At 60.5% G+C, this 55792-nt stretch carries 58 protein-coding genes and 2 tRNA genes (1 of these 60 cut by a window edge); 22 read left to right on the plus strand and 38 right to left on the minus strand.

Annotated features, from left to right (window positions below; all coding sequences use genetic code 11):
* Positions 1–93 precede the first annotated feature (93 nt).
* From ASG47_RS03115 to ASG47_RS03125, 3 genes are all read right to left on the minus strand, one after another.
* Complete coding sequence (locus ASG47_RS03115) at positions 94–444, minus strand: hypothetical protein (RefSeq protein WP_061907300.1); 351 nt, start codon at positions 442–444, stop codon at positions 94–96.
* A gap of 114 nt (positions 445–558) precedes the next feature.
* Positions 559–1212: a hypothetical protein gene (locus ASG47_RS03120; protein ID WP_156463958.1), complete on the minus strand. Its 654-nt coding sequence runs from the start codon at positions 1210–1212 to the stop codon at positions 559–561.
* Between the two features lie 123 nt (positions 1213–1335).
* Positions 1336–1842 carry a PD-(D/E)XK nuclease family protein gene (locus ASG47_RS03125; protein ID WP_061907302.1) on the minus strand — a complete coding sequence of 169 codons (507 nt, stop codon included), beginning with the start codon at positions 1840–1842 and terminating at the stop codon, positions 1336–1338.
* A 411-nt stretch (positions 1843–2253) separates the two neighbouring features.
* Here ASG47_RS03125 and ASG47_RS03135 point away from each other — a divergent pair, with 411 nt between their 5' ends.
* Positions 2254–2850 (plus strand): hypothetical protein, encoded by a 597-nt coding sequence (locus ASG47_RS03135; RefSeq protein WP_061907304.1) that lies wholly within the window; start codon positions 2254–2256, stop codon positions 2848–2850.
* 418 nt (positions 2851–3268) lie between these two features.
* Positions 3269–4492, plus strand: coding sequence for an MFS transporter (locus tag ASG47_RS03140; RefSeq protein WP_061907305.1), 1224 nt, complete (start codon positions 3269–3271; stop codon positions 4490–4492).
* Positions 4493–4498: 6 nt separating this feature from the next.
* On the opposite strand, the gene ASG47_RS03145 is transcribed toward ASG47_RS03140, so the two are convergent.
* On the minus strand, positions 4499–5845 hold the full coding sequence (locus tag ASG47_RS03145) for an MFS transporter (protein WP_061907379.1): 1347 nt from the start codon (positions 5843–5845) through the stop codon (positions 4499–4501).
* 427 nt (positions 5846–6272) lie between these two features.
* On the opposite strand from ASG47_RS03145, the gene ASG47_RS03150 reads away from it, so the two are divergent.
* Both ASG47_RS03150 and ASG47_RS03155 read left to right on the plus strand, forming a co-directional pair.
* On the plus strand, positions 6273–7670 hold the full coding sequence (locus ASG47_RS03150) for a DEAD/DEAH box helicase (RefSeq protein WP_061907380.1): 1398 nt from the start codon (positions 6273–6275) through the stop codon (positions 7668–7670).
* Positions 7671–7792: 122 nt separating this feature from the next.
* The gene (locus ASG47_RS03155; RefSeq protein WP_156352100.1) at positions 7793–8860 is read left to right on the plus strand and encodes a GGDEF domain-containing protein; all 1068 of its coding nucleotides are present in this window, start codon (positions 7793–7795) and stop codon (positions 8858–8860) included.
* Positions 8861–8863: 3 nt separating this feature from the next.
* On the opposite strand, the gene ASG47_RS03160 is transcribed toward ASG47_RS03155, so the two are convergent.
* From ASG47_RS03160 to ASG47_RS03195, 8 genes are all read right to left on the minus strand, one after another.
* Complete coding sequence (locus tag ASG47_RS03160) at positions 8864–10141, minus strand: 3-phosphoshikimate 1-carboxyvinyltransferase (RefSeq protein WP_061907307.1); 1278 nt, start codon at positions 10139–10141, stop codon at positions 8864–8866.
* Between the two features lie 44 nt (positions 10142–10185).
* Positions 10186–10566 carry a HesB/IscA family protein gene (locus tag ASG47_RS03165; protein ID WP_061907308.1) on the minus strand — a complete coding sequence of 127 codons (381 nt, stop codon included), beginning with the start codon at positions 10564–10566 and terminating at the stop codon, positions 10186–10188.
* Positions 10567–10620: 54 nt separating this feature from the next.
* Complete coding sequence (locus ASG47_RS03170; RefSeq protein ID WP_244487030.1) at positions 10621–10953, minus strand: SUF system Fe-S cluster assembly protein; 333 nt, start codon at positions 10951–10953, stop codon at positions 10621–10623.
* 70 nt (positions 10954–11023) lie between these two features.
* Positions 11024–12244 carry a cysteine desulfurase gene (locus ASG47_RS03175; RefSeq protein WP_061907310.1) on the minus strand — a complete coding sequence of 407 codons (1221 nt, stop codon included), beginning with the start codon at positions 12242–12244 and terminating at the stop codon, positions 11024–11026.
* 119 nt (positions 12245–12363) lie between these two features.
* The gene (sufD, locus tag ASG47_RS03180; protein WP_061907311.1) at positions 12364–13572 is read right to left on the minus strand and encodes a Fe-S cluster assembly protein SufD; all 1209 of its coding nucleotides are present in this window, start codon (positions 13570–13572) and stop codon (positions 12364–12366) included.
* Positions 13573–13578: 6 nt separating this feature from the next.
* Complete coding sequence (sufC, locus tag ASG47_RS03185) at positions 13579–14340, minus strand: Fe-S cluster assembly ATPase SufC (RefSeq protein WP_061907312.1); 762 nt, start codon at positions 14338–14340, stop codon at positions 13579–13581.
* Positions 14341–14452: 112 nt separating this feature from the next.
* Positions 14453–15982 carry a Fe-S cluster assembly protein SufB gene (sufB, locus tag ASG47_RS03190; protein ID WP_061907313.1) on the minus strand — a complete coding sequence of 510 codons (1530 nt, stop codon included), beginning with the start codon at positions 15980–15982 and terminating at the stop codon, positions 14453–14455.
* Between the two features lie 69 nt (positions 15983–16051).
* Complete coding sequence (locus ASG47_RS03195; RefSeq protein ID WP_061907314.1) at positions 16052–17197, minus strand: cysteine desulfurase family protein; 1146 nt, start codon at positions 17195–17197, stop codon at positions 16052–16054.
* 280 nt (positions 17198–17477) lie between these two features.
* Here ASG47_RS03195 and ASG47_RS03200 point away from each other — a divergent pair, with 280 nt between their 5' ends.
* Together ASG47_RS03200 and tyrS are read left to right on the plus strand one after the other, a co-directional pair.
* On the plus strand, positions 17478–18140 hold the full coding sequence (locus ASG47_RS03200; protein WP_061907315.1) for an alpha/beta hydrolase: 663 nt from the start codon (positions 17478–17480) through the stop codon (positions 18138–18140).
* A gap of 169 nt (positions 18141–18309) precedes the next feature.
* Complete coding sequence (gene tyrS / locus ASG47_RS03205; protein WP_061907316.1) at positions 18310–19560, plus strand: tyrosine--tRNA ligase; 1251 nt, start codon at positions 18310–18312, stop codon at positions 19558–19560.
* Between the two features lie 143 nt (positions 19561–19703).
* On the opposite strand, the gene ASG47_RS03210 is transcribed toward tyrS, so the two are convergent.
* Positions 19704–23174: a DUF3971 domain-containing protein gene (locus ASG47_RS03210; RefSeq protein ID WP_061907317.1), complete on the minus strand. Its 3471-nt coding sequence runs from the start codon at positions 23172–23174 to the stop codon at positions 19704–19706.
* A 149-nt stretch (positions 23175–23323) separates the two neighbouring features.
* Here ASG47_RS03210 and ASG47_RS03215 point away from each other — a divergent pair, with 149 nt between their 5' ends.
* Both ASG47_RS03215 and ASG47_RS03220 read left to right on the plus strand, forming a co-directional pair.
* Positions 23324–23803 carry a peroxiredoxin gene (locus ASG47_RS03215; RefSeq protein ID WP_061907318.1) on the plus strand — a complete coding sequence of 160 codons (480 nt, stop codon included), beginning with the start codon at positions 23324–23326 and terminating at the stop codon, positions 23801–23803.
* Positions 23804–23934: 131 nt separating this feature from the next.
* The gene (locus tag ASG47_RS03220) at positions 23935–25017 is read left to right on the plus strand and encodes a M23 family metallopeptidase (RefSeq protein WP_061907319.1); all 1083 of its coding nucleotides are present in this window, start codon (positions 23935–23937) and stop codon (positions 25015–25017) included.
* 151 nt (positions 25018–25168) lie between these two features.
* Here ASG47_RS03220 and prfB read toward each other — a convergent pair.
* Both prfB and ASG47_RS03230 read right to left on the minus strand, forming a co-directional pair.
* Positions 25169–26291 (minus strand): peptide chain release factor 2 gene (gene prfB / locus ASG47_RS03225; protein ID WP_156352099.1). Its coding sequence is split into 2 segments (ribosomal slippage): positions 25169–26221 and positions 26223–26291, totalling 1122 coding nucleotides; the frame shifts between segments, so codons are not numbered across the junction.
* Positions 26292–26343: 52 nt separating this feature from the next.
* Positions 26344–26844, minus strand: coding sequence for a peptide deformylase (locus ASG47_RS03230; protein ID WP_061907321.1), 501 nt, complete (start codon positions 26842–26844; stop codon positions 26344–26346).
* 49 nt (positions 26845–26893) lie between these two features.
* Between ASG47_RS03230 and ASG47_RS03235 the strand changes: the two genes are divergently transcribed.
* Together ASG47_RS03235 and ASG47_RS20145 are read left to right on the plus strand one after the other, a co-directional pair.
* A tRNA-Arg gene (locus ASG47_RS03235) sits at positions 26894–26970 on the plus strand.
* Positions 26971–27125: 155 nt separating this feature from the next.
* A complete protein-coding gene (locus tag ASG47_RS20145) occupies positions 27126–27296 on the plus strand; it encodes a DUF2934 domain-containing protein (RefSeq protein WP_082461139.1) in 171 nt (56 codons plus the stop codon).
* Positions 27297–27355: 59 nt separating this feature from the next.
* Here the strand turns inward: ASG47_RS20145 and ASG47_RS03240 are convergent, their stop codons facing one another.
* Entirely contained in the window at positions 27356–27646 is a 291-nt protein-coding gene (locus ASG47_RS03240; RefSeq protein ID WP_156463959.1) for a hypothetical protein, read from the minus strand.
* A gap of 96 nt (positions 27647–27742) precedes the next feature.
* Here ASG47_RS03240 and ASG47_RS03245 point away from each other — a divergent pair, with 96 nt between their 5' ends.
* The gene (locus ASG47_RS03245) at positions 27743–28375 is read left to right on the plus strand and encodes a 5'-methylthioadenosine/S-adenosylhomocysteine nucleosidase (RefSeq protein WP_061907323.1); all 633 of its coding nucleotides are present in this window, start codon (positions 27743–27745) and stop codon (positions 28373–28375) included.
* On the opposite strand, the gene ASG47_RS03250 is transcribed toward ASG47_RS03245, so the two are convergent.
* Entirely contained in the window at positions 28365–28694 is a 330-nt protein-coding gene (locus tag ASG47_RS03250) for a hypothetical protein (protein ID WP_061907324.1), read from the minus strand. The two genes, ASG47_RS03245 and ASG47_RS03250, sit on opposite strands and share 11 nt — an antisense overlap.
* 167 nt (positions 28695–28861) lie before the next feature.
* Between ASG47_RS03250 and ASG47_RS03255 the strand changes: the two genes are divergently transcribed.
* Entirely contained in the window at positions 28862–29206 is a 345-nt protein-coding gene (locus ASG47_RS03255; RefSeq protein WP_061907325.1) for a hypothetical protein, read from the plus strand.
* A gap of 92 nt (positions 29207–29298) precedes the next feature.
* A complete protein-coding gene (locus tag ASG47_RS03260; RefSeq protein ID WP_061907326.1) occupies positions 29299–29769 on the plus strand; it encodes a cell wall hydrolase in 471 nt (156 codons plus the stop codon).
* 3 nt (positions 29770–29772) lie between these two features.
* Here ASG47_RS03260 and ASG47_RS03265 read toward each other — a convergent pair whose 3' ends face one another.
* From ASG47_RS03265 to ASG47_RS03280, 4 genes are all read right to left on the minus strand, one after another.
* Positions 29773–30318: a DUF2076 domain-containing protein gene (locus tag ASG47_RS03265; protein ID WP_082511539.1), complete on the minus strand. Its 546-nt coding sequence runs from the start codon at positions 30316–30318 to the stop codon at positions 29773–29775.
* A 76-nt stretch (positions 30319–30394) separates the two neighbouring features.
* Positions 30395–30688 (minus strand): EscU/YscU/HrcU family type III secretion system export apparatus switch protein, encoded by a 294-nt coding sequence (locus tag ASG47_RS03270; RefSeq protein WP_061907328.1) that lies wholly within the window; start codon positions 30686–30688, stop codon positions 30395–30397.
* Entirely contained in the window at positions 30685–32190 is a 1506-nt protein-coding gene (locus ASG47_RS03275) for a flagellar hook-length control protein FliK (protein ID WP_156463960.1), read from the minus strand. The genes ASG47_RS03270 and ASG47_RS03275 overlap by 4 nt, the downstream gene beginning before the upstream one ends.
* A gap of 56 nt (positions 32191–32246) precedes the next feature.
* Positions 32247–32990, minus strand: a complete 744-nt coding sequence (locus tag ASG47_RS03280) for a glycosyltransferase family 2 protein (RefSeq protein WP_061907330.1) — start codon at positions 32988–32990, stop codon at positions 32247–32249.
* Positions 32991–33209: 219 nt separating this feature from the next.
* On the opposite strand from ASG47_RS03280, the gene ASG47_RS03285 reads away from it, so the two are divergent.
* Entirely contained in the window at positions 33210–33986 is a 777-nt protein-coding gene (locus ASG47_RS03285) for an ion channel (RefSeq protein ID WP_156463961.1), read from the plus strand.
* Here the strand turns inward: ASG47_RS03285 and ASG47_RS03290 are convergent.
* From ASG47_RS03290 to ASG47_RS03305, 4 genes are read right to left on the minus strand one after another with little or no spacing between them, the layout of a single operon-like run.
* Positions 33983–36685 (minus strand): sensor histidine kinase, encoded by a 2703-nt coding sequence (locus tag ASG47_RS03290; RefSeq protein WP_061907332.1) that lies wholly within the window; start codon positions 36683–36685, stop codon positions 33983–33985. The two genes, ASG47_RS03285 and ASG47_RS03290, sit on opposite strands and share 4 nt — an antisense overlap.
* 14 nt (positions 36686–36699) lie before the next feature.
* Positions 36700–36882, minus strand: coding sequence for a hypothetical protein (locus ASG47_RS03295; RefSeq protein WP_061907333.1), 183 nt, complete (start codon positions 36880–36882; stop codon positions 36700–36702).
* A gap of 13 nt (positions 36883–36895) precedes the next feature.
* Positions 36896–37279, minus strand: coding sequence for a response regulator transcription factor (locus tag ASG47_RS03300; RefSeq protein ID WP_061907334.1), 384 nt, complete (start codon positions 37277–37279; stop codon positions 36896–36898).
* Between the two features lie 54 nt (positions 37280–37333).
* Positions 37334–38956: a helix-turn-helix domain-containing protein gene (locus ASG47_RS03305; protein WP_061907335.1), complete on the minus strand. Its 1623-nt coding sequence runs from the start codon at positions 38954–38956 to the stop codon at positions 37334–37336.
* Positions 38957–39144: 188 nt separating this feature from the next.
* On the opposite strand from ASG47_RS03305, the gene ASG47_RS03310 reads away from it, so the two are divergent.
* From ASG47_RS03310 to ASG47_RS03330, 5 genes are all read left to right on the plus strand, one after another.
* Positions 39145–40503: a substrate-binding protein gene (locus tag ASG47_RS03310; RefSeq protein ID WP_061907336.1), complete on the plus strand. Its 1359-nt coding sequence runs from the start codon at positions 39145–39147 to the stop codon at positions 40501–40503.
* Positions 40504–40765: 262 nt separating this feature from the next.
* Positions 40766–41797, plus strand: a complete 1032-nt coding sequence (locus ASG47_RS03315; protein WP_061907337.1) for a branched-chain amino acid ABC transporter permease — start codon at positions 40766–40768, stop codon at positions 41795–41797.
* Between the two features lies 1 nt (position 41798).
* Positions 41799–42941: a branched-chain amino acid ABC transporter permease gene (locus tag ASG47_RS03320; RefSeq protein ID WP_061907338.1), complete on the plus strand. Its 1143-nt coding sequence runs from the start codon at positions 41799–41801 to the stop codon at positions 42939–42941.
* 9 nt (positions 42942–42950) lie between these two features.
* Positions 42951–43715 (plus strand): ABC transporter ATP-binding protein, encoded by a 765-nt coding sequence (locus ASG47_RS03325; protein ID WP_061907339.1) that lies wholly within the window; start codon positions 42951–42953, stop codon positions 43713–43715.
* 14 nt (positions 43716–43729) lie between these two features.
* Positions 43730–44482 carry an ABC transporter ATP-binding protein gene (locus ASG47_RS03330; RefSeq protein WP_061907381.1) on the plus strand — a complete coding sequence of 251 codons (753 nt, stop codon included), beginning with the start codon at positions 43730–43732 and terminating at the stop codon, positions 44480–44482.
* A gap of 143 nt (positions 44483–44625) precedes the next feature.
* Here the strand turns inward: ASG47_RS03330 and ASG47_RS03335 are convergent, their stop codons facing one another.
* The 10 genes from ASG47_RS03335 to ASG47_RS03380 all read right to left on the minus strand — a co-directional run bounded on the left by ASG47_RS03335 (position 44626) and on the right by ASG47_RS03380 (position 50748).
* On the minus strand, positions 44626–45450 hold the full coding sequence (locus tag ASG47_RS03335) for a 5-oxoprolinase subunit PxpA (protein WP_061907340.1): 825 nt from the start codon (positions 45448–45450) through the stop codon (positions 44626–44628).
* On the minus strand, positions 45447–46349 hold the full coding sequence (locus ASG47_RS03340) for a biotin-dependent carboxyltransferase family protein (RefSeq protein ID WP_061907341.1): 903 nt from the start codon (positions 46347–46349) through the stop codon (positions 45447–45449). Before ASG47_RS03340 ends, ASG47_RS03335 begins: the two co-directional genes overlap by 4 nt.
* On the minus strand, positions 46349–46981 hold the full coding sequence (locus tag ASG47_RS03345; RefSeq protein WP_156463962.1) for a 5-oxoprolinase subunit B family protein: 633 nt from the start codon (positions 46979–46981) through the stop codon (positions 46349–46351). The genes ASG47_RS03340 and ASG47_RS03345 overlap by 1 nt, the downstream gene beginning before the upstream one ends.
* A gap of 168 nt (positions 46982–47149) precedes the next feature.
* Entirely contained in the window at positions 47150–47341 is a 192-nt protein-coding gene (locus ASG47_RS03350; protein WP_046143849.1) for a hypothetical protein, read from the minus strand.
* 204 nt (positions 47342–47545) lie between these two features.
* Positions 47546–47782, minus strand: a complete 237-nt coding sequence (locus tag ASG47_RS03355) for a hypothetical protein (protein WP_061907343.1) — start codon at positions 47780–47782, stop codon at positions 47546–47548.
* A gap of 74 nt (positions 47783–47856) precedes the next feature.
* Positions 47857–48375 (minus strand): hypothetical protein, encoded by a 519-nt coding sequence (locus ASG47_RS03360; protein WP_061907344.1) that lies wholly within the window; start codon positions 48373–48375, stop codon positions 47857–47859.
* A 19-nt stretch (positions 48376–48394) separates the two neighbouring features.
* Positions 48395–48652 (minus strand): GIY-YIG nuclease family protein, encoded by a 258-nt coding sequence (locus ASG47_RS03365; RefSeq protein WP_061907345.1) that lies wholly within the window; start codon positions 48650–48652, stop codon positions 48395–48397.
* 95 nt (positions 48653–48747) lie between these two features.
* Positions 48748–48837, minus strand: a tRNA-Ser gene (locus tag ASG47_RS03370).
* A 58-nt stretch (positions 48838–48895) separates the two neighbouring features.
* Positions 48896–49867, minus strand: a complete 972-nt coding sequence (locus tag ASG47_RS03375) for a quinone oxidoreductase family protein (RefSeq protein ID WP_061907346.1) — start codon at positions 49865–49867, stop codon at positions 48896–48898.
* The gene (locus ASG47_RS03380) at positions 49864–50748 is read right to left on the minus strand and encodes a TerC family protein (protein ID WP_082511540.1); all 885 of its coding nucleotides are present in this window, start codon (positions 50746–50748) and stop codon (positions 49864–49866) included. Before ASG47_RS03380 ends, ASG47_RS03375 begins: the two co-directional genes overlap by 4 nt.
* A 244-nt stretch (positions 50749–50992) precedes the next feature.
* Here ASG47_RS03380 and ASG47_RS03385 point away from each other — a divergent pair, with 244 nt between their 5' ends.
* Genes ASG47_RS03385 through ASG47_RS03395 form a run of 3 tightly spaced genes read left to right on the plus strand, consistent with a single transcriptional unit; the run spans position 50993 to position 53068 of the window.
* A complete protein-coding gene (locus ASG47_RS03385; protein ID WP_061907347.1) occupies positions 50993–51445 on the plus strand; it encodes a YeeE/YedE family protein in 453 nt (150 codons plus the stop codon).
* The gene (locus ASG47_RS03390; protein WP_061907348.1) at positions 51445–51909 is read left to right on the plus strand and encodes a DUF6691 family protein; all 465 of its coding nucleotides are present in this window, start codon (positions 51445–51447) and stop codon (positions 51907–51909) included. The genes ASG47_RS03385 and ASG47_RS03390 overlap by 1 nt, the downstream gene beginning before the upstream one ends.
* The gene (locus ASG47_RS03395) at positions 51902–53068 is read left to right on the plus strand and encodes an FAD-dependent monooxygenase (RefSeq protein ID WP_061907349.1); all 1167 of its coding nucleotides are present in this window, start codon (positions 51902–51904) and stop codon (positions 53066–53068) included. Before ASG47_RS03390 ends, ASG47_RS03395 begins: the two co-directional genes overlap by 8 nt.
* 77 nt (positions 53069–53145) lie before the next feature.
* Here the strand turns inward: ASG47_RS03395 and ASG47_RS03400 are convergent, their stop codons facing one another.
* The 3 genes from ASG47_RS03400 to mfd all read right to left on the minus strand — a co-directional run.
* Positions 53146–53874 (minus strand): invasion associated locus B family protein, encoded by a 729-nt coding sequence (locus ASG47_RS03400; RefSeq protein WP_061907350.1) that lies wholly within the window; start codon positions 53872–53874, stop codon positions 53146–53148.
* A gap of 205 nt (positions 53875–54079) precedes the next feature.
* Positions 54080–54727, minus strand: coding sequence for a glutathione S-transferase family protein (locus ASG47_RS03405; RefSeq protein WP_061907382.1), 648 nt, complete (start codon positions 54725–54727; stop codon positions 54080–54082).
* Between the two features lie 119 nt (positions 54728–54846).
* Positions 54847–55792, minus strand: partial view of a transcription-repair coupling factor gene (mfd, locus tag ASG47_RS03410; protein ID WP_061907351.1) — the end only. It continues 2540 nt past the right edge of the window; 946 of the gene's 3486 nt are visible here — the last part of the coding sequence; the start codon falls outside the window, past its right edge; it ends in the stop codon at positions 54847–54849.

The following is a 55792-nucleotide window of genomic DNA, read 5'->3' on the forward strand; positions in this document are numbered from 1 at the left end:
CAGCCCCCGCTGAAAACAGCCAGGGCACGGTTGGAACATGGGTCAAATCTCGATGGAAATAGTCCCGCCTAACGGGTCACTTCTCAGTGGCAATCAACACGCACCCGTCCGAATGTTCCATTTTAGGTCTTTTTCGGTCTTGGCTTGGACGTAAATGTCGCCGTTGGGCGTCTGCAAAAGAAGGTCGTCCACGAGAGAATCTGATCCTGCCTCGACCTTAAAGGCGGTGGCGTCTTCTGCAGCAAGTGCATCGCCAAAATAGAATGACAGCAGGTAGATTGCGTAGAAGTCCTCATAGTCGTGCCCTTTGCGACTATGATATCCACCATCCTTTTTGCGCTTCAGGCGCTGGATATGGTCACCTTCTATCCCTTTAATGTAGTTTTCTTCTGTCAGGTTCGAACGGATCCTCAAGTCGGCGGCAGGTTCTTGATTGGGAGACATGAGTTTGTTCAATTAGGATTTTGCAAGCCAAGGCCAAGCTGCCGCTACAAGGAGATTCAGAGATTTTCCTTATAGATACCGTCGTATGACGCAGCTCGGCATACTTGGCCAGTTTCATGATTGAATGGATTTGTCGACGAGATGGGCTACGTCTACGAACTTGCGCGCGAGCTCCTGAATCTCTGGATGATCAGAAACTCTCCCGGTAGGAGAATGGATTACGAGCCGGGCCGCGAATTCCTGACTCCATGATCGTTCCCAAACCGGCTGTTCCCATGGCCAGTGTATGGATTTGCGGCCGCCGGGGACCTGGGTCGCCAACGATTCAAGCCGTGGGCGAGCAACGCTGCCAAGTGATTGCTCATCCTTGCTGAGGCGGTTCTTGTCTGGAGCTTTAACGCCGAACTTTATCTCATCGAAGAAAGGACGTTGGCTCTCAACTGCAACAATGCAGTTTTCCGGCCAGTCAGGTCGCCTTACGCCCCATGGTGAGTACCGCTCATTAAGACATGCAGCCAAACCGGCTTCTGACGCCACAATGAAATCACCTGCAACTTCAGCTTTTACAGCTGCAAGCAAGTGCGACCCGACCTCGTCAATGATCTGCCAGTACAAAGTGGAAGCGGCCATCACGAACGTTGCGAGAGCTTTTCGGTGTGCAGATACTTCGAATTCTGCCCTCACGGCTTGGATGTAGGGGGCGTCCAGCGCATCTGCCATTGGTCCATCTCCGAAAACAGCGTCGATATGTGTGATGAAATCGGCCACAAAAGCTCTTGGTGCCGCCGCCTTCACCTCGTTCAGGACCGACCTGAGTATCTCATGCAGCGATGGCCCCGCGGTCCAGGAGTAGTAAGGTAGCTTGGTCACCTGACCGGGCGCAGATGCCTCTTACTGGTCAGACAAAAAGACCAGTACAGGAGTTCGCCCACGTAGGTCTGCGGACAGTTCGCTCAGGTAGTCGCCCAGCTGATTTGGCTGTTGAACTGCCCATGGCTTGTTTTCGATGCCGATAACGTACCTAGGCATTTCGATCACGATGTCGATCCGCCGCCTCGCCCGGGTCAACACCTCGCGCCTGACGCGTATTGCCTCACGGGGGTTCACGCCGGGGATGCCAATTGCCCTCAACATCGCATTGAGAAAAAGCGCCCCCTGACCATGGCTCCCAGCAGGATCGAATAGCTCCACGACAATTCGGCTAAGCGTGTTCTCATTCGGTGAAAAGACCGAAAAAGCTGAGAACGCGGGAGCGCCGTACAGGTCGATACCAGCTCGATTTGCATCCAATGTTGGGACCATCAGCGCCATGTGAGAAATCGCGTCGCGAACCTCATTCGCCAGCCTAGCCGGTAGGTGAGGCTCATTGTCTGTGAGGACGTCCTGTTGCTCGGTCAAAACGATCGGCTCCGAATCCCTGTCGCATCAGGGTTATAGCGCTATTTCTCTGAAGCCGGGCCCCTTCCACACTGGGGAAGTCGGCACGTCGACGGGAAACCTTTGCATTCTCCGAAAATGCTGAAGATCGCTAGCGGCCGATGCATTTTTTGGCCGATCGAACGCTGCGGGACAACTTAAAAGGTGAAATACTCCTAAAATCCGGTCGCCACGAGGCCGAGGATGGCCAAGTTAGGACGTCAAGCCTTCGCCTCCTACCGTCGAGGGGGCAGTTTTCGAGATTAAAGAGACTGCTTTTCCTGGTGTTTCACGCTTACATAAGGACAGCTTTTGAGGTGAACTGCTTGATGCGGTTCTACTTCGGTCTTCAACGCCAGAAGGGCAGAACGGCCTCTAAGAAGCGAGACGCTGATGTCGACCAATGATGTGACCGAGTACTCCGTGATGTGCCCTTGCGGGGCCGGCACCGTTACCTTCCTTGAATCAATTCCCGATCATGCGTTCGCCCGGGAAAGCCAGCGCGAGTACTCGGCCCAAATCGACTGCTCAGAGTGCCGCCTCAATTTCGTCGTGCATCAGCAGTCATTCGGCGAGGGTAAAAAGCCGACGATAGTGTCACGTGAGCAGGTCGAGGCGCGTAAGGCGGCGGCAGCTCTGCACGATGCGACAGCATTGGAGCTTTTCAAGTCACCCGAAAGCAAGCGTCTATCTCGCGCGATCAGCGACCTAGTCGACAACGAACCAACGATGGCGGCCCGTCATCGACTGCTGCGCCGACTTGGAGTCATCTACGAGACTCTTCCAACTTTTCGGAAGCGACCAATTGGCGGCAGTGAGGCGGTCAGCCGGCTGGGCGCAGCGGGCCTAATGCGGCTTGGCTGCCTTTCAGAGTTTGGCGGTGGTGACACCGAGTTTTTCATCGAAGCATCCAGAGAGTTGGCGGAGCTGAAAGGCGCGGTCCAGTCCATCCCGCTAGAGGCGGTAAAGTTGAGCCCGATGTCGTCGTAGCCGGCCTTGCGAAGTTGCGTTCAGCAACTGATCAAGCGCATCCCCGTTTTTATAGGCAAACCAAGGTTTTTTGAGGTTCGCCCGCTGGCTCTAATTGGTGTGGACAGCAATTGGGATTACAGAATCCAGAAATGGACAGCTTTTCCCGTGAGCCTGTGACACCTAAAGGGATTAAGGTCAGGTCCATTTCCTAGCATCTCCGCCAGCTAAAGTGACAGCTTAGGAGGTGAGGCACATTTGGCTCTGAATTGCGCGTTTGATATGGGCACGCGAATTTCGCCGCCTTGGACAAACCCACCCGAGCCTGCCACCGGTTATCTCCTTGAACCTGCCTCTACTCAAACTATTTGCTTGCTCGCGTCGAAATTGGGCGCTCTCGTTCGTCTTGAAGGCATATTCCATGTGGAGGACCTTCGGAATGGAACGGCACTATGGTTGGGTGATTGTCGCTGCAGGCGCCGTCATCACCTGTTTGGCAATGGGCGCCATGTTTGCCCTGCCAGTCTATCTACAGCCTATCGCTGATGAAACCGGCTGGACGCGGGCCGGCATTTCCGGCGCCATGACTATCGGCTTCGTCGTCATGGGCGTTGCCGGATTTTTGTGGGGCACGTTGACGGATCGCATCGGCGCGCGGCCCGTGGTGCTGATCGCAGCCGTCATGCTCGGGCTCGGATTGTTCGTGGCCAGCCGAGCGACGAGCCTCTTGGTGTTCCAGATCGCGTATGGCGGATTGGTCGGCGCATCGGGCGGCGCGTTTTTTGCGCCGTTGATCGCGACCACTTTGGGCTGGTTCGATAAGAACCGTAGCCTTGCCGTTTCGCTTGTGTCGCTGGGCGGCGGCATCGCGCCCATGGTTATAACGCCTCTGGCGACAGTATTGATCGGCGCGATCGGTTGGCGCGATGCGATGATGTATACGGCGGTCGCTGCGACGGCGCTAATCGTTCCCGCGGCGTTCCTGATCCGGCGCGCGACTGCCGCCAGCATGGCCGCGCCAACGCCCGGCAGCGATGTTGCGCCAGCAGAACCGGCTCCAACAAATATGGCGGCGATCTTCCGCAAGCCGCAATTCTTTATTCTCGCCGGCGTGTTCTTTCTCTGCTGTGCGGCACATTCCGGGCCGATTTTTCACACCGTGAGCTACGCTATGCTTTGCGGCGCCTCGGCTCTTGCGGCAGCCAGCATTTACAGTGTCGAAGGCGTTGCGGGGCTGTTCGGCCGCCTGATCTTCGGCGTGCTCGCTGACAAGATCGGCGTGAAGCGCGTCATCGTCGGCGGCCTGGCGCTGCAATCGGTCGGCATTTATTGCTATATTTATGTCGGCGAGTTGCAACAGTTCTACATGTTGGCCGCTGTGCTCGGCATGGTCTATGGCGGGGTCATGCCGCTCTATTCAGTGCTGGCGCGTGACTATTTCGGCCCCAATGTTATGGGCACCGTTCTTGGCGGCATTACCATGACATCGTCGATCGGCATGGCCTTTGGTCCGGTCGGCGGTGGTTGGCTGTTCGATACTTTTGGCGACTACCATTGGCTTTACGTCGCTTCGGCGGCTGTTGGGCTTGCCGGCGCCGCGCTGGCGCTAGCGTTCCCGCCCAAAAGCGTCGATGAGCCGCCGGCAGAGGCTGTCCCGGCCTAGTCGCGTTCAGGCGGGATTGGCGACAGCCGTCCCGCCATCCTCATCACCATCCTTGTTGTTGCGATACGCCGCCGAGAGCTGGCGATAATAGCGCGAGTTGAACGCAAGGATGGTGACGAGAAGTCCCACAAAGCCGGCGATCGTGAAGACCAGCGCAATGCCGCGCGCCGGCCCTGTGCCGAACCATGCCCCGATCGTAGCGGCCCCTGCCCCATCCGTCATGAAGGGGATAACGACGAACTGCGTCAGCGGCCCGATGAGAAATGCCGTCAACGGCGAGGCCGCCTGTTCAACCGATTGGGCAAACCCAAAAACGCGACCCTGACGCTCGAGCGGCACCACTTTTTGCAGTGTCGTGTGCTCCGCAGCTTCAGCAAATGGCCCCAGCAGCATCCAGACGAAACATCCAGCGGCCAGAAGCCAGATGGAGGATTGCAGCGTGAACACGCAGCAGACCGCCCAGGTAATCGCATTCACCATCAGCAGTGTCTTCAATGGATTTTTGCCGAGCCCGGTTTTGGAAATGATGATCCCGCTGGCAATGAATGCCGTCGACAGCACGCCAAACAGGAGACCCCATACCTCGACCGAAACCAGCGACAATCCATAGGCGTCCAGCAGCGCCATGAAGATGCCGCCGAGGAAATTGTTGAAGGTAGCAAAAAAGATCAGCGCGAAAAGTCCGGGCACGCCAGCAATGACTCTTATGGTGCCAGCGATATCGACACGCTTGGGCTCTGCCGGCTGATCGCCGTCGACAGGCGCCCTGCCCTCATCGATTTTCACGGATAGCAGGTGAAGATAGGCAAGAGCGGTTGCCGAGAGCGCGAGAACCAGCACGCCAACCATGCCGCCATAGGCCACGAGCAACCCCGAGATCACCGAGGTCGTCAGGAATCCGATGCCCGACACCATGCCAACCAGACCATTGGCCTTATCGCGCTCCGGTTCTGGAATGAGAATGGTCACCAAGGTTGGCAAGGCGATGGAGCGGATATTGCCGGCAATCACGCCGAGCATGACGGTCAGAATAAACGCCCAAAGATAAATCCCATAGGGGTCGCGAAACGCGCCCTCCGGCTCGGTCAGCACCAGGATGAACCCGATCAGGTAAAATGCTTCTGAGGCGAGGCTCGAGCCGAGCGTGCTCAGGCGCTTGGAATTATGGTCCACGATCGAGCCGAACCAGAAGCCAAAGGCCGCGGTGAAGACCAGATAGATCCCGGCCACCATGCCCGTGGCGAAAACCGATTGGGTTTCGAGGAAGACCCAAAATGTCACCGCGAACCACACGGTAAAATTTGTAATATTGGCGACAAGATTATTCGCCAGCAGATGGTGGAAAGGCCGCATGATCATCCTCCCTGAAGTCTGATCGTCTTTGCCAAAGATAGATTATCCCGGCTGACAGATCGTGTCAGCGTTTCTCCCAAGACGAATGTGAGGCCTCGCTTTCGACACGCCGAGCCATTGAACTGTCTTTCGCACGAAGTCTTCGTGGTCAGGCGGCATTCACCAAAGCAGCTAAAATAGGCCAAGACCGTTGACACTCAAGGGCTTTGCGCTATGGTCCGCGCCGCAAGGTTCGACCGGGCTCAAATATTTACTGGGCGCAAGTATCACTATTGCTCGCGTTTACTAGGGCTTCGGTCTGCCGAAGTGTTGGGTTTTGGGCCACGGACCCCGACACGGGCTTTGCATTTGATTTCCGCGGTAAGCCGCCCCGAGCATTTCGCTCCGGCCCGTTTCCCGGATGACACGCTGAGTGGATTCTCTGACGTTGACAGACGATTTTTCTGGCCTTGGCCTTTCGAGCAAAGTTACCGACGCAGTCTCCGCTGCGGGGTATACAAAACCGACTGAAATTCAGTCGCAGGCCATTCCGCACCTTCTGCAGAAGAAGGATCTGATCGGCATCGCGCAGACCGGCACCGGGAAGACGGCTTCGTTCGTTCTGCCCATGCTGACGCTGCTCGAAGCAGGGCGCGCCAGGGCTCGCATGCCGCGCACGCTCATTCTCGAACCGACGCGCGAACTTGCGGCGCAGGTTTCGGAGAATTTTGAAAAGTACGGCAAAAACCATCGCCTCTCGATGGCGCTGATCATCGGCGGCGTATCGTTCGAGGACCAGAACAAGAAGCTCGATCGCGGCGTCGACGTGTTGATCGCGACACCAGGTCGTCTGCTCGACCAATTCGATCGCGGCAAGATCCTGCTGACGGGCGTCGAAATCCTCGTTATCGACGAAGCCGACCGCATGCTCGACATGGGCTTTATCGACGATATCGAAAAGATCTGTTCGCGCCTGCCGCCGCGTCGCCAGACCATGCTGTTCTCGGCGACGATGGATCCGCAGATCGAGCGCCTGACCAAGAAATTCCTGCGCGATCCCGTACACGTGCAGGTTTCGCGGACGGCGTCGACGGCTGATACGATCGACCAGAAGCTGGTGAAAGTTTCGTCGCGGCCCGATCAGAAGCGCGCCATGCTGCGCGCCCGGATCGATGCAGCCGAAGGGCTGACCAACGCCATCATCTTCTCCAATCGCAAGCGCGACGTGGCCACCCTCGCCCGTTCGCTGCAGCGCCACGGCTATAGCGCCGGTTCGCTGCATGGCGACATGGATCAGAAGAGCCGCATGGAAACGCTGGATGCTTTCAAATCCGGCAATCTTTCGTTGCTCGTCGCCAGTGACGTCGCGGCCCGCGGCCTTGATATTCCGGCGGTTAGCCACGTGTTCAATTTCGATGTGCCTGTCCACGCCGAAGATTATGTGCACCGCATTGGCCGCACGGGTCGCGCCGGTCGTGCCGGCACGGCTTACACCTTTGTCGGCCCCAGCGACGAAAAGCATCTCGACGCCATTCTAAAGCTGATCCAGAAGCCTATCGAATACCTTGATGTTGCGCCGGTAGCCTCGTCGCAGGATGCCGAGGAAGAGCCGCGCGAAGAAAAACCTGCACGGACCTCGCGCCGCCGCTCGTCGCGCCGTGGCGAACCAGCCGAGGCGCCTGTTGCCGCCAGCGAACCAGCGCCAAAGCGCCAGAGTCGGCAGCGGCCTAAAGACACGCCAGCGGTATCGTCCGATATCGTGCCTGGATCGCCATTCGGTGATGCAGGACCGATTCCCGCGTTTCTGCTTCGTTCGGCGCGGATTGCCGAACAAGAAGCGGAATAAATTACTGGCCGGGTTGGAAAATTGCTACCAGTGCGCTTGTCTTGCGATTGGTATGACTTGTAAATGACTTTGACGTAAGACTGATTTGCTGATGGTTGGCGCAACGAGGCGCGGGGAAGGCTGTGTCGGATCACGAATTCACACGAGCATTGGGCTATGCGAACGCAGCGCTCGAGCTTTTGAAGAAGAGTTCTATTCCACCCTACCCGCAGTTCTATGAGCTGCTCTATACCTATGCGACGGGCGTAAATCCCTCGCTCAACCATCGCATCAATGCCATTTTCGCGACAGGCAACTCGCCATCGGCGAGCTTGGCGGAAACGCTCTACAACGAATTTCTGAAATCCGACGTCAACGACCGCATGTCGACGGTTTCCGAGCGCATGCAGGTGCGTATCGAGGCCGTCCATTCGGCGATTGACCACGCCATGACGACGGCGAATGCCTATTCCGGTTCACTGCAATCAGCCCAGGGCGACCTTGAACGCGATATCGGGCCAGAGGCACTTAAGGCGCTCGCCACACGGCTCTTGGCCGAAACGCGCCGGATGCAGGATACCAACCGCACCCTCGAACAAAAGCTGGAAGCCTCCCGCGAAGATATCGCCTCCCTCCAGCGCGATCTCGACGATGTGCGGCGCGAATCTTTGCTCGATCCGCTGACCAAGATCGCCAATCGCAAAAGCTTTGACGAGGGGCTCCGTGCAGGCATTGCCGAGGCGCGGCAGACCGGCGGGCCGCTCTGCCTCATCCTCATAGACATCGACCACTTCAAGAGTTTCAACGACACTTACGGCCATCAGACGGGTGACCAGGTGCTTCGTCTTGTGGCGATGACGATCAAATCGAACATCAAGGGTCGCGATCTGGCGGCGCGCTATGGTGGCGAAGAATTCGTGGCCATCCTGCCGAACACCGATATCAACGGCGCTTCGATCGTTGCGGAAAATGTCCGCGCCGCGATCCATGGCAAGGAATTGCTGAAGCGCTCGACCAATGAAAAACTCGGCCGCATCACCGCGTCCTTCGGCATTGCCGCCTTCCGGCCATCAGATACCGCCGGCTCGCTGATCGAGCGCGCGGATCGCTGCCTTTATGCTGCCAAGCATGCCGGGCGAAATTGCGTCGTTACGGAAAACACCATTGCCGACCTCGCCGAGGCCCCAAAAACCGGCGTCTCGGCGGCATAAAGTTCATTCCGCGGGCTTGAGCTCGACGCCGAGGCTGGTCAGCATTTCCCAATATTCAGGATAGGTCTTGCCGGTGCAGGCAGGGTCCAAAATGGTCACGCCACCAATACGAAGGCCAGCAAGCGCAAAGCTCATGGCGATGCGATGATCGTGATAGGTCTCGATCCGCGATGTCGCATTGCGTTGAGCGGCGTCGAGCAGCGCTGGATCGGCATTGACCAAGAGATCATCGCCTTCTTCGACTGCAAGGCCAGGACGAATGCGGTTGAGCTCGTTGGCGACGGCGCGGACGCGGTCGGTCTCCTTGACGCGTAGATTGGCGATGCCGACGAAGCGCACAGGTGAATTGTTGAAGGCGGCGACGACCGCGATGGTTGGCACGGCATCCTGCATTTGCGAGCCATCGATGATAGCAGGCATATTCGGGAATTGCGCGATGACGGCCTGTGCAGCAGCGTCGGGTTGGGTAAAGGCGTCTGCGGCCACGCCGAGGTCGATCTTGCCGCCAGTGAGCGCCTCTATGCCCCAGAGATAGGTGGCGGCCGACGCGTCGGGCTCGATGTGGAAGTCGGTCGCCACGTAGCCGGTTGGCTCGACCTGCCATGTCCCCGGCGCTGATTCTTCGACCTTGGCGCCGAAGGCGCGCATGGCGGCGAGCGTGAGATCCACATAGCCGCGGGCGCCGATGTCCTGGCCCGCCAATGCGACTTCGATCGGGCCTTCGCCGAACGGCGCGGCCATGAGAAGCGCTGACACATATTGGCTCGACAGAGAGGCATCGATCTCCACCCTGCCCTTCCCGAACCGGCCCGTGCCATGGATGGTCACAGGTGGGCAGCCGGTTGGCGCGGTGGCGTCGATGCCGAGAGACTGAAGGGCGTCGACCAAGGGCTTGATGGGGCGAAGGTGCATGTCTTCGTCGCCATCAACCACAACAGTGCCGTCTATGGTCGCGACCGCTGCAGTCAGGAAACGTGTGGCGGTGCCGGCATTGCCGAGAAACAGTGGTGCGTTAGGCGCTGCCAGTTTGCCGCTGCTGGTCACGAGAAAGCTTGTGTTATCAGGCTCTTCGACTGTCACGCCCATCTGCCGTAGTGCTTCGGCCATAAGCACCGTGTCCTTGCTCTTGAGCGCGCCAGTCAACCGGCTGGTGCCCTCGGCAAGTGCTGCGAGGAGCAGGACGCGATTGGTGATGGACTTGCTGCCCGGCGGCGAGACGCGCCCCGAAAGCGGGCGACCGGGCGGAACGATGGTGTAGGCAGGCGGGAGCTTTTTCGGCATGATGCCGTGGTGTTAGGACAAAGCGCCCCAAGAGGCAATCGTCATCAGGCGGTTGCGCGCGCCTCGGCGATAGCCTTCAAATCCGCAGCCTTGAGCGTGACACTCTCTCCGCAGCCGCAAGCGCCAGTCTGGTTGGGGTTTTTGAATGTAAACCCGGCGCTCATCTTGGATTCTTCAAAATCCATGACGGTACCGAGCAGATACATCGTTGCCTTGGGGTCGACCCAGACATCGACACCCTGGTCGGTAACGTGGTCATCACCCTTCAGCGGCTCGCTGACATAGTCCATCGTATAGGAGACGCCCGCACAGCCAGCATTCTTGATACCGACGCGAAGGCCGATGACCGGCTTGTCGGAATCTTCCATGATTTCACGGATGCGCTCGGCAGCAGCATCGGTCAGGGACATGATCTTGAAGGCCATGGTGTCTTCCGCCTTTATCGGTAGTTCACGATATATAGCAGTGAACGCGCGATCCTACCACCAGTTCAACGCAACTTGTGCTTCTTCGCTCATGCGACTCGCGTCCCATGGTGGATCGAAGACCATGTTCACGGTGACATCCTGGATGCCTTCGACGCCACGCGCCGCATTTTCCACCCACGCCGGCATTTCGCCCGCCACCGGGCAACCCGGCGCGGTTAGCGTCATGTCGATCGTCAGGTTGCGGTCGTCATCGAGATCGACCTTATAGATCAGGCCAAGCTCATAGATATCGACCGGAATTTCCGGATCATAGACGGTTTTCAGCGCGCCGATCAGATCGGAGGTGATGCGTTGCACTTCTCCATCGCCGAGGTTTTCGGGCATGGTCGGCTGTAGGCGCACATCGATCTGTTCGTCGGCGGCAGGTGTCGTGTCTTCGCTCATATTGAGCCTCTCAGGCGAAAAATTTACGGGAGCGCTCGATGCCATCGACCAGAGCGTCCACATCATCCTTGCCGTTATATAGGGCGAGCGACGCCCGGCAGGTAGAGCTAACGCCAAATCGTTTGAGCAGCGGTTGTGCGCAATGGGTGCCGGCACGGACGGCAATGCCGTAACGGTCGAGGATGGTCGCGACGTCATGAGCATGGGCGCCGGCGATCTCGAAGGAGAAAATGCCGCCCTTGCCCGGCGCCGTGCCGATCATGCGTAGTGAATTGATGCGGCTGAGTTTTTCGTGGGCGTAGTTGGCCACGTCATGCTCATGCGCCGCGATATTGTCGCGACCGAGCGATTCCATATAGGTCAGCGCTGCGCCAAGTCCGATGGCCTGCACGATTGGCGGTGTACCCGCTTCGAACCGATGCGGCGGCTCATTGTAGGTGACGGTGTCGAGGCTGACTGTCTCGATCATCTCGCCGCCGCCCTGATAGGGCTGCAATTCGGCGAGCAGATCGTAGCGGCCGTAGAGCACACCTATGCCGGTCGGCCCATAAAGCTTGTGGCCTGTCATGATATAGAAATCGGCGCCAAGATCCTGCACGTCGACCTTGCTGTGGACCGCGCCCTGCGAGCCATCGACAAGCACGGGAATGCCACGAGCATGAGCGATTTCAATGACTTGCTTGATCGGGACGACGGTGCCCAAGACGTTGGACATATGCGTAACGGCAACGATACGCGTCTTGTCAGAAAGCGCCGCTTCAAACGCATCGAGGCTGAAGCTGCCATCGTCGCCGACATCGACCCATTTGATGATCGCGCCTTTGCGCTCACGATGGAAATGCCAAGGGACGATATTAGAGTGGTGCTCCATGATCGTCGTGACGATCTCATCGCCTGCCCCAATGCGCGGACCGGCAAAGGATTGGGCAACCAGGTTGATCGCCTCGGTCGCCGAGCGCGTAAAAATGATTTCCTCGATGCGGCCGGCATTCAAAAACTTCCGCACCGCCTCGCGCCCGCCCTCATAGGCCTCGGTCGCGCGGTTGGCGAGCGTGTGCAAGCCTCTGTGAACATTGGCATATTCGTGCCGGAAGGCGTAATCCATCCGGTCGAGGACCTGAACAGGCTTTTGCGCCGACGCGCCGCTATCGAGATAGACCAGGCGATGGCCGTGGATGACTTCCGAAAGGATCGGAAAATCGGCGCGCACTTTTTCGAGGTCGAGGGTCATGTTTCGTCCCGTGGCGACTGTCGTCGCCGCTGGCCCAAATCCACGATTGGAGTGGGTCGGGACGTGGCGCAGTAACGCGTCACATCCAGTAATTTAACAGAAAGCCAACGACCCGGGGATTACTTCCCGAGAAGCCAGGTGTCGACGATACCTTGCAGGGCCTCGTTCAGCGCTTCATCTTCAATCGGATCAATGAGTTCGGCGATGAAACCGCGGACCAGCATGGTCTCCGCCTCTGCCTTTGGGATACCGCGGCTGAGGAGATAGAAAAGGCTGTCTTCGTCGAGCTTGCCGCAGGTCGAACCGTGGCCGCAGACGACGTCGTCGGCATAGATTTCGAGTTCGGGCTTTGACAGAATTTCCGCGTCGTCGGAGAGCATAAGTCCTTGATGCATAAACTTGGCATCGGTCTTCTGCGCATCACGGGCGACAATCAGCTTGCCCTGGACCACGGACTTGGAGCGGCCGCGGGTGATGGATTTGAACAGCGGCTGCGACGAGGTATGCGGCACAGCATGCGTCGTTTCCATCGTGATATCAGCATGTTGACCGTCGGAGACCAAGTTGAGCCCAGTGACATTGGCATGCGCACCGGCACCGGACATCTTTGGGAAAAGATGGGTGCGAGCAAGGTTGGCACCAGCGTGGACGACGAGCGTGCGAAGCTGGGCACCATCGGCCAAGTGATATTCGTTGGTCGAAAAATGCGAGGTGGCACGGGCACTTAGATCGACCGTCACGTGAGTGACATTGGTGTCCTTGCCGAGCGCGATATAGGTCGCGTGGTTGCCGACATGGGCAGCTTCGGAACCGGAGAAGGTTTCGAGGATGACGACAGAGGCGCCATCAGCCACGAAAATCTTCGTGGCATCAACGACATGGGCGGCTTCGCCCTCGATGCGATGATCGATCTGGATGACCTGCTGCACCTGGCCTTCAAGCGTTACGCTGAGGGCGTCTTTCGTTAGCACTCCGTTAACATTGACGAGCAGATCGTCGCGATTGGTCAATACGCCGCCATGGGTCTTGCCGACGATGACGCCTTCGGGGGCCGTCGCAGCATTTTGGACGACGCCATTGACGATCGAGAGCGCAAAGGCGCCGGGGATACGAAGACCCGTGCCCGTCGCTTCATTGGCCGGCTGAGCCAGCGGCGGAATGGTCCGCAGCAGCGTCTTGAGGTCGGTATAGTGATAGGCCTCGACGCGGCGAGTCGGCAGACCGGCCACGGTGACGCGCTCGGCGACCTGGTCAGCGCCGACAGCCTTGAGCTGGGCGATCAGGGATTCCTCGGCAGCGCCGAGACGAACTGGAAAAGCTGGGCGCATGGTTGGTTACGCCGCCTGACCGTCATAATCGGCATAGCCCTTGGCTTCGAGCTGCAGCGCCAGGTCCTTGTCGCCGCTTTCGACGATCCGGCCATCCGAGAAGACGTGCACGACATCGGGGACGATGTGGTTGAGGAGGCGCTGGTAGTGGGTGATGACCAGCATGGAGCGCTTGCCATCGCGGAGGGCATTCACGCCCTTCGAAACGACCTGCAGCGCGTCGATATCGAGACCGGAATCGGTTTCGTCGAGGACGGCCAAAGCTGGCTTGAGGAGCGCCATCTGCATGATCTCGGCGCGCTTCTTTTCCCCGCCCGAGAAGCCGACATTGAGCGGGCGCTTGAGCATGGCGCTATCGACATTGAGCTGAGCGCCGGCTTCCTTGACGGCACGCATGAAATCGGGCGTCGAGAGTTCGCCCTCGCCGCGCGCCTTGCGCTGGGCGTTGATGGCGGCCTTGAGGAAGGTCATGGTCGCGACGCCAGGAATTTCGATCGGGTACTGGAAGGCGAGGAAGATGCCGGCAGCAGCGCGCTCGGCGGGCTCCATCTCAAGGATGCTTTCGCCGTTGAGCAGGATTTCGCCCTCGGTGATCTCGTAATCTTCTTTGCCGGCGAGGACATATGACAGGGTCGACTTGCCCGAGCCGTTGCGGCCCATGATGGCGTGGACTTCGCCCTGCGGGATCACGAGATTGACCCCCTTGAGGATTTCACGATCCTCGATACGGGCGTGCAGGTTGCGGATTTCAAGAACGGGAGTGGTCATTTGCTTCTCCGTGGCGCCAATTAGTCGCCGGTGTTTGTCTGAAGGCCCCCTCACCCGCCCTGCGGGCGACCTCTCCCCAGAGGGAGAGGTGGAGTTGGCCGTGATTTTTGTTTTAGCCGACTGAACCTTCGAGGCTGATCGAGATCAGCTTTTGGGTTTCGACCATGAATTCCATCGGCAGGTGCTGCAACACGTCGCGGACGAAGCCGTTGACGATCAGGGCCACAGCTTCTTCTTCGTTGAGGCCGCGCTGGAGGCAATAGAACATCTGGTCGTCGGAGATTTTCGAGGTCGTCGCTTCGTGCTCGAAGACGGCGGTGCCGTTGCGGCTCTCGATATAGGGAACCGTGTGGGCGCCGCACTTGTCGCCGATGAGCAGCGAGTCGCACTGGGTGAAGTTGCGGGCGTTCTTGGCCTTGGCGTGCGCCGAGACCTGCCCGCGATAGGTATTATCCGAGAAGCCAGCCGCGATCCCCTTGGAGATGATACGGCTCGACGTGTTTTTGCCCAGGTGGATCATCTTGGTGCCGCTATCGACCTGCTGATAGCCGTTCGAAATGGCGATCGAATAAAATTCGCCACGCGAACCGTCGCCGCGCAGGATGCAGCTCGGATATTTCCAGGTGATGGCCGAACCGGTTTCGACCTGGGTCCAGGAAATGTGCGAATTGACGCCACGGCAATCGCCACGCTTGGTGACGAAATTGTAGATGCCGCCCTTGCCGTCCTTGTCGCCCGGATACCAATTCTGAACCGTCGAGTACTTGATCTCGGCATTGTCGAGGGCGACCAGTTCGACGACGGCCGCGTGAAGCTGGTTTTCGTCGCGTGAGGGAGCGGTGCAGCCTTCGAGATAGGAGACGTAGCTATCGTCGTCGGCGATGATCAGCGTGCGCTCGAACTGGCCGGTGTTCTTCTCGTTGATGCGGAAATAGGTCGACAGCTCCATCGGGCAGCGGACGCCCTTGGGGATGTAGACGAAGGACCCATCGGTGAAGACGGCAGAATTCAGCGTCGCATAGTAATTGTCCGAAACCGGAACGACGGTGCCAAGATACTGCTTCACGAGCTCGGGGTGCTCGCGCACGGCTTCCGAGATCGAGCAGAAGATGATGCCAACCTTGGCCAGTTCTTCGCGAAAGGTGGTGACGACGGAGACCGAGTCGAACACGGCGTCGACAGCGACATTGGCGCCAAAGGGCGTGCTAACGGACTCAGCGGCGCCTTCGACACCGGCGAGGATCGCCTGTTCCTTCAGCGGAATGCCGAGCTTGGCATAGGTCTTGAGCAGTTCCGGATCGACTTCGTCGAGGCTCTTAGGGCCCTTGAAGGACTTGGGAGCCGCATAAAAGCTGATCTGCTGCAGGTCGATCTTGGGATAGTGGAGCTTGGCCCAGGTCGGTTCTTCAAGAGTCTGGAAGCGGCGGAAGGCATCGAGACGCCATTCCAGCATCCATTCCGGCTCTTCCTTCTTGGCAGAGATAAAGCGAACGGTTTCTTCGGTGAGGCCGGGCGGCAGCACGTCGGACTCGATATCGGATTCGAAGCCGTACTTATATTTGTCGACGTCGAGGGCGAGCACCTGCTCAACCGTTTCGCGATCGATCTCTTCCTTGAGCGTCGGAATATCGTAGTCCGCCATCAGGCTTCTCCTTTGTGCCCATCGACGGTTCAAGGCCGCCGCGAACGAAGTCTCTATCTTTATAAGCGGCTAGGCCGCTTTCCCCGCGCGCCGCTGGCGAACGAGGATCGTTTCAAATCCGGCAAGGAATGCATCGGCATCCGCCAGTGTGGAATTCCAGCCGAAGCTGACGCGCAGGGCGCATTCGGCGAGATCGCGCGAGACGCCCATGGCAAGAAGCACATGGCTCGCGCCGACCTTGCCCGAAGAACAGGCCGAGCCGGACGAAACGGAAAGCCCCGCAAGGTCCAGCGCCATCATCGCCGTCGAACTGCGAATACCCGGCACGGCGAAATTGACGACATTGCCGACGCGGCTTGTTGCCTCGCCAAAGATGACAGTATCGGGCGCCATGGCCTTCAACCCGTCCTCGACGCGCTTGGTCAAAACCTCAAGGGCACTCATATCCATGCGCTCTGCCGCGGCCGCCGCGCCAAAGGCGGAAATCAGCGCTGCCGATTCCGTGCCGCCGCGACGGCCCTGTTCCTGGCCACCACCAGGGATCAGGCGGACCGTGTCGGCGTGGCCTTTGACCAAGAGCGCACCGATCCCAGCCGGCGCGCCGATCTTGTGGCCGCTGATGGCCACCATATCGGCAGCCGAAGCAGCGAAATCCAGATCGAGCTTGCCCAGCGCCTGGACCGCATCGACCACAAGTGTGTGACGGGTCGGACCAACGAGCACCGAGATCGCGCCGATGGGCTGGACGACGCCGGTTTCATTATTGACCCAATGCACCGTAACGAGGAGCGTCGTGCCGTCTTCGTCAGCTCTAGTGAGCACAGCGCGCAGTTGATCGAGATCAATGCTGCCATCGGGCAGAAGACCGATGGTATGGACAGGCAGGCCCGTGGCCTCGGCCGCCTTGGCGACCGCAGCATGCTCCCCAGCACTGATCGCCACGGCGCCTGCCGAAAAGGCTCTGGCGCCACCGACAATGGCTTGGGTAAGTGCCTCTGTGGCAGAGCCCGTAAAGACCACCTGACGCGTCTCGGCGCCAGCAAGGCGGGCGACCTGGGCGCGGCCGGTCTCGATGAGATCGCGCTGCTTGCGGCCATGGGCGTGAACGGAGGACGGATTGCCCGTCAAATCGAGCGCAGCAAGAAGCGCCGCACGCGCTTCAGGACGAAGCGGGGCGGTGGCGTTATGATCGAGATAGATGCTCTCTTTCGCCATCTGCCTTCTTGGGCCCACATGCCCGAAAGAACCGCATGTCTGGAATGAGCCAATGGAAAGGCCCGGAAACCAAACACTTCTTGAAATTTGCCGCCCACTTTCATTACAAGGGGCGCTCAACGTGGCCGCTCGCGGCCAAAAACCGAATTTCGAACCATTCTAAACTGGTTTTTTCGACCCATGTTTTAGGGATCGTCCCGCCCATAGTCAAGCGGCGCAGACGATTTCCTGACCAGTCGGATCAGCTTAGTGACAGAGCCGAAAAAGGCCAGAAAACACCATGCCTGAAGTTATCTTCAATGGCCCCGAGGGGCGCCTCGAAGGCCGGTACCAGCCGGGCAAGGAACCGAACGCGCCGATCGCAATCGTTTTGCATCCGCACCCGCAGTTTGGCGGGACGATGAACAACCAGATCGTCTACAATCTCTTCTATATGTTCGCTCAGCGCGGCTTTTCGGTCCTGCGCTTCAATTCGCGCGGCGTCGGCCGTTCGCAGGGCGTCTTCGATCACGGCATCGGCGAACTCTCGGACGCGGCTGCCGCGCTTGATTGGCTGCAGATCGTCAACCGCGAATCCCGCGGCTGCTGGATCGCCGGCTTCTCGTTCGGCGCCTGGATCGGCATGCAGCTTCTCATGCGCCGTCCGGAAGTCGAAGGCTTCATTTCGGTGTCGCCGCCGGAAAACCTCTATGACTTTTCGTTCCTCGCCCCCTGCCCGTCTTCGGGCCTGATCATCCATGGTGACAAGGACCGCGTGGCGCCGCCGCAATCGGTTCAGAAGCTCGTGGACAAGCTCAAGACCCAGAAGGGCATCACCATCGAACAGCAGATCGTGGACGGTGCAAACCACTTCTACGAAGGCAAGATCGATGAACTGACGACGGCCTGCGCCGAGTATCTCGACCGTCGCCGTCAGGAGATCGCGGACGGCGGCGGGCGCTAAAGAGAGCGCACCTTTGAGGCGATCGTCCTCACCCACGGAGTTTTTTGTTTACGGCGTCATTCCCGCGAAAGCGGGAATCTAACTACCGAGTGGAGATCCCCGCTTTCGCGGGGATGACGCTGTGGATGCAAATTGAGCTCCGGCTTAATTCCAGATGTAGATCGCACCAATGACCAAATACAAATCCGACTTCCTCCGCGTCCTTGATGAGCGCGGTTTCATCCATCAGATTTCCGATCCCGAAGGGCTTGATCAGCTCGCGGCGACGCAGAAGATCACCGGCTATGTGGGCTATGACGCGACGGCGACGTCGATCCATATCGGCAATCTGATCACCGTCACCATGCTCTACTGGCTGCAGGAAACGGGCCACCAGGCGATCAGCCTGATGGGCGGCGGCACCTCCATGGTCGGCGATCCGTCCTTCCGCGACGATCAGCGCAAGCTGCTCACCGTCGAGCAGATCGCCGAGAACATCGAGAGCATCAAGCGCGTCTACGGCAATATTCTCAACTATGGCGGCTCCAACCCCGCCATGATGGTGAACAATGCCGATTGGCTGCTAAAGCTCAATTACATCGAGTTCCTGCGCGATGTCGGCCGACACTTCTCGGTCAATCGCATGCTCTCCTTCGATTCGGTTAAGCTGCGGCTCGATCGCGAGCAGTCGCTGAGCTTCCTCGAATTCAACTACATGATCATGCAGGGCTACGACTTCACCGAACTCAACCGGCGCTATGGCACCGTGTTGCAGATGGGTGGGTCGGACCAGTGGGGCAACATCATCAACGGTGTCGACCTCAGCCATCGCATGGGCGGGCCGCAGCTTTATGCGCTGACGACGCCGCTCCTGACCAAGTCGTCCGGCGAAAAGATGGGCAAGTCTGCCTCCGGCGCCGTCTGGCTCAATGGCGATCTCTTCTCGCCCTATGATTTCTGGCAATATTTCCGGAATACCGAAGACGCCGACGTGGTGAAATTCCTCAAGATATTCACGCGCCTGCCGATCTCGGAAATCGAGCGCATCGGCGCGCTTGGCGGCAATGAGATCAACGAGGCCAAGAAGATCCTCGCGACGGAAATCACCGCCATCGTTCACGGACGGGATGCGGCGATCCAGGCGGCGGCAACCGCGCTGGCGACCTTCGAGTCGGGGGCCATCGATCTGTCCTTGCCGACGGCCGAGGTGACTCATGCTGAGCTCGCTTCGGGCATCGGCATTTTGAACGCGCTGGTGAAGGCTGGTCTCGCGGCTTCCAACGGCGAAGCCCGCCGTCACGTCGCCTCAGGAGCCGTGAAGGTCAATGACGCGACGGTCGACGATGACAAGCTCAGCCTCGGCGACAATGCCTTGCTCGACGAAGGCGTCATCAAGCTTTCGGTCGGCAAGAAGCGGCATGCGCTGATCAAGCCGATCTGATTCACCCAGCCCCCGCCCAATCGTCACCACCGGGCTTGTCCCGGTGGTCCATCAGGAGGCGGGATGGATTGCCGGGACAAGCCCGGCAATGACGACAAACGGAGGTTCGGATTTGGGCGTCGCACTTCGGTGCGGCGCCTTTTTTATTGCTGCGGCGGTTCGTTGGCGCGGAACTCGAAGAGCTCGCGGAAGGCGCCCGGGAGCAGCAAGGAGAGCGGGTTGATCTGGAACTGTGGCTGCTCGAGCGGGCCGCGCACGGCGAAGGTGACGCCGACAAGGCCCTCGCCATCGCGACCGCCGAGGAGCGGTCCGAGCAGCGGGATCTGCTGGAAGGCGTTGTTGAGGCCGAAGAGCGGCACATAGGTACCGGTCAGATCGTATTGGCGCTTATCGGTGTAGATGAAGCCGCGCATGGTGCCGCCGACCGTTGGGCCGGAGAGTATGCCGCGGGTGACTTCGACGCGATCGCTGCGGCGGATGAAGTCGATCTCGCCGGCTTCAAAATCGAGCCGGTTGTTGCGCGCGATGGCGGCGCGGGAATCGGAGTGATTGCCAAGCACCTGGGCGACATTGGCTTCGTCGACGATGGCGAAATTTCTCATCAACAGGCGCCCGCCTTCGGCATCGGCGTCGCTGTCGGTGGTGAGGACGAGGCTGCCAGTGCCGCCGGCAAGCTGGGAATAGACCCCGAGGAAGCGGAGGACGGTGCCGGCATCGTTGAAGGCCACGGTCATCGTCCGGCCCTTGGGGGCGGGATTGGTGGTGACCGAAAGGGCGTTGCCTTCGCTGAATTGGGCCGACAGCGTCGCACGGCGGAGGTTAGAGCCGCGAAGGCTGAGTTTGAGATCGACGTTGAAGGCGGTCGTCGCGTAGTAGCCGAGCGCCCGGTCGAGTTTGACGTCGAGGCTGAGGGCTTGGTTGATCTGCGTAGTCCGCACGCCGCCACTGCCCTGCCCGAGGCTGAAGAACTGGCTGAGCACGGGTTTCAAATCGAGTTGGGCACCACGGATCTGCACGTCGAAGCCGCCATTGGCGGGTTTCAGGACCACCTGGGCATTGTCGCCTTCGCTAAGGGCGACCTTACTGAACTCGGCGAGCACCAGGCCATCCTTGGTGCTGTAATCCGCCTTGCCGGCCAGTTGGACGGAGCCGAAGCCGACGGCGATGTCTTCGAGATGGGTGACGTCACCGTCCGGGCGGACGGTGGCCGTGACGCTGCCCGGCGTGCCGGTGCTTTTGCGGATGCCGACATCCTTGAAATCAAGGCCGGCATCGGCCAGATCGGCAGAAATCTTGATGCTGCCGTCAGCGGCGGGTTCGGCGATGAAGCGGAGGCTTCCCGACAGGAAGGACGAGGCATCGAAGCCGAAGGCGGCAAGGTCGGCAACCTCGACGGTGGCGCCGAGCTTGAAGGCGGGGTCGGTCGTCGGTGTGCCGTCAACGGATAGCTCGGCTTCCATGCCGTCGATGTCGGCCGAGCCGCCAAGGTGATAGCCCTCTTGGGTCGCGGAAAAGCTCAATTGGCCATTGGCGATGGTGCGATCCTGGATCGGAGCGCTGCTGGCAAAATCGGCAACGGTGCCGTTGACGACATAGTCGATTTCCATCGGCTTGCCGGTGTCTTCATTGGCAAGGCCAATGGTGGCGACTAGGCCCAGATCGACAGTACCTGTCAGCGTTGCCGGATCGATGGGCAATTCCGCTTGCGCCAGCGCATCGGGCTGCAACTGCTTGGTGATGGCCAGCAGCGCCGGAATGGGCGCGGAGAGATTGCCGGAAACCTCGAAAATGCTGTCATCGGGGGAAGAGCTGTCAAAGATCATCGCGGGGCGGCGGACATCGATCGTGCCTTCGGCCGTGTCGACCTTGCCGCCTTCGGCCGAGATGGTCACCTTGGAATCGTCGATCTGGAGGCGCGTAATGCCGTCGATCTTGATCGGGTCCATGGCCTCGGTGGCGCGGACGGCGACGTTCTGGCCGGTCATGTCGATCTGCATGGCGCCATCGGGCAGCGGCCTGCCTTCGGCATCGGGCCCAAGCGAACCGACCGGGAAGTCAAAATTGAGCCGCGCTTCGACGACCTGGCCATTGGTGACATTGGCGACGAACCAGTCGCGGCTTTCCTGGCCCATGAAATAGGGCCAGATGCGCTTGATATCGTCGGCGCTGACGCCCTTGCCGGCCACGCTAATCTTGGCGGATAGGCCGGCCTGGAGCATGTCTATGCGGCCCTTGCTCTCGATGATCGCGTCGCCCTTCCGCGCCACGAAGCGATCGATGCCCAAGGCACCATAGAGCGGCGCCGACCAGCCGGAAAAGTCCATGGTTTCAAATGGCAACTCGGGCGCGGCCATATCATTGGGGTGCAGGGTTACATCGGTCGCCTTGATAGACATACCGATGGTCGGGCCATACGTGGCGTCGAGACCCATGGCGAAGGTGCCGGAAATCCGCGCATCGCTCTGGCCGATCTGGATGGCGGAATCGGCCAATTCGAATTGGCCAGTCTCGGGGCTCCAATCGATCTCCATGATCGAACTGGCGACGGGGAAGTAATCCGTACCGATGCGCAGATCGACGCCCGTCAAATCGATGCGAAACTGGCCATCGACGAGCTTGCCGCCAGCAGGATCGAAGCCAATGTCGATTGAGAGCGCGCCGGCGCCACGCATCGCGGCCATGCTGGTTGCGTCGTCGATGAATGGCAAAAGCGCTGCGAAGTCGAGATTGAGAACATCGACTTTGAGCCGGGATGTGCCATCATCGGCAAGGATACGATCGATCGTGCCGGAAACCTGTCGCCCGCCGACTTGTGCCGCAAACGTGCCGGCGGTTTGCTTGCCATCGGCTGATGGGCCGATTTCGAGATCGACCTGATCAAAGCGGCGATAGAGCCCATAGACGGAATCGGTCATGTCGATGGTCGCGTCGCGCACGATCAGCTTGGAGAATTGGCCTTGCGTGCTCATTTTGACGAAGTCGCTGAGCGCAACCTCAGTCGATTCAAGATTATAGACGAGCCAATCATTGTCGGAGCGCAGCTTGGTGCCGTCGGCGCCGAGAGCGAGCCCCTTCTCACCGATGCCGATGGGTGAATAGGCCTGGTCGCCCTCGAGCACCCGGAGGGTCGGGACACTGCCATCGGCGTTTTCGACGAGCTCCATATGGCCAAGGCGCGGGCCATGAAGATCCTGCACCAATTGAAGATGTGGGCCGACGACTGTGACCGAGGCCCCCGGCTGCCCCATCAGGGCGCGGAGCGGGGAGAAGCCGACCTCGAACGCATCCATGGCGATTTGCGCGCCCGATTGGGTATCGTCGAGCACGACGGGAGAAAAGCGGACGACCGGCCATACGCCACTTTCGACGGCAATCGAGAGATCGCCCATTTCGAGTTTCGACGTCGGGGGCAGCATGGATTGAACCACGCTCCGCACGGTATCGCCGGAGAATGGCAGACGGATCGGGGTTATCAGCAGGACTAAATAGAGCACCAGCAGCAGAGCGAAGAAGCCGCCAAAGATCCAGCCCAGTATTTTGAGCAGCCGGCGAGAGCGCGCAGGCGGAGGGGTAGATGTCAGTGATGGTGCGGGCTGATCGGCCGGAATTGTCACTCGCTCACGTCTATCCAGCTTGAGGAAACCTACAATACCGCAGAATTCCTCACAGAATCATTCACCCGCCGGGCTGCAATTGCACAATGATACCGGCTGGAATGTGGCGCCGACACCCTCTATTGGATCAGGGACTTGGGAGACCCACGATGACACATCTGAACCAAGGCGACCTTGCCCCGGACTTTACCTTGCCGCGCGACGATGGCAGCGTGTTCACGCTCTCGGCGCACCGGGGAAAGCGCGTCGTTCTGTTCTTTTATCCCGAGGACGATTCCGGTGGCTGCACCGACGAGAATGTCGAGTTTTCCAACCTGCTTGACGAGTATGAAGCGGCGGGCGCCGTGGTGCAGGGCATTTCGCCCGACGACATCGCCAAGCACCAAAAATTTCGCGCCAAGTATGACCTACGCATCCCGCTCATTGCCGATCCCGAGCGGCAGGCGATGGAAGCCTACGGGCTCTGGCAGCTCAAGAAGCTTTATGGCAGGGAGTTCATGGGACTGATCCGCACCAGTTTCATCATCGGCACCGACGGCAAAATCGAGCGGATCATCCGCGCCACGCGCATCAAGGGACATGCCGCAAAAGTCCTCGAAGCCTTACGTGAAAACACGGCATCTGCCTGAAAACCCCCATCTTTCGGGGTTTCTTAACCATGAGCGCTCATAGTCTGCTTACCATAAGGTGGCAGTGCGAGGGGCGCAAAGTGGTAGGGAAAGCCGGCTTCGGAAACCGCGGAAACAAAGCTAAAGCGCCGGTGCGCGGCATCCACCCTGCCCTGTTTTACGGCATGTTTGCCGTGCTGTTCGGCGGCAATGTCTTTGCCGGCACAGCGCTCTATCTCTCCCCAGATATCACGCGGATGCTCAATGGCCGGACCGATGAAGTGATCGGCGCCTATGAGGATCGTATCGCGCAGATGCGGGTCGAAATCGACCGGCTCCACTCGCGCAGCTTCGCCCAGACGGGCGATATCAACTTGCAGCTCCAGGAGCTATCGCAGCAGCAGGAAGTGCTGTTCGAGCAGCACCAGCTGGTCAAGGTCTTGGTGGAAAAAGCCGATGCGCTGGGCATTGCGGCCGCGGATATCGCGCCGCCGGCTGCTCCACAATCGGCCGACTTGGCGAGCCTGACCGGCAATCCCGATGTGGATGCGACGGCGCTCAGCATCGAGCGAATGATGGGCGAGACACAAATGGCGATGGATGGCATTGCCCAGGTCGCCTCGACCCGCGCAGACGAAATAGCCACCGAGATGCGCCAGCTTGGTATTCCGGTGACGCTGCCCGATGACGAAGCGATGGGTGGTCCTTTGCTGCCAGCGCGCGATGATCTGGCCGGTACGCCGATGCTTGAAGATGCCAACGAGGTCATGTCGGCCCTGATGCGCTACAAGATGGCGCGGGAAACGCTCGATGATGCGCCGGTACATATGCCGATCAGCGGCACGTTCCGGCAAAGTTCGAACTTCGGCAATCGCCGCGATCCATTCACGGGATCACGGGCGTTTCACTCCGGCATCGACTTCTCCGCGCCGACAGGCACGACTGTGCTGAGCGCTGCGGCCGGAGTGGTCACCTATGTCGGGACGCGATCAGGCTATGGCATGGTTGTCGAGGTGACGCATGCGAATGGGCTGCTCACTCGCTATGCGCATTTGAGCGGTTATTTGTCCCAAGAAGGCCAGAAGGTCGATACCGGGACGCCCATCGCCAAAGTCGGGTCGACGGGACGTTCGACGGGACCACATCTGCATTTTGAGATCCGCAAGGCGGATGAGGCGATCAATCCCAAGGCGTTTTTGGACGCGGGGAAGCGGTTGGTTGCGGTACTGGGGTGATTTCCGGATGGCTCGGTTCACCCCCTCCCGGCCTCCCCCATCAAGGGGGAGGTGACGGATCGAGTTTGGTTCACGACCCAGCCCAACGCGCCAGCCCGCACCTCCCCCTTGATGGGGGAGGCTGGGAGGGGGTGTTGCCCCCTCACCAAGTTTATTCGCTGGCCACGTCCGTTGCGACGCCAACGCGCTGGGCAAGTGCCGCTTCCATGAACTGGTCGAGGTCGCCGTCGAGCACCACTGAAGGCTGGCCGCTTTCGACGCTTGTGCGGAGGTCCTTGACCATCTGATAGGGCTGCAAGACGTAGGATCGGATCTGGTGGCCCCAGCCGATATCGGTTTTGTTGGCCGCCTGAGCGTTTGCCGCTTCTTCGCGCTTTTGCATTTCCATCTCGTAGAGACGGGATTTCAGCATCGCCATGGCCGTTGCTCGGTTCTTGTGCTGGCTGCGTTCCTGCTGGCACGCCACGATGATGCCCGAGGGCACGTGGGTGATGCGGATGGCGGAGTCGGTCGTGTTGACGTGCTGACCACCGGCGCCGGAAGCGCGATAGGTGTCGACCTTGAGGTCGGCTTCGCGGATCTCAATATCGATGGAATCATCGATCACGGGATAGACCCAGCAGCTCGAAAAGCTGGTGTGTCGACGCGCCGCCGAATCGTAGGGACTGATGCGGACGAGGCGATGCACGCCGCTCTCGGTCTTGAGCCAACCATAGGCATTGTGGCCCTTGATCTGGATGGTCGCGGACTTGATGCCGGCTTCTTCGCCGTCGTGCATTTCCAGCACTTCGACTTTCATTTTCCGGCGTTCGGCCCAGCGGGTATACATCCGGAGGAGCATGTTGGCCCAATCCTGACTCTCGGTGCCACCGGCGCCGGAGTGGATTTCGACATAGCAGTCATTGGCATCGACTTCGCCCGAAAGCAGCGTTTCAATCTGCCGGCGGCGGGCCGATTGCTTGAGTTCGATCAGCGCCTGTTCGGCATCGCGCACGATATCGGCGTCGCCCTCGGCATCGCCGAGTTCGATCAATTCGACATTGTCACGAATGCCGGATTCGAGCTCGCGCACGGTCTTGACCGCAACATCGAGTTCGTCACGCTCGCGCATGGTGACGCGCGCTTTTTCCGGATCGTTCCAGAAGTCGGGGGATTCAGTTTGCGCTGTCAGCGCGTCGAGACGGAGTTGTGCAGTATCCCAGTCAAAGATGCCTCCTCAGCAGGGTCAAAACCTGCTCGATTTCGGCGACGGTCTTTTCGATTTCCGCGCGCATTGAAAATTCCTTGTGTTCAGTGCGTCCCGTTTAAAGGAGCCGTGCCGGGGGATCAACCCGCCCGGCGCCCGAGCTTGGCAAAACGCTTGAGCGCCGCATCGCGCTTGAGACGGGACACCCGGCTGAGAAAAAAGATGCCATTGACCTGATCGATTTCGTGCTGGGCGACGCGGGCGGCAAAGCCTGAGAGCGAGAGGGTATGGCGAATGCCATTTTCGTCGTCGAAGGTGATTTCGACGGCGCGCGCCCGGAGCACGTCAACCTCGATGCCGGGGAGTGAGACCGAGCCCTCGGTGCCGATTTCCTGTTCTTGGGCGGATGAGACGACCGTCGGATTATAGAGGAGACGATAGTCCCGTTCGTCGGGTTCGCTGATGCTCACCAGTGCGATCGGGGCTACTTCGCCGATGTGGGCTGCGGCGAGGCCATAGGCCTTGGCCTCAGTTCCAGCAGCAAGCAGCCGCTGGCCGATGGCACGGAGGGCGGCGTCGACGGGCTGGGCCGTCGCAGCCTCGCTAAGGCGCGGATCTGGATAGGTGATGAACGTGCTCATGGCTGCCATCTTGCATGTTGGCGGCCCGGCTGGTAGGTCGAAATCGGCTGGTCTCGTAGCTCAGCAGGATAGAGCACCGGATTCCTAATCCGGGGGTCATGGGTTCGAATCCCGTCGAGATCACCAGCCTGATCCCTATAATCTTTGTTTGTCAGAAGTGCTTTGAGCGGCTCCATGCGTCTTGCGCAGGGCCCCAATACTGCTCGCAAGCCGAAGAATTAGCCTGACCTTAACCTTGCGGGCTCACGCTACCGATCAGTTACATTTCACCGGAGCTGAGAATGCACGAACAGATCGAGCGCAAGGCCTATGACCTTTGGAACGCGGATGGCCGCCCCGAGGGGCAGGATCAGGCCTATTGGTTCAAGGCTGTCGCCGCACTGGCTTCCGAAGCCGCCGCCACGATCAAGCCGCCCCGCAAGCGCGCGCCGCGGGTCAAGAAGGCCGCCTGATTCTTCAGGTGTTTTGGAATTTTAGTAGGCGCTACGGATCTCGCGGCGCCTGTTCTATTTTACCAGATGCGGGGCCAATAGACGTCGTCGGCATAGTCCGACGGGATTGGCGAGAGACGGCCGATGGCCTGGGCGGCGAATTCGATCTGCAAAGCCAGGTGGCTGACATGGTCGGGCACGGGCGTGCCGGTGACGAATTCGCGCAGCCGCCACTCTTCGATCTTGAGGCATCGGAGGCGACGGCGCGCTTCGGCCTGAACATCTTCCACCACAAGGCCCTGGGGAGCAGCAGCGCGCTCCGGCATTGCCTCGGTCCATTCTCTTGAGCCCTGGATGACTGCGAACCGCACTTTCAATCTGCCTCGTTTGATCGCCTATCGGGCGGCGACCAATTCAATATGTCATCATTCCGTTACATAAGCGGTAACGCCTAGAGCTTGAGCGGCATGGCAGCCATGCTAGAAGGCGGCATGTCCATTCTCTATCTCATGGCCGCCAAGGCCGAATTCGGGCCACATCTGGCCGCACGCATCCAGCCGGAAATGATCGGGATCGGCCCTATCGAAGCGGCGGTGGCGACGACCAGCGCCCTGGCGCTACGGGCCGGGAACGTGCCCAAACTCGTCGTCAGTCTGGGCTCGGCGGGTTCGAACAGGCTTGAGCAATGTGCGGTCTATCAGGCGATTTCTGTGTCCTATCGCGACATGGATGCTTCGGCGCTGGGCTTTGCCAAAGGGATAACGCCGCTGACAGACCTGCCCGCAACGCTGCCTCTGGTCCCTGCCCTGCCGGGCCTTACAGCAGCGACGCTTTCAACCGGTGGCAATGTGGTTACGGGACCGGCCTATGAGGCCATTGTCGAGGACATGGTCGATATGGAGACCTTTGCGGTCAAGCGCGCTTGCCAGTCTTTTGGGGTGCCGCTCCTAGCTCTTCGCGGCATTTCGGACGGGACAGAGACGGTCAGCAAGATCGAGGACTGGACGCAGTATCTCCATATCATCGACGAGAAACTGGCCGAGGCTGTAGATTTGGTCGAGGCCGCCTATGCCGACGGCCTGATCGATCTCACGCCTTAGGCATGGCCTTCTTGTCGCGGCGCTTGCGGCTCCAATTGGTGTAGTGGCGGCCGCCGCGCAGGATGGCGTGATTGACCGGGCCTTGCAGGAAGATGAGGTCGATCGCGAGGATCAGGAGGCCGAGCGGCAGCATCCAGATACCAAGCACGGGCAGGAAGCTAAAAATGCCGCCGAGGACCAGCAGAATGCCGAGCGGAATGCGGATCAAGCGCGCCTCCGGCCGGCGGATACGCTGTAGCAAACCAGCAGCCTTGGCCGGTATTTTCCGCTCCAGTCTATCGAACAGTCGGTTGAGACGTCGGGCGCTCTTGGTTTCCATCAATCTGTCGTTCCGTTCCTGCGCTAGATGACTTGCTTTATGTAGGCCTCGATCCCGAAACGGGTAGTGCCATTCTCGAAACAAACTCTAGAGATTAATCTTGGTTAAACGGTGGACGGAACTTCCGCGCGGCACGTGGCGTTCCCTCGCGAAAGATGGAGTAAGCCATGCTTCTTGAAGAACTGTTCCCGTCCCGCCGCCGCCGTCAGGATCCGCTCGATCAGATTGCTGCACAATTGCATGACCTGCGTCGCCAGACGCGCCATCTCGGCCGTTCGCTGTCCGGCAATGCACGGTCTCTGTCGCATAATGCCAGTGAAGTCGCAGATGATGTCGGTGACGTGGTCGCCGAATGGGGCCGCGATGCTGCCAAGCAAGGCGCGTGGATTGCCGGTGTTGCAAGCCGCAAGGCCATGGAGAGTGCGAAGGCTGTGCAGCGCGACCCCGTGCCGGTGATCGCGGTTCTCGGCACCACGCTTTTGCTGACCACCTTGCTCTTCCGTCGGCGCTAAGAGTTTCTTTACCAAACCGGTCAAACCTTCCTTAGGGCTGTCGGAGCATTTTCGGGGAAAGCCGCAACTCGGCAACACTCCGGAGATGCACCGTGGCCCTTTTTGCTCGCCTCGCCATCAAATTGTCAGCCGTCGCGATTGTCGCCACCAGTCTCGGGGGCTGCAGCTTTCTCGGCATCAATTTCGGCATGGCGCAGATGAGCGAGAAGGAATGCATGATGCGCGCCATGTATTTCGAATCCAATCGCTCCAGCTCCGAAGGCATGCTTGCGGTGGGAACGGTGGTGATGAACCGGCTGAACGACCCGCGCTATCCTAAAAATGTCTGCGGCGTTGTCGGGCAAAAGAACCAGTTTGCGCAGGGTGTGCTAACCAAGCCCATGACCGATAGCGGCGCTGTGCTCGCGGCGCAGGTCGCCGATCAGGTGCTGCATGGGGCGCGGCATCCCGGCGTGCAGAATGCGCAGCATTTCCACACGGCGGGCCTCCGTTTCCCATACAACAATATGTTTTACGTGCTCGAAGCGGGCGGCAACGAGTTCTACGAGAAGCGGACGAACTAGCCTCTAGAAGTCACCACCGACGTCGAAATCGTCGCCCATGTCACCGCCATCGTCATAGCCTTGGTCTTCAGGCGCATCCTCCGGTGGCGGTGCCTCCCCGGCCTGCGCATCGCCGGTGAAGAGACCGGTCAGCATGCTGCCAAGCAGCAGGCCACCCGTGACCCCGAGCGCGGTCTGGGCAGCGCCAGCCAAAAAGCCGCCATTGCCGCGGGAGCGGCGGAGATCATCGCGGGGATCATCCGAGCGCCCCCAGGGTCCGCCTTGCGAGGTCTGCGCCTGCGCGGGGCGATCGCCACCAAAGATTCCGCCAAGAAAGCCACCCTGGCTTTGCTTTGATTCGAGCTGTTCGATCTTCTGCTGGGCTTCGCGCAGGGCTGCTTCCTGCACGATGATCGTCTGGGCCATGAAATAGGCAGCGGTCGGATTTTCCGCGAGCCGCTGGCGGATCAGCTGCTCGGCATCGGCGTCGCGCGCAGCGCTATTACGCTCCACATTACGCAGGCGTTCGAAGAGGTCTTCGATGGCGCGTTCGTCTTCCTGTCTCAGCATGATCAACTCCCTTTCAAAATTGACATGGGAAGCCGCACGATGAGGCGCAATGGCGCAGAGCGCGATCACGCCGAATTCAGGACGTCTTAGCAGGGGCCGGAGCCTTGGCATTTTGCTTGAGGACAAAGCCGATGACGGCGGCAACGGTCTCGTAGAGTTCGATGGGGATGCTGTCGTCGACCTCGACATGGCTGAGGGCTTCGGCAAGGAGCGGATTGGATTCGATGACGATGTCGTTTTCTTCCGCGAGTGCGACGATCTGCTCCGCGATCAGCCCTCTTCCCTTGGCGACGACGCGGGGCGCGTGGTCCGTGCCTTTTTCATATTGGAGGGCGACGGCGAGTTGGCGGGTTTTGGGGTCTTCGCTCATCCTCGTGCATCCACTGAATGGCCGACACGGGGATCGGTGGGCTCTTCCGCGGGCGCACCGCTGCGCACGACGAGCGCCCCGGGGTACAGACCCGCCGCTTCGAGCGTTGTGCGCAATTCCTCGATGGTCTCGGAAAAGATCTTGGCAGTTTCGCGGTTTTCGGCCCACAGCAGGATGCCGGTCGTTTGACCACGCAGGGAAATTTGCGCGCCAACCTCGCCTAGCGCAGGCAGGTTGATCGCGAACTGCACCTGCCAGCCGCGATCTTCGCTGCGCGTGTCGCTGCCGCTGCCTTCGTGGTGGATCTGAAGCTGCAAAACGGCCTGTTGCTGGCCGACCAGCACGGGCAAATCGAGGCTCCATTGCGTATCGCCGGCTTTCTGGCCGTCCGGCAGGGAAGCATGCTGATGCAGCCGGACCCGAGCCAAAGCGCCTTCGGTGCGCTCGAGTAGAAGTTTGCCCAGCGCTTCGCCATCATCGGGAAGCTCATCGGGCGAAGCCTCGGGGAGACGCGCGCGGGGCAAGACGTGCTTGAGGGGCGGCGGAATCTGTGTTGCCGGCGCGATCGGAGCCTGATTGCCGAGCCACTGCCCAAGCCCCTGACGCATGGCCATGAGGCTCGATTTCGTATCGGTCGCGGCCGCCCCCGGCGCGCCCTGACCCATTTGCGCCTCCTGGAAAATGCCGGAATTGCGGATTGCGGCCTTGAGGGTGGCGCCATCGAGCTTGCCGGCACTGTCCAATTGATTGCCGAGGATTTGCCGCGCAGCTTTCAGCACCGGCTCGGGCAAGGCGGTTTTGCCGGCGACCGCGACCAAAAGACTGGTGACCGCGCCGATGCTGCCCTGGACCGGGAGCGATTGCTGAACCATCTGCGCGAGAAGAGATGCCTGCCGGCCAGGCTGGGCAGCAGGCGTCGCCGTCTGTTGGGCCCCGCTCATCTGCGGCATGCCATAAGGCGCGCCGCCCAGCCGCTGCTGAATGCCTGGTGCAATCGGCTGCGTGGCCATTGGCGAGCCGATGGCGGGTTGGGCCGCTGGCAGCGGAGCAGCGGGCGCGGGCTGGGCAGTGATCGGCGCGGCAATGACAGGCGACGAGCTGCCGCTCGGCGTCAGGCTTGGCGGGCTATAGGTGATCGGGCCCTGAACGACTGGGCGCTGGGCGATTTCGACGCTGGTTGCGGGAGCTTGGGGCGCGGGTGCCGTGGGCGGCGGACGGCTCGACACCAGCGCGAGACGCATCTGGCCTTCGGTCTGCTGGACGCTGAGCGTGAGGATGCTGCCGGGCGTCGCGCCCCCGGGCAGTGACAGGGCCATGGGCTGGCGGCCAATCTGGACGAGCGTTGCGCCGCCCTGCCCGGCACCAAGCACGCGCCCCTCGATCACCTGCCCCGGTGCCAGCGCGAGCGCGCGCAGGGCCGAGCCGGATTGGGCCGGTGATACGACGGGGAACTGCGAGGCAATCGACATCCGTAGCGCATCCTGGCCGCCAAATGCGGCCAAGATCGATCCTATGGATGATTCTCTAAAATGTGGAAGACCGAGGTTTCCTCAGAGGGTCAATCCTTGCGGACGTCCTTGTATTCCATGGTCGCGGGCTTACCGCGGAAGGTGACCCAGAAGAAATTGAGCGTATAGGTCGCGGCGGTCTGGAATACGCCTTCCTTTTCGAGACGACGGCCTGTGGTCTTCATCTTGAAGCTCGTGAGCCACTTGACCCCGCCAACGCGCGAGAGGCGCACGGCCACATCCGTATCCTCGCCGAAGAACTCGATCGTCCGGTCATAGCCGCCGACCTTGACCCAGGCTTCGCGCTTGAAGACGAAATTGCCGCCCTGCACTACCGACCCGACCCGCAGCACGAAGCGATTGAGCAGGTAAATCAGGTAGGTGAGGCCATAGAACATCTCAATCATGAGACGGTTATGCGGGGCCATGTCATAATAGACATAGGGGCCGCTAAGGCAGACGAGCTTTGCGTCCTTCTCGAACTCGCGCATGACCGTCGTCAGCCAGCCTTCGGGCACGATCGTGTCGCTGTCGATATTGGCGATGAGGTCAAAGCCTTCGCTGGCGGCAAAGCCTGCGTCGCGCGCATTGACGAGGCCCTTTTTGGGCTCATCGACGACGCGCACACCGGCAAAACTGCGGGCGATTTCGCCTGTCCGGTCGGTCGAGGCATTGTTGACCACGATCACATCGGCAGGGACGCCGGAGCGCTCGATTTCGGCCAGAACCGATTCCAGGCACTTTCCGATCAAGGCCTCTTCGTTATAGGCCGGGATGACGAAAGCCAGCTTCATGGCACTCCTTCTGCCGGCCAAAACCCGCCAGCGCTGGGGTGGCGCTGCTCATAGCGCGACAAGCGGAGCGGGGCAACCTTCAGGTGCGTGAGGCAATGGTCCGAGTTTCCACGCCGCGGGGCATTTGCTAAGAAGCGTTTCAATCAACCAAGGGCCGAGTGGTCCGTGAGGTGAATTCTGACTGCCTCCAAACCAGACGCGGCCCAAGACGACACGCAGATGGGCTGGTTGTCGCGACTGCGCTCAAAACTCCGGATTTTGTATCACAGCCAGCAACCGGCCGCGCTACGCTTCCAGGCGACGATCCTCGTCGTCGATCTCGCCATCATCGCGTTTTTCATCGCCAGCCCACTGCTCCGTGGGCGCGAATATTTTCTCTGGATCGACTATTCGATCGCCACGCTGGTGTTCATCGAGCTGTGCGCGCGGGCCTTGGCGACCAACGATATTCCACGATGGATTCGGCAGCTTCCCGTCGTCATAGACATTTTTATCCTGATCACGCTCCTGGCGCCCACCTGGCTCTTCAATCTCGGTTTTCTCCGAATTCTGAGGCTTTGGACGCTGAGCAAATCGCCGTTGATCTGGCGGCCGCTGAGCAAGCGCGGGCTTGATGGGTATAAGGAAACCATCCAGGCGGTCATCAACCTCTTGGTGTTCATTTTCGTCGTGACAGGGTTCGTCTACACGGCTTTTGTCGGTGAAAAATCCGGCATTTCGGGCTATGTCGACGCGCTCTACTTCACCGTTACGGCGATGACGACGACGGGGTTTGGCGACCTCACTCTGCCCGGCACGTTCGGCAAACTTGTATCCATCGTTATCATGATCATGGGCATCTCGCTCTTCGTGCGGCTGGCGCAGCTCATTTTCCGGCCGGCCAAGGTGCATTTTCCCTGTCCCCAATGCGGGCTGACGAAGCATGAGCCGGACGCGGTGCACTGCAAGGCGTGCGGGCATCTCCTCAACATTCCCGACGAGGGGCATGGGCTCTAGCCGCGGATCACCGGCAGGCGCACTCGGAAACAGGCGCCAGGCAAGGTACTGGGCGCGAGATCGAGCGTGCCGTTCATGCGATTGACGATCTGGCGGCTGATGGCGAGGCCGAGGCCCGCGCCGGTTTGATCGGCAGCGCCGCGCCGGCCGCGCGAGAATTTTTCGAAGATCAGCTTGCGCTCGCCCTTGGCGATGCCGGGGCCATTGTCGGCCACTTCGGCGACGAAATTTCCGGCGCGCAGGGCCGAGCTGATGCGGACGACGGGATTGGACGAGGTGTTATATTTCACGGCATTTGAAATCAGGTTGATGAAGACCTGACAGAGCCGATCGGGATCGCCCTCGATCATCGTCCGTCCGGCGCGCTGGCCGTGATCCAGCCGGATGAATTTTTGGCGCAACAGCGCGTCGCAGACGGAGATGGCACGGTCGAGCGCGGCATCGGCATCGACGGCCTGGCTCGTCCAGTTCTTTTCACCCCGTTCGAGCGCCGAGAGATCGAGGATTTCGTCGAGAAGTTTGGTAAGCCGCAGGCTTTCCTGATGGATCGTCGAAACGAAGCGTTGGCGCTGCGTGTCGTCGAGCTGATCGCCATCGAGCAGGATTTCCGAGAAGGAGCGGATGGAGGTCATCGGGGTTCGGACCTCGTGGCTGACCTGGCTCAAGAATTCATCCTTCTGGCTATCGAGCTGGCGGAGCTGCTGATTGGCGTCTTCGAGCTTTTGTGCGGTCATGCGGAGTTCGGCCGAGGTGCGCTCCAACTCCTGGGAATATTCGATGGCCTGCTGCGTTTCGTCGGCCATCTGCATCATCTCTTCGAGAGAGACATCGGCACCAGCCACGACTTTCGAGAGCATGACATGTGCCGAGGCCGCGCCGATCGAGCCGGCCAATTCGCGCTCGAGGCGGCCAACGAATTCGGGCGTTGGTTCAAGGAGGACCGGGTCGACGCCACGTTCGCGCGCCGCAACTTCAAACAGTGCCGCGGCGCGGCGTTCACCTAGGACACGTTCGGCGACGAAATAGAGATCGGTTGCGGTGGCGGAGCCAGGCGCAACGCCGCGCAAGGCGAGGCTTGGGCGTTTGAAGACGTCGACAAAGGCGGCCGCCTGGATGCGTTCAAGGGCGGAAGGCGTTGTCAGCAGCGAGCCGAGGGTGAGGGTCAGCACATTGACCGAAAGGCTCCAGAAGGCGGCGTGGGCGAGCGGGTCCCAACCGTCTAGGCCAAACATGGCCTCGGGCCGTAGCCAGGAAATGCCTCCGGGGCCCTCGGCGAGAAGCTGGGAGACGGCTGGAGAGACGGACTCGAACGATGGCAAAAAACAGCACCAGGCCCAGGTGACAAAGCCAGCAAGGATCGCGGCCGTAACGGCTTTCAGCGATGCCTCGCGCCAGAAGATGGCGGCGAGGAGCGCGGGGAAAAACTGGGCAATGGCGGTGAAGGAGATAAGGCCGATCGGCGCCAGCGCGTTGGAGTCGCGGGTGAAGAAGAAATAGAAAAATCCGAGCGAGAGGATCAGCATGATCGAGAAGCGACGGGCCACAAGCAGCGTGCGGCTCATGCCCTGGCCTTCGCCAAATTGCGGGCGGCTGAAGCGCAGCACCAGCGGCATGATGATGTGGTTCGAGACCATGATCGAGAGCGCAATGGATTCGAGGATGATCATCGAGGTGGCCGAGGAAAAGCCGCCAATGAAGGCAAAGAGCGCAAGACCGTTTTGGCCTGCGGCCAATGGCAGGGTCAGCGCGAACATGTCGGGATTGGCATCGGCCGGCATTACCGTGAGCCCATAGATGGCGATGGGCAGGATGAAGATGCTCATGAGGAACATGTAAGCCGGGAAGGCCCAGCCGGCGACGCGGAGGTGATTTTCGTTCGAGTTCTCGACGACGGTTACCTGGAACTGTCGCGGCAGGCAGACGATGGCGGCGATGGAGAGGACCAGCGTGGTGATCCAGCGGCTGTCAAAACTTGCCGAGGTATCGACCACGACGCCCCGCGCTGCTGCCTGGCTGAAAATGCCTTCAAACCCGCCGCCGATATAGAGGACGAAAATGCCAACGGCGACGAGCGCCGCGAGTTTTACGACGGCCTCGAAAGCGATGGCGGCGACGACGCCATGGTGCTGCTCCTTTGCATCGACATGGCGGGTGCCGAAAAGGATGGTGAAGAGGGCCATGCCGGCGGCGACACCAAGGGCTAGGCCGACATCGTCGATGCCGCGGAGGCTACCCTGGCCGAACTCGGAGGAGCCGGCGACCGCCTGGATCGACGAGGTGACGGCCTTCAACTGCAGCGCGATATAGGGCGCGATGCCGATGACGGCGATGCAGGTCACGAGCACGCCGAGCCGGCTCGACTTGCCGAAACGGGACGACAGGAGGTCCGCGACGGACGTTATTCGATACAGATGTCCGATACGGACGAGGCGGCGGAGGAGGAAATACCAACCGACAAAGACTATGGTTGGTCCAAGGTAAATCGTGAGGAATTCCAAGCCACTACGAGCAGCATTTCCCACGGCACCGTAAAAGGTCCAACTGGTGCAATAGACCGAAATCGAGAGCGTGTAGACGGCAGGCGAATGGAGCCAGGAGCGCTGATTGATGCGCGCGCGCCGGTCGCCGATATAGGCGAGAACGAAGAGCAGGCAGACATAGCCGATCGCGGTCGCAATGACGAAATCGGCCGACAGCATTACCCCTCGCTCTCCTATTGTCGCGGCTCGACGGGGATGCGGTTGGTCAGCCAGGCGGTGCCGGCGATGAGCGCCAGCCAGACACCGAAAAGGTAGAAAACGATCTGCGGTACGCCAAAGACGGCAATGTCGTGATTGAAGACATGCACCAGCGGCGGCACGAGCAACAACAGCCCGCCTGCCGTCAGCAGGAACATGCCGCCGACGATCCTATGCCGGTCGGGCATCTTCACCCAGAAGGCTGCGCACCGCGCCCACCACCTCGGCATTGGAATAGGGTTTTGTCACGAATCCATTGGCGCCGAGTTCTTCGGCTGTGCGTCGATCCTGCTGCTGGCCCTTGGCGGTGAGGATCAGGACGGGCAAGTTTGCTGTGTCCGCATCGGCGCGTAGATGCTTCAGAATGTCGAAACCGCTGCGCTTGGGCAGCATCACATCGAGCACCAGCATGCGCGGTCGCAGCCGCCGCACGACATCGAGCACGGCGTCGCCATCGGTGACCGAACTGATGCTCCATCCGGCACGACGCAGGATGAAATCCAGCGATTCAAGAATCGACGGTTCATCCTCGGCAATCAGGATATCGATAGCCAAATCTCCCCCCTCGCCTGCGGTCTCCCCTCCGCAAGCTGCGTCACTAAAGCGCAATCAGCCGGAATCGCCAAGGCCGAATTCTTGCGGGATCAGCGGCTGGCGCGTTGCCGAGCGCTGTTCGCCCGGCGTCAGCATCTCTTCCTGCCGCGCCGGACAACTCTTTCGCGTGCAGAGCCGGCAGGTCGGCCCGACGGGCAAATCGGCCGATTGATCGGCGAGATCGAGGCCGCGCGCATAGACCGTACGATCGGCATGGAGCACATCGCAGGCGAGCATGATCGAGATATGGGTCGCCGGTTCCTGGAAGGCGCCAGCCCGGCGCTGCAGAGAGCGCGCGAGGAAGAGATAGCGCGAGCGGTCGGTGAACTGAACCACCTGGCGCTGGAGGGTCTCAGGGTGACGAAAGGCGCTATAGATCGGCCACAGCGGGCAGGCGTGGCCGGAGTTCGGCAGCAAGAGGCCCGGGAGCGGAAAGTGCTTGGTGAGGCGCCCGGCAGGATCGGAGCGGAGGAAGCCGAAGGGAACGCCCTCTTGGCCCGGCTTGCGCAGCGACACCAGCCGATGCGCCACCTGTTCAAAACTGCCGTTAAACGTCTGGCGAAGTTGGTCGATGTCGTAGGCCAGCGTTTCGGCCGCTTCGTGAAACGCCCCATAGGGAAAAGCGATGGCCCCAGCGAGATAGGAGCCCAGCGCCCGCGCTGCCAGGCGTCGCGTCGTCGGACGGGTCAGCATGGCCGCATCGAGCGTTTCGCGCAGCACGTCGGCGGCGCTCAGTTCGCCGAGCAGTCGAGCAAGTTGGAACTGGCGCGTTGCGAGCGTGGTCGAGCCCTGAAACCACATGACCCGAGCGCTGGAATCGAAGCGATACTGACCCGGAAATTCGGCAACACCGCTATCGCCGCCGATCCGGGTCGTGACGCCAAAGCGGCGTTCCAGCGTTTCGACGAGTAGCGCGGGACCGAATATACCTTCGCTTTCCAACTCCCACCGCAGGTCCGCCGCAACAGCTTCAAGGGTCGGAAAATAGTTCTCCTGCTCGATGATGAGATCGTCGATCTCGCGCAAAGCCGAAGCCTTGCCCATCACCTTGCTGCTGCTTTCGAACTGGCCGATGAGGCTCCGCGCCACATCGCTGAGCGCCCGCGCCTCGCGCCCAATAGCGTCGACGAAGCGCTTGCGCTCGGCATCGTCGAGATCGGGCACATCTTCGAGAATTTCTGCACTCGAGCGGACGGCGGTAATGCCGGACAGGATCTGGTGCAGAAGCTGGCTAAGCAGCGGGTCGGACCGCAGTCGGTCGGCATAGATATCGGCATTGGCGACGGCGCCAGTATAGGCGCGATGTAGCCGCGCAATTGCTGCAGCACTCGCCGGATATTGCGCGACAAGATGGCGGCGTTCCTCGGGCTGGAAGTGAAGCGATTCGACCACCGGGTCGGCATAGGCCTCTTCCAGATCCTGCAGCAGCTTCTGTTCGTCGTCACCCGTGAGATCGGAACTCTCGATGCGCAACTGCTGAGCGATCCGCTGCAGCAAGATGCCGCCGACGTCGCGTTTGTTGTTTTCGATCAGGTTGAGATAGCTCGGCGAAATGCCGGCAAGACGCGCCAGCGCCGCCTGGGAAATGCCCAGCGATTTCCTGCGGTTGGATATCCGGAAACCAATCGGCGCCCGCATCGCTGTTCCCTCCCCGAAACTGCGATTTGCAAACGAATTGACTGAAAGACAGTCAATCCAGAACAAGTATTTACAGAATAATCGAACGATTACAATGGGATATTGCGGGCGTTTTCAAATGGGGCAAATATCGGGCAGCGCTGAGGCTTCGGCAATGTACCGGTGGCCCGCGCATCAGGAGGAGATCAATGACTATTTTGAAGCGTGGCTTGTCCCGTCGCCGTGTCTTGCAGACCGGCATGGCCGGCATCATCGGCTCCGGCGTTGCCCCTCTCGTTTTCACCAAGGGCGCCTGGGCCCAGGAGTTCTGCAACAATCCCACCGGCGACACCGTGGTTTTCGGGCTCAACCTGCCGCTGACCGGCACCTATGCCGAAGAAGGCGCGGACGAGCAGAGGGCCTATGAACTGGCGATCGCCCACCTCAATGGCGAAGGCGATGGCGGCCTCTTGAACGTGCTGCAGCCATCGGCGCTCAAGGGCAACGGCATCCTCGGCAAGAAGGTCACCTATGTGTCCTCGGACAGCCAGACCAAATCCGACGTGGCCCGCGCCGGCGCGACCCGCATGATCGAGCGCGATGGCGCCATCATGATTACGGGCGGCTCGTCATCAGGCGAAGCCATCGCCGTGCAGGGCCTTTGCCAGGAAATGGGCGTCATCTTCATGGCGGGCCTCACCCATTCCAACGACACGACCGGCAAGGACAAGCGCCGCTACGGCTTCCGCCACTTCTTCAACGCCTATCAGTCCGGCATCGGCCTCGCGCCCGTCCTCGGGGATTCCTATGGCAAGGATCGCCGCGCCTATCACCTGACGGCCGACTATACCTGGGGCTGGACGCAGGAAGAATCGATCAAGAACGCCACCGAAGCGCTGGGCTGGGAAACCGTCGCGGCCGTTCGCACCCCGCTCGGCGCCACCGACTATTCGCAATATCTGACGCCCATCCTCAATTCCGGCGCAGACGTGCTGATCCTCAATCACTATGGCCTCGACATGGTGAATTCGCTCACCCAGGCCGTGCAGTTCGGCATGCGCGACCGCCAGGCCAATGGCAAGGATTTCCAGATCGTCACCCCGCTGATTTCCGAGCTGATGGCCAAGGGCGCCGGGGAAAGCGTCAAAGGCATTTTCGGCACCTCGAACTGGCATTGGAACCTGCAGGACCCTGGCTCGATCGCCTTCACCAAGAGTTTTGGGGCCAAATATGGCTCCCCGCCATCGCAGGCCGCGCACACGGCCTATGTGCAGGCGCTGCTCTATGCAGATGCCGTCGAACGCGCCGGGACCTTCTATCCGCCCGAAGTCATCAAGGCGCTCGAAGGCTTTGAATTTGACGGCATGGGCAATGGACCGACGGTCTATCGCGCCGATGATCACCAATGCATCAAATCGGTGCTCGTCGTTCAGGGCAATGAAAGCCCGACGAGCGAGTTCGACGTGCTCAATGTGTTCCAGGAAATCGACAGGGACACGGTGACGTATGACCCCACGATCTTCGGTGGCGAGCTCGGCGAAGCTGAACCGGTACCGATGTGCGCGTAAGCCGTCCAGTAAGCTGAACGCCCCCTCTCCCTCTGGGGGCGCGCTATCTCAGATAACGCCTAGATAATCCGACGTGCCTGCACCCCCTCCCAACCTCCCCCGTCAAGGGGGAGGTGCCGATCGAGCGTGAGACTCGAACGTGCCAAGACCACCGGCACGGCACCCTCCCCCTTGCGGGGAGGGTTGGGGAGGGGGGCGGGAGCCCGGAAATCAAGGCGATATGTCCTCGCCTAAAAAGGCGTGGTGAAAGACGGAGCATTAGATGTTCGAAGTCATCTTTCTGCAATTTCTCAATGGCCTCGATAAAGGCGCGGCTTATGCGCTGATCGCCCTTGGCCTGACGCTGGTGTTCGGCACGCTGGGCGTCGTCAATTTCGCCCATGGCGCCCTCTTCATGCTCGGCGCCTTCTGCGCTGTCACCGTGCGCATGTTCCTCACCATGGAAACCGTGACGGTCGATCCCGAAAAGCTCTCGCCTTGGGGCTCGCCGCTCGAAATACGTGAGCCGCTGGTGCAGGCCTGGTTCGGCGATTTCGGCGCGGTGCTGGTGAATTACTCCGTGCCGCTCTCGATCATCATCACCATCCCGATCATGCTGGTCGTCGGGATTGCGCTCGAGCGCGGCATCATCAAGCACTTTTATAAGCGCAGCCACGCAGAGCAGATCCTCGTCACTTTCGGCCTCGCCATCGTCGCGCAGGAAGTCATCAAGTCCGTCTACGGGCCCAATCCCATTCCGCAGCCCATGCCAACCGATCTGCGCGGGGCTGCAGATATAGGCGCTTTTCTCGGCATGCAGGCCAATATCATCACCTATCCGATCTGGCGGCTGATCTATTTCGTCTTCGCCGCGGTCGTCATCGGCGGGGTCTTCGCATTCCTCCAGTTCACCACCTTCGGCATGGTGGTCCGTGCTGGCATGGCGGATCGCGAAACGGTCGCGCTTCTCGGCATCAATATCGACCGCCGCTTCACCATCATGTTCGGGCTAGCCGCCGTCGTAGCCGGCATCGCAGGCGTCATGTACACGCCCCTCCTCCCGCCCAATTACCACCTCGGCATGGACTTCCTCGTCCTCTCCTTTGTGGTCGTCGTCGTGGGCGGCATGGGCTCCCTGCCCGGCGCCGTTGCCGCCGGGTTCCTGCTCGGCATTCTCCAGTCCTTCGCCTCGATGAACCAGGTGAAAGCCGTGTTTCCCGGCATCGATCAGATCATCATCTACCTGGTGGCGGTCATTATTCTTCTCGTTCGCCCCCGCGGCCTCTTTGGTCGGCGCGGCGTAATGGAGGCCTGACATGCCAAAATTCATGTCCCGCAACGACCTTCTGCTTTTCGCCGGTTTTTCCCTCGTCGTCCTCACCATGCCGATCTGGCTGGCGCCTTTTGGCGCCGGCTATCCCGATCTGCTGCAGCGCTTCATGATTTTTGGGATATTTGCCGTCGGCTTCAATATCCTTTTTGGGCTCACCGGCTATCTCAGCTTCGGCCACGCAGCCTTCTTCGGTGTTGGGTCCTATGCCGCCGTGTGGTCGTTCAAGCTTTTGACGCTCGATGCCATCCCGGCCATGATCTTTGCGGTCGTGATCTCCGGCCTCTTCGCCCTCGTCATCGGCTTTCTGTGCCTTCGGCGCTCGGGCATCTACTTCTCCATCCTCACGCTGGCTTTCGCGCAGATGAGCTATAATCTTGCCTATTCGGTGCTGACGCCGATCACCAATGGCGAGACCGGGCTGCAGCTGACGCTCAGCGATCCGCGCGTGATCGATGCGGCAGTTGGCCAGGGCTTTGTCGGCCAGCCGGTGCCGAATATTCTCGGCCAGCAACTCTCGGGCTATGCCGGGTTCTATTTCTGTGCCGGCTTCCTGATCCTCGCCTTCTTCATCGCCCAGCGCATTGCCGGATCGCCATTCGGCATGATGCTCAAAGCCATCAAATCCAACCAGACGCGCATGCAGTTTACCGGCTTCAACACCCGCCCCTATGCGCTTTCGGCCTTTGTCATCTCGGGCATGTATGCCGGCCTCGCCGGCGCGCTTCTCGCCGTTACCGATCCGCTGGCTGGCGCCGAGCGCATGCAATGGACGGCGTCGGGCGAAGTGGTGCTCATGACCATTCTTGGTGGTGTCGGCACACTGGTCGGGCCGGTCATCGGCGCCTGGATCATCAAATATTTTGAGAACATCCTCTCGGCGCTCAACGACAATATCCTGGCGCGTTTCTGGAGCTTCCTGCCCGAGGGCGTGGCCGATGTTCTCGTCAAGGTGACGAGCAAGTTCGTCGGCGATGGCTGGCACCTAACGCTGGGCCTCGCCTTCGTCATCGTCGTGATCTTCCTGCCCGGCGGCATCATGGAGGGCGTGCGGCGCGTCGCCGGCCTCTTCCGCCGCTCTGGCTCATCGGGCGCCAAGACGGCCCCGCAAACTCAACCGGCAGAGTAGGATCGCACCATGGCCAATCCCAACGTCGTTCTACACGTTGCCGACGTTCACAAGCGCTTCGGCGGCCTCCATGCCCTCTCGGACATCGATCTGCAGATCGAAGAAGGCAAGACCCACGCGATCATCGGTCCCAATGGGGCCGGCAAATCGACACTGCTCAATGTCATCATCGGCAAACTCGCGCCATCGAGCGGCCAGGTGGTGTTCGACGGCAATGTGCTAACCGGCAAAAAGCCCTACCAGATCAACCAGCTCGGCATTGCCCGCGTGTTCCAGACGCCGGAGATTTTCGCGGACCTTTCGGTGCTCCACAACGTGATGATCCCAGCCCTCGCGAAGCGCGATGGCATGTTTACGCTCAACATGATGCGCTCGCTCGAGAGCGAGACCGGCATTCGTGCCAAGGCCGAACACATGCTTGAAGATGTCGGCATGCTCAACCGCCGCGACATGCTGGCGGGCAGCCTCAGCCGTGGCGACAAGCGACGCATGGAATTGGCCATGTGCCTGATTCAGCATCCGCGGCTGCTGTTGCTCGACGAGCCCACGGCCGGCATGAGCCGGCATGACACCAATACGACGATCGAGCTTCTCAAGAAGATCAAGGCGCGCGGCATGACCAAGGTCATCATCGAGCACGACATGCATGTCGTCTTCTCGCTTGCCGACAAGATCTCCGTTCTCGCGCAGGGACGCATCATCGCCGATGGCACGCCGGACCAGGTGCGTGGCAATCCCAAAGTGCAGGAAGCCTATCTCGGGGGAGCCCACTGATGAGCGCCATTGCCATGACCGCAGACACCACCGTCAGCCAGGCCAGCGAGATCGAAACCACCCGCCCGTTCTTTTCGGTGCGCGACATGCATGCCTATTACGGCGAGAGCTATATCGTGCAGGGCGTATCGCTCGATGTGCGGCGGGGAGAAATTCTCGCTTTGCTCGGCCGCAATGGCGCGGGCAAGACGTCCACTCTGCGAACCATTGCCCGGACCGATAACCCGCAGATGCGGCAAGGCGAAATCTGGCTCGATGGCGCGCCGATCCACCAGATGAAAAGCTTCGAGGCGGCACGGGCCGGCATTCAGCTCGTGCCCGAGGATCGCCGGATCATTCAGGGTCTAACGGTCGAAGAAAATCTGACGCTCGCCAAGGTCGCTCCGGGAAATGGCTGGAGCCTTGAGCAAATCTACCAGAGTTTTCCGCGCCTCGCCGAGCGGCGCACGCAGGAAGGTGTCACCCTCTCAGGCGGGGAGCAGCAGATGCTGGCAATTGCCCGAGCACTGGCGCGGGACCTCAAGCTGCTGCTGCTCGATGAACCCTATGAGGGCTTGGCCCCGGTCATCGTGCAGGAGATCGAGCGCATCCTCCACTCGATCAAGCCGCTGGGGATCACGACGATCATCGTCGAGCAAAATGCGGTCGCGGCGCTGAAGTTGGCGGATCGGGCCGTCATTCTCGACACAGGCGAAGTGGTTTTTGCAGGCACGGCCAAGGAGGTGCTCGATAACGCCGAACTGCGGCATGAATATCTGGCGATTTAGCGTTTTCACGACACAACCCCACACTCGATTGTCACCCGGCGAAGGCCGGGGCCCATCCCGAGATCTCAAGATGGATCCCGGCTCAAGGCCGGGATGACAGGCGGTGGTGTGTGAAAGAAACACGGGCCCAAAAGCCCAAAAAATTACCCTGGGTCTTTTGGTCCCAAAGGCATGATGCCGATTTCACCCTCTCCCTCCCGAGAGGCCCAGGGTAACTCCATTTCGAGCGGTGCGGGTGCGATCTTGATGCCTTCGCCTTCGAGCGCATCGCGCACTTCGCGGGCCAGGTCGACCGCGCCCGGCGTGTCGCCATGAAGGCAGATCGAGCGTGCGCCGGATTTCAGCACGGTCCCGTCGATAGCGACGATTTCTTCGTCTCTCGCCAATCGCAGACAGCGTTCGATGACGGCGTCGATGTCGTGGATGACCGCGCCCTCCTGGCTGCGCGGAACGAGCAGTCCCTCAGCCGTATAGGCGCGATCGGCATAGGCCTCGCGGATCAGCGGCACACCGACCGCCTTGGCGGCGCGGACCTGTTCGGAATTGTCGAGCGCCAGCACGGCAAGCTTTGGGTCCATGGCCTGGATGCCGGCGAAAATCGCGACAGCCATGGTCAGCTCTTCGGCGGTCTGGTTGGCGAGCGCGCCATGCAGCTTCACATAGGAGAGCGGCATGTCCACCTCGGCCGCAATGTGCCGGACGAGAAAGATCTGGTTGCGCACCTGGCCGATCAACTGATCGAGCGGCATGACGAGGCGGAAGCGGCCAAAGCGCGGCTTGTCGGGATAGCCGGGATGGGCGCCAGCCTGAATGCTACGGGCCTTGCAGAGTTTGAGCACGTGCCGGATGGTCGCCGCGTCGCCGGCATGCCCACCACACGCGATCGAAGCACTCGAGACGAGTTCGAGCAGGTCCTCGTCGGTGCCCATGCCTTCGCCGAGATCGGCGTTGAGATCCACGGTGATCACTGCGTTCCGCTCCGCAACAGCGCCTGCGCATGGTCAAGTCCAACCGATTGGAACGTGACGGATGCATTGGGCCTGAGCTGGAAGAAACGGTCAAGATCGGCCGAAATTATGGTGCCGATGCGCGGATAGCCACCAGTCGGCTGATGATCGCGTCCGAGCACAATCGGCGTGCCATCGCCGAGGATCTGGATATCGCCGCAGATGACCGGATCGGAAACCAGCGAAAGGATTTGGCTATCGGCGAAGACGCCGGCCTCATCCTTCAACCGCACGCCCATGCGGTCCATCATCGAGGTAATGCGGAACGTCTCGGTTACGAATTTTTGTCTCAGGTCCGTTGGGAATACTTCGACATGCAGCCCCCAGATGAAACGGATTGGGCCGTCCTCTCGAACTAGTGGCGCCATAATTTGCGGCTCGGCGCCGGAGCCAAAAATCTGCAGCCGATCGCCGGAGGTCAGCGCCCGCCCATCTAGCCCGCCAAGTTTGGCTCTCAAGCTCGTCGACCGGCTCCCCATGATCTCGGGCACGTCGATCTCGCCGCCGAAGCGGAGATAGCCATAATTGCCTGCCTTTGCCGGACCAATACGCAGCCTGTCTCCGGGGCGCAGTTCGGCCTGACCGGGCCAAGTAAGCGGCGTGTCGTTGAGAAAAATATCGAAGTGGCCACCGTCCCAGCCGGCGCTTAGCGTGCCGTCGTCCACGCGGAGATCGAGGCCCAGCATCGAAAATTCGATCCCCGCCTGGCCTCCACTCCCCGCCAGCAATCCGGCACGATGGAACGCTGCAATATCCATCGGGCCGGAGGCACTGATGCCGTCTGCCAGATGGCCAAACCGGCCGGCATCCTGGATACTTGTAAGCGGCCCTGCCCGCTCGATGGTGATGGTGGCGACCATCACACGGCCTCGAAGATCAGCCGATCGCCAGCTTTGAGCTGTGTCGGTGGGACCGCCTTGGGGTCAAAATTGCTGAAGGCGGTGTGGCCGATCACGTGCCAGCCGGTTGGAACATCGGTTGCGGCAATCGCCGTCTGGCCGGCGGCGAAGAGAACGCTTCCCGCCTTCACCAGTGGCCGCACAGAATTGCGACGCGGCAGTATCAGCGTGTCTGGATGAAAACCGCAATAGACGAAGCCCGGCGCGAAGCCTGTCGCCAGGACGCGAAGCGGGTTTGCGTTGTGGTAGGCGATAAAAGCCTCCGCTGACATTTTGAGTAGGCCTGCGACTTCATCAAGATCGGCGCCATGCTCGCCGCCAAAGCGGATTGGGAGCCGCCACTCGCGACCATCAGCGCTAAATTGGGTGCGGCCGAGAAGCAGCCGAACCGTGCCGGCGATGTCCTGATAGCGCGAGATGATTGGGTTGTATCGGATGAGGACCGACACAAGGCTCGGGACGATTTCGACGACGCCGTCGATGGGCTGAGCTTGGGCAGCTTGCGCGAAGGCTATCGCCCGGCTGTTGGCAGCTTCATCGAGATGGCTGCCGAAGCGGACGAGAAGCGCGCTATCGCCAAGGGGCTGAAGCATGGGCCGTTCGGGCGAGATATGAGCTTGACCGGTCAAATCTGCCTTCCGTCCGTTGTCGCCCTGGCGGAGTGTTTGCTTAAACTCCGTCAAGGCGGGAAGCAGGTTCGGCGCTTGGCCGAATGATGGTGTCAGATCGTCAATCCGGCACGTCTTGTGGAAATCAAATCTCTAATTGGGATCGCGACCCTCCTGTTCGACGACCGCATCAAAAAGCTCGCGGACATTGGCGGCGCCAATGGTTTCGATTGCTACGGCAGCGATGGCCGCGAACAATTCTGCGATTTCTTGGGGATCGGTGATTTCGGCGTCGTCTTCGTCGGCGTCTGCGTTGATCAGGGTAAACACGGTGCGCGCCTCCATTAGAGCGTCTTCGGGGAACGTGAAAACCACCTTCCCGGTTCGAAAACGCGATCCAAGCAACCAAAGGCCGTTTAGCGTTTCAGAGAACAATGAACGTCTCTCGAGTGCTTACGAGACCAGTGTGTGCCGATTCCTGTTACGGAATAAATAACGGATTGCCCCAGGCCGGGACATTGAAGCGGTTGCCAGAAAGGTCAGGCCCGCTTACTCTTCCCCCGCCTCAAGCTTCTCGATGTAGGTCTCGATATCGTCGAGACTCGCCGAAAAGGGCTTGGGTATGTCCCCGTAAACAATGGCAAAAGTCTTGTCGTCGCGCAGCGCGTGACCGCCCGGCTGACCGAGAACTTTCATCTTCTCGCTGGTCAGAATGGTCAGGCCATGACGACCGGCGATACGCTTCATGCGCCGCATGCGCGAAGCGTCGAATTCCTTGCGGCTCATGGCGATCTGTCCTGACTGCGGGATATGAAGCCGCCTCTTAGCCCGATCACGCCCGGGCGCTCAAGGGGTTTTGGCTATGAGCCCAGCCCCCGAGCCCAATCGTGCCAGTAGCGTGCCGTTGCGCTCGTCTGCTTGATCACCCGATCCGGCGCCGGCGCAGCGGGCCATAGCGCGATCTGATAGGTGTCGATCGGGTCCGGACCTTCATTGGTGTCGACCTCAGCGGCCTCGTCCATGGCCCGGGCGGAATAGCGCACGCGATAGGGGCCCGCCATTACCGCGAGCGGGATGGGATCATCGCTCGCCCATTCGAGCAGCGCCACTTCCCGGCCAGAGGCCTGCAGCGAGATTTCTACGATTTCGTCCCAACTATCGTCGACCGGCGGTTCGGCTTCTTCGAGCAAAACGGTGACGCCGACGATACCGGTGTGGAGGCCCGTCGTTGCAAACAGAAAACCCGGCACGCGTGCGCCCATCAGGCCATTGTTCTGGCCATTGAAGCAACGCGCCATATCGCCATCGAACCGCGTTCCCGCTTCGAGGTAAAACTGGCCATATTGAACGTTAAGCAGGCCGGAGAAGAGCGTGGTCAAAGTAGTGAATTCACATGATCTAACCGGAGAGGTCACTGAGGCGCAAAAGGCGCTTCAGTGCAATTGCCTTACCAGATCCCGACTTGAAATTTTTTTCAAGCTCGCGCGCATGCCCCTCAGTCTCGACTGCGACATAGGATTTCAGTTCGCAGGGCAAGTACGATTTGGTCGAAACAACCTGCCCAGACTGATGCGATTTAAAACGGCGCTTTAGGTCGTTTGTTGAGCCGACATAGATGTCGCCGTTGGCTAGCAGAAGAAAGTACACGTACCACACGAGCTGTCTCCCTACGCTGCTCTGCAGCTCCGGGAGATCACCCTCCGCCTATCGGCTCCAGGTGGCCTGCCACCCGAAGCCCATAGGGCGCAGGGTGGCGGGTAGGGAGGGATTCGAACCCCCGGAAGGCTTGCACCTTCGCCGGTTTTCAAGACCGGAGCAATCAACCGCTCTGCCACCTACCCGTTGGCTGCCCGTGTAGCCGCGCCGCGCCGCCCTGTCCAGAGGGCGCGACGCGGGAAATCATGGGATGAGGACAACCGAGCCGGTCGTCTGCCGCCCTTCGAGCGCCTCATGCGCTTGTCGGGTATCGGCCAGCGGAAAGCGGGCGGAGATATCGACCTTGATGCCGCCCGAAAGGATGGCCCCGAATAAGGCTTCAGAGCCGGCCAGCAAGACTGTCCGATCGCCAAGATAGGACCCGCTTGTCGGTCTTGTGACGTAAAGCGAGCCTTTGCGCGCGAGAACGCCCAAATCGGGCACCGACACGACCCCCGAGGCGTTACCAAAGCTCACCATGAGCCCGCGCGGCCGCAAGCAATCGAGCGAAGCATCGAAGGTCGATTTGCCAACGCCGTCATAAACGACATCGACGCCCCTGCCCGCGGTAATCTCCTTGACCCGCGCGGCAAAGTCCTCGGTCCGATAGTCGATGACGTGATCACAACCATTGGCCCGCGCCAGCGCCACTTTTTCGGCACCGCCTGCCGTGCCGATTACCGTTGCGCCCAGGGCTTTGGCCCATTGTGTCGCGATCTGGCCCGTTCCGCCCGCAGCTGCGTGCCAGAGGATGGTCTGCCCGGCTTCAACCTTCCAGGTCATGAACAGCAGATAATAAGCCGTCAGCCCCTTGAGCATGACAGCCGCCGCCGTCTCGTCGCTGATGCCGTCCGGGATCGGCACCAACCGGTCTGCCGCAATCAAACGCTCCTTGGCATAGGCACCGATCTGGCCTTGATAACAGACGCGGTCGCCGACCTTGACTGATGTCACGTCCGGTCCGACGGCTGTAACCACCCCTGCCCCTTCATTTCCACCCACAAAGGGCAGCGCCACGGGATAGAGCCCGGAGCGCTGGTAGGTGTCGATGAAGTTGAGGCCGATGGCGGTCTGCTGGATCAAAGCCTGGCCGGGTCCTGGTTGGGAAACCGGCCAGTCTTCGAGCGCCATGACGTCTGGTCCGCCGGTCTGGCGGATGACGATTGCCTCGGTCATCGCGGCGTCTTCGGCTTGCGCGGCGCCGATTTCGGACGCGATTGGGCCTGCCGCACATTGGGGGATTGCGGGCGCTTGGTGACGGCCGCGACACCGGCCTCGGCCGAAACCGAACCGGTATCACCGGTGAATGGCGTTACGCGGTGCGTTCCGCCAGCGGAGCGCGCCTTGCGGCTCTTGGCGAAGATATTGACCGCCTCGACCAGCACGGAGAAGGCCATGGCCGAATAGATGTAGCCCTTGGGAATGTGGAAGCCCAAACCGTCGGCTACCAGCGTCACGCCGATGAGCAGAAGGAAGGCCAGAGCCAGCATCTTGGTGGTCGGGTGATCGGCGACAAACTTGGCGATCGGGCCGGAAGCGACGAACATGACGCCCACGGCGACGAGCACCGCGGCAACCATAACGGCAACCTGATCGGCTGGCACCATGCCGACTGCTGTGATGATCGAATCGATCGAAAACACCATGTCGATGACGACGATCTGCACGAGGATTGCCTGGAGGCTCGCGGTCGCTGCTTCCTTCAACCCGACTTCATGCGGCTCTTCGATCGCGGCGTGCATTTCGTGCGTTGCCTTGTAGATCAGGAAACCGCCACCGGCGATGAGGATGATGTCCTTCCAGGAGAAGGCACGCTCGAATGCAGTGAAAACCGGATCCTGCAGCTGTACGATCCAGCTTATCAGGAACAGCAGCACGATGCGGAACACCAGCGCGAGGCCAATGCCGAGCTTGCGGGCAAATTCGGCCTGCTCGCGCGGTAGGCGCGAGACGAGGACGGAGATGAAGACGATATTGTCGATCCCCAGCACGATCTCCATGACCGTTAGGGTGAGAAAGGCGACCCAAACATTGGGATCGTAGAGAAGCTCAAGCATCATGGGCTCCGAAATGAGGAATCGCTGCAGCGCGCAGGTCGATCTGACTATGTGAGGATGTGAGGGGCGGCGCGAGACAAAGGCAAGAGCCTCGTGTCTTCCATTCGCCGGCGACAGTGATTACGGCGTCGATTTTCATGATCCCCTGCGGCAAGCCGCACCATCGCCCGGCTCAAGACGGGCTGGCATGCCCGCAATGGCAAGTGATAGACTCTGGTTCCATCGTAACCCCAGAAGCATCGTCATGGAATCGTTTTCGCCTTTAAGTGCCGCCATCGGCGGTTCGCTGATCGGCCTTGCGGCCGCAATACTCTGGCTCGGCAATGGCCGCATCGCCGGCATATCCGGGATCTTTGGCAATCTGCTGCCGGCGACGCATTCCGCGCTTTGGCGCGCCATTTTTCTCGTTGCGCTGATCGCCGGGGCATGGGTAACGGCGCATCTCTTCCCGCAGCTCGGGGTGGGCGGCGTCAAAACTGCCACACTCGTGCCGCCACCGGCTGGTTGGAACATTCCCATGCCGGTCTGGTTGATCGCGGCTGGCCTACTCGTCGGCTTCGGAACGCGCATCGGCAATGGCTGCACTTCGGGTCATGGCGTCTGCGGACTCGCCCGCTTGTCGCTTCGCTCATTGGTCGCCGTCGCTGTGTTTTTCGGTGTCGCCATCCTCACCGTTACCGTCACGGGGATCGTCTGATGACCCGCCTGCCCTATCTGGCGACTGCCGCGCTCAGCGGAGTGCTCTTTGGCGCTGGACTCTATGTCTCGCAGATGGTCGATCCGCTCAAAGTGCTGCGCTTTCTCGATTTCACCGCGATTGCGTCGGGCGGCTGGGATCCGAGCCTTGCATTTGTGATCGGGCCAGCGATCATCGTGATGTTCGTGGCGGTTCGCCTCGGCCGCCGCCGCAACGCGCCGCTCTTTGACACGCATTTTCATGAGCCAAAGACAAAGCAGATCGATCTGCGCCTCATCCTCGGCGCGGCGCTTTTTGGCATCGGCTGGGGCATGTCCGGCATTTGCCCCGGACCCGCTATTTCGCTGATCGCCTTTCCGCCCGAAGGGATCTGGCTGTTCCTTGCGGCAATGCTGGCGGGCTCCTATCTCGGAGGCATGGTTCCAGCGACATTCGGTGCAAAAGAGGCGATACAGAATGACTGAGCAAAGTGCCGATATTATCGTCGTCGGCGGCGGTCTCGCCGGGGTTGCGTCGGCGGTCAGCCTGGCGCGCACTGGCTTTTCCGTCATCCATCTCGCGCCCAAGGCACCGCCCGATCGACGCACTTCGGCACTGATGATGCCAAGTGTCGAATTCCTGCTTTCAGCCGGGCTGATCGACAGCGCCGCCGGCGTGGGCCATGAGCTGAGCGCGATCCGCATCATCGACGCGACGCCTCGCCTGATCCGCGCGCCTGAAACGGTTTTCGATGCCAAAGAAGCCGGGCTCGACGCCTTTGGCTGGAATTTCGCCAATGCCGCGCTTCTCGAAAATTTCCAATCGGCAGCGCCGGAAACGGGCCTCTCCACCCGCAACGAGGCGGTTACCGCCTATCGCCGAGAAGATGAGCTAGGCGTCGTTACGCTCGCCGATGGCAGCGAACTGGCGGCACCACTCGTCGTCGGGGCCGATGGCAAGAAATCGTTGATCCGCAACGCGGCACAGATTGCCGCCCGCGAAAACAAATTCGAAGAATCGGCTCTAGTCTGCGATCTCGAACTCGGTCGCTCCATCGACGGCACTTCTGTGGAATTTCATTACCCGCATGGGCCATTTACGCTGGTCCCGGCCGGCGGCAATCGCGCCAATCTCGTCTGGATCGATGAGGAGCCTGTTCTGCGCGCCGCGCAGGACGCCGGCGCCGATGCCCTGCTCGCCGCCTTCCGGCAAAAGTCGCAAAACCTCTTTGGCGAGATCAAAATCGTCTCGCCGAGCGTGATTTTCCCGCTCAGCGTCCTCAGCGTCATCGAAGCTGGGCGGGATGGAACCGTGCTGGTCGGCGAATCCGCGCATGCCTTCCCACCGATCGGTGCGCAAGGGCTCAACCTTGGCCTTCGCGACGTTGCCGATCTGGTGGCAGTGCTTTCGCGCGCCGATCGCAGCGCTGCCGATTGGGCAGAAAAGGTCAGCCGCGCCTATGCCGAGCGTAGGGCTGCCGACTTGGCACGCACCGGCACAATGGTCGATACCCTCTTCCGCTCGCTGCTCGCCGAAATGCTGCCGAGCCAGGCGCTGCGCGCAGCTGGTCTTTGGGCTCTCAAGCTTATGCCGCCACTAAGGCGAGGCGCGTTTTCACTGGGCATGGGCCGTCGATCGGCCTGAGGCCAAGTTTCTCAAAACCAAAACAAAAAGGGCGCGACCGAGGTCGCGCCCTTCGTATTTCAAAAGCCCGAAAGCTTTTACTGTGCTGGCGGGGTCGCCGGCGTTTCCGTACCGGCAGCCGGGGCAGCAGGCGCGTTGGTCTGGTCGGTCAACTGCTGACGAAGCGTTTCGGCGCGATCCTGAAGAACCTGCTCGAGAGCGTTCTCGCCCGAGGTTTCCTGCTGGAACTGCTCGAAGGTCATCGCAGAATCGCTGTCATAGGCAGCGGTGAAACCTGCCAGGTTAATCTCGATGGCGAGGTCCTGGTTCTGGCGGTTCTTTGCCGTCAGCGTGAGCTTGCCGCCGCCCTTGAGCGAATTGACATACTGCTCATTGATCACGAGCTGGGTCGCGCACGAGGTCGGGTCACAGATCATGTAGGGCACGCGAACGGGCTTGGCGCCGTCGATCTGCCAGGTCAGGCCGAATGGCAGCAGCACCCCAAGCGGCACGGCAGCAACGGCGAGAAGACGCGATTCCTGACCCGGATCGTCACGCAGCAGGAACGAGCCGAGGAACTGACCATTCGCCAGAACCACCTGGCGCATGATGCATGCCTTCTGCCCATCGGGCAGCGGATCGCAAACCTTGAGCCAGTTCTGGGCCGGAGTGGCAGCCGGAGCCGCTGCCGCATCGCCTGCTGCAGGAGCAGGGGCAGCCGGGGTTTCGGCAGCGGGGGCAGTGGTATCCTGGGCAAAGGCCGTCATCGGCGAGAGAAGCAGCGCGGCTGCCGTAACCACGGCAACGAGGGGTTTCCTGAATTCCATAGAGTGTCCTTGCCTTCCTTGGCGGTCTCGGCGGCACTCCGCCACCTAGAAACTTACCTGCCCTTCAAGGGCTCAAATCGGGCAATAACATGACCGGAACCCCTTGCCAAAATATTATGAGCCCGGCGCACCGCAGGGAATATGGCGCGCCTCACTAAACATTTACGGGGAAGGCCGATCGGACGGCATTGGGCCAATGCCGAAGTCAGGCGCCAATGGGGGCATTGATCGCAAGCTGCGCGGCAAAAGCGCGCTGGTAAGCGGGCCGCGCTTCGGCTCTTGCAACATAGGCGGCAAGCGTTGCGTGGCGCGCGAGCAGGCCGGATGGCTTGAGCCGCTGCAGCACATGCACCATCATCAGGTCGCCCGCAGTGAACTGATCTTCGAGCCATTCCTTGTCGCCCAGATAGGCGGATAGTTCGGCAAGACGCGCATGGATGCGCGCCTCCACCAGCGGCAGCCGGTCAGCCGCCCACGCTTCCTTCCCCTCAAGCAATCTGACCGTCACGAGGTCGAGGATTGGCGGCTCCACAGTCCCGATGGCGGCGAACATCCAGGTGATGGCGCGGGCTCGCCCATGCGCATCGCGCGGCAAAAGACCCTCATGGCTCTCGGCAATATGGAGAATGATCGACCCGGTTTCGAACAGCACGAGATCGTCTTCAAGATAGGCCGGGATCTGCCCGAACGGTTGCACCGCCCGATAGGCCGGCTCCTTAAGGCCGGCGAAGGATACGAACTGCACGTCGTAGCTTTGGCCGACTTCCTCAAGCGCCCAGCGCACGCGGGTATCTCGCGCCAGCCCCTTGCCGCCATCGGGCGAGCGTTCGAAAGCGGTGATGGTGATAGTCATGACGAACTCCTCGATGGCGCCGCGCCGCCGGTGGGCACGATCATCTGCCATTGCGACGAGGCGCGTCAGGCTCATTCGACAAAGATTTTACGAAATCTGCGCGGGGGACCACATTGGCCTCAGGAACTCGCCTCCGCCATCTTCGACATTTTCGAAAGGATTGCCGCTGTGCCCTTGAGACGCTGCTCCGGTGTCGGCCAATTACGCGCAAAGACCAGCTTCTGATCTGGTTTGATGCGAACCTGATTGGCGGGATCACTGACCATTTTGACCAGTGCCACCGGATTGGGGAACTCGTTGTTGCGAAGCGTCAGCACCGCGCCCTTGGGGCCGGCATCGACCTTTTCGACATTGGCGAGGCGGCAAAGCGATTTGACTAGGATAACCTTGAGCAGCGCCTCAACTTCCTCAGGAAGCGGTCCGAATCGATCAATGAGTTCGGCACCGGCCGCATCGATATCGCGAATGTCGGTGAGATCGCCGAGCTTGCGATAAAGCTGCATGCGCAGGGTCAGGTCGGGCACATAGTGCTCGGGGATCATCACCGGCATGCCGAGCGAAATCGCCGGGCTCCACTCGTTGCGATCCTCGTATTCTTCCTCGCCATTCTTGAGCGCGGCAACAGCCTCTTCCAGCATGGATTGGTAGAGCTCGTAACCGACCTCGCGGATATGGCCCGACTGTTCGTCGCCGAGGAGATTACCCGCACCGCGAATATCGAGATCGTGGCTCGCGAGCTGGAAGCCTGCGCCGAGGCTTTCGAGCGATTGCAGCACGCCCAGGCGGCGCTCGGCCGTGTCGGTGAGCTTCTTGTCCGGCGGCACGGTGAACAGCGCATAGGCGCGCTGCTTGCCGCGGCCGACGCGGCCACGGATCTGGTAGAGCTGCGCCAGACCAAAATTGTCGGCGCGATGCACGATCAGCGTATTGGCATTGGGAATATCGAGCCCGGATTCGACGATAGTCGTTGCCAAGAGGACGTCGAACTTGCCGTCGTAAAAGGCATTCATGATGTCGTCGAGCTCGCCCGGCGCCATCTGGCCATTGGCGGCGACGAAGCTGACT

The organism is Devosia sp. Leaf420 (assembly GCF_001425445.1).
Classification (GTDB): Bacteria; Pseudomonadota; Alphaproteobacteria; order Rhizobiales; family Devosiaceae; genus Devosia.

Coding starts and splice junctions, on each gene's coding strand:
- ASG47_RS03115 (WP_061907300.1), bottom strand. CDS start 444: ATGTCTCCCAATCAAGAACCTGCCGCCGACTTGAGGATCCGTTCGAAC.
- ASG47_RS03135 (WP_061907304.1), top strand. CDS start 2,254: ATGTCGACCAATGATGTGACCGAGTACTCCGTGATGTGCCCTTGCGGG.
- ASG47_RS03140 (WP_061907305.1), top strand. CDS start 3,269: ATGGAACGGCACTATGGTTGGGTGATTGTCGCTGCAGGCGCCGTCATC.
- ASG47_RS03145 (WP_061907379.1), bottom strand. CDS start 5,845: ATGCGGCCTTTCCACCATCTGCTGGCGAATAATCTTGTCGCCAATATT.
- ASG47_RS03160 (WP_061907307.1), bottom strand. CDS start 10,141: ATGCCGAAAAAGCTCCCGCCTGCCTACACCATCGTTCCGCCCGGTCGC.
- ASG47_RS03165 (WP_061907308.1), bottom strand. CDS start 10,566: ATGGCCTTCAAGATCATGTCCCTGACCGATGCTGCTGCCGAGCGCATC.
- ASG47_RS03170 (WP_244487030.1), bottom strand. CDS start 10,953: ATGCCCGAAAACCTCGGCGATGGAGAAGTGCAACGCATCACCTCCGAT.
- ASG47_RS03175 (WP_061907310.1), bottom strand. CDS start 12,244: ATGACCCTCGACCTCGAAAAAGTGCGCGCCGATTTTCCGATCCTTTCG.
- sufD (WP_061907311.1), bottom strand. CDS start 13,572: ATGCGCCCAGCTTTTCCAGTTCGTCTCGGCGCTGCCGAGGAATCCCTG.
- sufC (WP_061907312.1), bottom strand. CDS start 14,340: ATGACCACTCCCGTTCTTGAAATCCGCAACCTGCACGCCCGTATCGAG.
- sufB (WP_061907313.1), bottom strand. CDS start 15,982: ATGGCGGACTACGATATTCCGACGCTCAAGGAAGAGATCGATCGCGAA.
- ASG47_RS03195 (WP_061907314.1), bottom strand. CDS start 17,197: ATGGCGAAAGAGAGCATCTATCTCGATCATAACGCCACCGCCCCGCTT.
- ASG47_RS03200 (WP_061907315.1), top strand. CDS start 17,478: ATGCCTGAAGTTATCTTCAATGGCCCCGAGGGGCGCCTCGAAGGCCGG.
- tyrS (WP_061907316.1), top strand. CDS start 18,310: ATGACCAAATACAAATCCGACTTCCTCCGCGTCCTTGATGAGCGCGGT.
- ASG47_RS03215 (WP_061907318.1), top strand. CDS start 23,324: ATGACACATCTGAACCAAGGCGACCTTGCCCCGGACTTTACCTTGCCG.
- ASG47_RS03230 (WP_061907321.1), bottom strand. CDS start 26,844: ATGAGCACGTTCATCACCTATCCAGATCCGCGCCTTAGCGAGGCTGCG.
- ASG47_RS20145 (WP_082461139.1), top strand. CDS start 27,126: ATGCACGAACAGATCGAGCGCAAGGCCTATGACCTTTGGAACGCGGAT.
- ASG47_RS03245 (WP_061907323.1), top strand. CDS start 27,743: ATGGCAGCCATGCTAGAAGGCGGCATGTCCATTCTCTATCTCATGGCC.
- ASG47_RS03250 (WP_061907324.1), bottom strand. CDS start 28,694: ATGGAAACCAAGAGCGCCCGACGTCTCAACCGACTGTTCGATAGACTG.
- ASG47_RS03255 (WP_061907325.1), top strand. CDS start 28,862: ATGCTTCTTGAAGAACTGTTCCCGTCCCGCCGCCGCCGTCAGGATCCG.
- ASG47_RS03265 (WP_082511539.1), bottom strand. CDS start 30,318: ATGCTGAGACAGGAAGACGAACGCGCCATCGAAGACCTCTTCGAACGC.
- ASG47_RS03270 (WP_061907328.1), bottom strand. CDS start 30,688: ATGAGCGAAGACCCCAAAACCCGCCAACTCGCCGTCGCCCTCCAATAT.
- ASG47_RS03280 (WP_061907330.1), bottom strand. CDS start 32,990: ATGAAGCTGGCTTTCGTCATCCCGGCCTATAACGAAGAGGCCTTGATC.
- ASG47_RS03285 (WP_156463961.1), top strand. CDS start 33,210: ATGGGCTGGTTGTCGCGACTGCGCTCAAAACTCCGGATTTTGTATCAC.
- ASG47_RS03290 (WP_061907332.1), bottom strand. CDS start 36,685: ATGCTGTCGGCCGATTTCGTCATTGCGACCGCGATCGGCTATGTCTGC.
- ASG47_RS03295 (WP_061907333.1), bottom strand. CDS start 36,882: ATGTTCCTGCTGACGGCAGGCGGGCTGTTGTTGCTCGTGCCGCCGCTG.
- ASG47_RS03305 (WP_061907335.1), bottom strand. CDS start 38,956: ATGCGGGCGCCGATTGGTTTCCGGATATCCAACCGCAGGAAATCGCTG.
- ASG47_RS03310 (WP_061907336.1), top strand. CDS start 39,145: ATGACTATTTTGAAGCGTGGCTTGTCCCGTCGCCGTGTCTTGCAGACC.
- ASG47_RS03315 (WP_061907337.1), top strand. CDS start 40,766: ATGTTCGAAGTCATCTTTCTGCAATTTCTCAATGGCCTCGATAAAGGC.
- ASG47_RS03320 (WP_061907338.1), top strand. CDS start 41,799: ATGCCAAAATTCATGTCCCGCAACGACCTTCTGCTTTTCGCCGGTTTT.
- ASG47_RS03325 (WP_061907339.1), top strand. CDS start 42,951: ATGGCCAATCCCAACGTCGTTCTACACGTTGCCGACGTTCACAAGCGC.
- ASG47_RS03330 (WP_061907381.1), top strand. CDS start 43,730: ATGACCGCAGACACCACCGTCAGCCAGGCCAGCGAGATCGAAACCACC.
- ASG47_RS03340 (WP_061907341.1), bottom strand. CDS start 46,349: ATGGTCGCCACCATCACCATCGAGCGGGCAGGGCCGCTTACAAGTATC.
- ASG47_RS03345 (WP_156463962.1), bottom strand. CDS start 46,981: ATGCTTCAGCCCCTTGGCGATAGCGCGCTTCTCGTCCGCTTCGGCAGC.
- ASG47_RS03350 (WP_046143849.1), bottom strand. CDS start 47,341: ATGGAGGCGCGCACCGTGTTTACCCTGATCAACGCAGACGCCGACGAA.
- ASG47_RS03355 (WP_061907343.1), bottom strand. CDS start 47,782: ATGAGCCGCAAGGAATTCGACGCTTCGCGCATGCGGCGCATGAAGCGT.
- ASG47_RS03375 (WP_061907346.1), bottom strand. CDS start 49,867: ATGACCGAGGCAATCGTCATCCGCCAGACCGGCGGACCAGACGTCATG.
- ASG47_RS03380 (WP_082511540.1), bottom strand. CDS start 50,748: ATGCTTGAGCTTCTCTACGATCCCAATGTTTGGGTCGCCTTTCTCACC.
- ASG47_RS03385 (WP_061907347.1), top strand. CDS start 50,993: ATGGAATCGTTTTCGCCTTTAAGTGCCGCCATCGGCGGTTCGCTGATC.
- ASG47_RS03390 (WP_061907348.1), top strand. CDS start 51,445: ATGACCCGCCTGCCCTATCTGGCGACTGCCGCGCTCAGCGGAGTGCTC.
- ASG47_RS03395 (WP_061907349.1), top strand. CDS start 51,902: ATGACTGAGCAAAGTGCCGATATTATCGTCGTCGGCGGCGGTCTCGCC.
- ASG47_RS03400 (WP_061907350.1), bottom strand. CDS start 53,874: ATGGAATTCAGGAAACCCCTCGTTGCCGTGGTTACGGCAGCCGCGCTG.
- ASG47_RS03405 (WP_061907382.1), bottom strand. CDS start 54,727: ATGACTATCACCATCACCGCTTTCGAACGCTCGCCCGATGGCGGCAAG.